The following is a 55,485-nucleotide window of genomic DNA, read 5'->3' as shown; positions in this document are numbered from 1 at the left end:
CGCACACGAAGGCTCTCTACGAGGAAAGCGACGTGTTGATCCGCGTCCGCGGGGAGACGAACGCGACCGAGCAAAGCGACGTCGCCCCCGAAAAGCAGGCCGCCCACTCGAAGGCCAACCAGCCCGTCCAGGAGGCCGCCCTCTCGCGGCGGTGGTGTCTCACGCAGTTCCCCTCGCCGGGGAACGCCCAGCTCGCGAACATGAGTACCGAAGCCTACGAGAACTTCGTGTGGGACGCGATCAACAAAGACTGGGACGCCCAGCGCGAACATCAAGAACGGATGGTCGAGATCCTCGATCCCGCCAGCGAGATCCAGATCAAAAGCGGCGAGACGACAGACGTCAGGATGTCGCTCGACGGCATGAAGACGCTCAACGATCACGCCGAAAAGAACCTCCCCGGTGGGGAGGTCTTCACCGCGCCCGTTCCCGACAGCGTCGAGGGGGAGGTGCTCTTCGATCTGCCGCTGTATCACCAGGGTCGGGAGATCACGGATGCCCACCTCGTCTTCGAGGGCGGAGAAGTCGTCGACCACGCCGCCGAAAAGAACGGGGACCTCCTGACCGAGGTGTTGAACACCGACCCCGGCGCCGCCCGGCTTGGCGAACTCGGGATCGGGATGAACCGCGATATCGATCGGTTCACCTACAACATGCTCTTCGACGAGAAGATGGGCGATACCGTCCACATGGCGGTCGGCCGCGCCTACGACGAGTGTGTCGGCGAAGACCGGGAGGCCAACGAGTCGGCGGTCCACGTCGATATGATCGTCGACATGTCGGAAGACTCGTTCATCGAAGTCGACGGCGAGATCGTCCAGCGCGACGGGACGTTTCGGTTCGAATCGGGCTTCGAGGCGTAGCGTCGCTTTCTGAACGTTTTCGGGAGGGACGCGGAGCCACCGCTGACGTCGAGACGCCGCGGTCGAAAAAGGGTGCCCCATGAGTGGGCATCGACGGGATGGCGGTCCCACCGAAGACAGGGAGTGGTCGGACGTATGCTGAGCGAACCGACAGGCAACGGTTTGTGCCGATGGATCTATTTCGAACCGACCACTGGACAGCAGGTGCCTGAGCCGTTCTACCGCGCGGTCACCGGGCCTGGCGGGATCCCCCCTTCGGCGTATCGGGATATGGTTTCGTGCGTCTTCGTTCGGTTTTCGCGTTGAACGATGAACGCACGTATTTATCAACGAGCATTACAATTACATACATAGTCCGAATTGGTATAAAATTTATGGCTTTGGCAGTAACTGCGTGCGATGGAGTACGAACACCGAACGAAAGCCTACCGAAGAAAACGTCTCGGCAGTTTCCCCGCTTCGTCCGGGAACCGAGCATTCCGCTACCCCTCACCCGGAGGCGTGGTCCTCGACCGCCCGCGGTTCGGATCCGGCCGTTCTCAGTCCCGATACTCCGTCCGGAACCCGCGGAACTCGGTACGATGGACCTCTCCGTCGGAGAGGATCGGCACGGCGAGGTCCTCGGTGACGGGGTCGTCGGCCGCCCCGGCGGTATCGATCAGCTCCCGGTACGTCGCGATCGCGTCCTCCTCGGCGTCCGTTTCGGATTCGACCCGGTCGGCGAGTTCTTCGAGTCGCTCTTCGCGGCAGGCGGCGAGCGCCACGTCGATGCCCTCCCGGGCGAGCGTCACGTTGACGCCCTCCCGGCCGATTCCCGAACTCGCTCCGGTGACGATGACGGCGTCGCTTTCGATTGTCCCTACCATGGGGGGTGCTCATCCGGAGATGTGACAAGTTCCCTCGTCGCGTCCGCTCGATCGCCGAACGGCCGACGCCGACAGTATCGCTCTCAGCTCGTACGATACTCCCCGTGTTTCATCCCCAGCGCGAACGCGATCAAACCGAAGACGAGCATCGACGGCGCGACCATCATGAGCGTCGTCTCGAGGGCCATCATGCCGCCGCCGACGAGGCCGCCGATCCCGACGACTACGATCGCGAGCAGCGCGCCGAGCGAGACGGGCAGACTGAATTCCATGCCAGCGGATTGGATCGGTGGGCGTATAATCCTTCGAGTTCCGGAACAGGGATCGTGATCACGACCGAGATCGGACCGATTCAACTCACCGAGTACCCGCCGTCGACGACGAGACCGTGTCCCGTGATGAAGGACGCTTCCTCGGAGAGCAGGAAGGCGATCGCGTCGGCGACTTCCCCGGGGCGGGCGAGCCGACCGAGCGGGTACTGACGCTTCGCCCGCTCTTTGGCCTTCTCGGGGTCGGGCATCGACTCGAAGTACGCCTCGCCCATCGAGGTCTCGACGAACCCCGGACAGACGGCGTTCGCCCGGACACCCTCGCTCCCCGCCTCCGCGGCGACCGATCGGGTGAAGTTCATCACTGCGCCCTTGCTCAGCGAGTAGGCCGACTGTTTGGGCAGCCCGAGAAACGACGCCAGCGACCCGACGTTGACGATCGAACCGCCGCCCTGCGATTTGAAACGCGGCAGGGCGGCCCGACACCCGTTCCAGACGCCCCGGACGTTCACGTCGATAACGTGTTCGAAGGTCGATTCGCTCACGTCCTCGGTGTCCGCCGGCGATTGGATGACCCCGGCGTTGTTGACGAGCCCGTCGAGCCCGTACTCCTCGGTCGCCGTCGCGACGACCGCCTCGAAGGCGTCGGCGTCGGTCACGTCGAGTTCCTGAAAGACGGCCTCGCCGCCGGCGTCCTCGATCGCCTCGACGGTTCCGTCGCCGCCGTCTTCGTCCACGTCGGTGACGACCACGAACCCCCCCTCGTCGGCGATCCTCAGCGCGGTCTCACGGCCGATCCCGGCGCCGGCGCCGGTGATCAACACCGTCTCGTTTTCGAATCGCATGGTTTCGTGTCGCCCGGCGCCGGCATAAATTCTGCCGGGAGCGATCCGATGTTTGGGCTCCGACCCATTCGGCCCTGCCGTCGCTTTTTTTAGGCGGCTCACGCTGGGGTGTCGCCGCCGAACGCCGGCACCTCGGCCGGCGGCTCCTCGGCCGGCTCTCTCGCCGAGAGCACGAGCGTCGAGAAATCGGTCTCGGTGAGATCGCCCCGCTCTAGGGCCCGGAGCCAGCCGGCCCGGAGGAACCACTCGCCGTGGAATCCACCCTCCGTATCGAACACCCAAAACCGGCAGTCTTCGGGCTTCCAGCCGTCTTCGTAGGCGTCCCGCAGCTCCGTGCTGACGTGGCCGAGATCCACCTGTGTCAGGCCCGCGTCGGCGGTCTCGTACTCGACGTGGAGCGTCCCCGACTCGCGGTCGTGTCGCTCGACGTAGATCCCCAGACTCATCAGGTTCAACTCGAGTCTGGCGACGATCTCGGAGGCGTCCATATCGCAGGTTCGGGGAGCGATCGAAAAGAAACTGCCGACGCGTCGACGGACGGATCCTTCAGACGCCCTCCGGTGGGTCGTCCTGATAGTCGAGAACCGCCTCTCGGAGCTCCGTCGGAACGTCGGTCGGCGATCCGGAGTCGTCGACGACGACGTGGGTGACCGTCCCGTCGACGAGAAGCTCGCCGTCGGCGTTGTGACACTCGTATTCGAACCCGATACTGGATTGTTCGATCCGATGCACCCGCATCGAGTTGGACAACCGGTCGCGGAACCGGGCCGGCTTGCGGTAATTCAACTCCATGTTGACCACGTGGAGGTCCCAGCCGCGGTCGCGTATCTCGTCGTAGGGGTGGCCGACGGCCGCGAGGTATTCGGTGAACGTCTCGTCCTGATAGGTCGCGTAGTTGCCGTAGAAGACGATCCCCTGAGCGTCCGTTTCCTCGAACCGGACGGTGTTCTCGTAGACTGCGTCCATACCGCTCCGGGTGTCCGGTGACGGGATAAATCCGCAGGTTCCCGCGGTATCGGCGCCCGATATCGCTCGGGCGATTATATAATCCCGATCCGTATTCCCGGCAAGTACGCCCATCCATGACCCGAACCGTACTCGTCGTCGACGATTCCTCGCTGCAGCGGACGATCATCACCGGCGCGCTCGGGGACCGCTTCGAGGTGGTCGGCCAGGCGGAAAACGGCCGCGAGGCCATCGAGCTGTTCGAGTCGACCGAGCCGGATCTGGTGACCATGGACATCATGATGCCCGAGATGGACGGCGTCGAAGCCACCGGTCACATCAAATCGATGACCGACGAGACGAAGGTGATGATGTGTACGAGCGTCGAGCAGGCCGAAAAGATGAAAGAAGCCGTCCGCGCCGGCGCCGACGAGTACGTCACCAAGCCGTTCGACGAGGAGGACCTCCTCGATACCGCGAGGAGGCTCTGTACCTGATCGTGTCCGATAATAGGGTATAACAAGCCGTCGTCCCGTGTGTGAACGCATGTCAGCACGCGACGACGAACTCGACCCACAGGCTGCCGCACTGCTCGAGGAACTCGGATCGGGGATCGCCCCCCCATCGTCGACGCTTTCGGTCGACGCCGGCCGACAGCTCTTAGAGGAGCTGTTTGCCGTCGAGGACCCCGAACCGGTCGGCGAGCGGACCGACATCGAGATCCAGGGGCCCGAGGGCCCGATCCCGCTTCGGCTCTACGCACCGGCGGGGGAGGGCCCGTTCCCCGTTTTCGTTTTCTTTCACGGCGGGGGCTGGGTCCGGGGCTCGATCGAGGCCTACGACGGGCTCTGCCGGCGGCTGACGAACGACGCCGGCTGTCTCGTCGTCTCCGTCGAGTACCGGCGCGCCCCCGAACACCCGTTCCCGGCGGGCTTCGAGGACTGTTATGCCGCGACCGAGTGGGCCGCGACGCACGCGGCCGATCTCGGCGGCGATCCCGACCGGGTCGCGGTCGGCGGCGACAGCGCCGGCGGGAACCTCGCTGCGGCCGTCGCGCTTGCGGCCCGCGACCGAAACGGGCCGGAACTGTCCCACCAGCTTCTGTTGTATCCGGCCGTCAGCCACCCCGAGCTGCGGTGGTTCGACTCCTACGACGAGAACGGAACGGGATACTTCCTCGAGATCGACAGCATCGAGTGGTACCACGAGCAGTACACCGATCCCGCGGATCTCGGGAACCAGTACGCGTTCCCGATCCGGGCGCGGGACCTCTCGGGGCTGCCCCCGGCGACGGTCCTGACGGCCGGGTTCGATCCGCTCGTCGACGAGGGGCGAGCCTACGCCGATCGGCTCGAGGCCGCGGGCGTCGGGACGACGCGGCTCCACTATGAGTCACAGATCCACGCGTTTCTCAGCCTCTACGAACACCTCGAGGGGGCCGACCGGGCGATCGAGGATATCGCCTCGCAGCTCCGGACGGCCTTCGGCGTCGATCAGTAGGTATCGGCCATCGTCTGCGCCAAGAGTCCGTCGGGATCGAGAACGATATACACGGCGACGAACGGCTCGTCCGGATCGAGAACCCACACCGAGAAGGGCGGATCGGCGTTCTCGGCGGCGCGGGCGACGAGCGGTTCGAGCGGTTTCGTCCCGTCCTCGAACTCCGCAAAGAGGTCCCGTTCTCCCGGCTGGGCGGCGAAAGTGTAGAGGACCCCGTTGGGGTTGCGATCGGTGTCGTAGGTCACCCGCGAACCCATCGCGTCGCCGGTCGCCCGCGCGGCCTCGAAACAGGACGTCGCGGCCTCGAAGATCGGCTCGTCGGTCCGGCGGAACCTGAACCGGGTCGTCGATTCGACGGTCGCGTCGACGAGCGTCGGTTCCTCGCCCCCCCACTCGAGCGTTCCGTCGATCCGGTTGCCGACCGAGACGTCCGGAACCGCCGAGCGGGGAACGTAGACCGGATCGGCCGACGTGACGTCGAGAAGCAGCCACTCGTCGTCGTTCCGCCCCGGAAGTACGCGGAACGGGCCCTCAGTGTGTCCCGGCATGTCCCCGTTGGCGTCCGTGTTCATGGTTTCTCTCCGCGCCGGGATCGGATCATCTCCACGACAGCATCGCCCGGAGCTGTTCGAGCGAGAAAAGCGACGTCGGTCGGTCCATGTGGACGCCGATCTCCCCGGAGAGTGTCCGGAGACCGACCCGCTGTATCGGTTCGGGAAGCGAGTAGCCGGCCCGGATCGCCTTCCCGATCGCCTGATCGCGACCCAGCTCCGACCGCCAGGCGTGTTCGTACTCCTGTACCGTCGCCGGGTTGTCCGGGTCGATCGTCTCCGCCGCGACGTCGGCCGCCCGCATCCCGTAGAGAATACCGCCGCCGGTGAAGGGTTTGGTCTGGCCGGCAGCGTCCCCGACGAGGAAACTCCTCGTTCCGACCGTCCGGTCGGGTGGACCGATCGGGATCGCGCCCGAACACCGGCGTTCGATGTCGGCGTCGTAGTCGTCGACCAGTTCGTCGAACCGGCCGGCGGCGTTCTCGCCCGGCGGGACCGCCAGCCCGTACTCGACGCCCGCCTCACCGCGGGGGATCCGCCAGGCGAAAAAACGCGGCACGGTCAGGTGAACGTCGACGAAGTCCTCGTGGTCGGCCCGGGGGTCGAACCCCAAAACACCGTGTAACAGTTCCGCCGGTTCCGGCAGTCCGAGCTGGCTCCGGACCTTCGATCGGGGGCCGTCGGCGCCACAGACGAGCCGCGCCTCGAAGCGTTCGACACCGTCCGGCCCCGCCGCCGTCACCTCGACGCGGTCGGGGCGTTCCTCGACGCCCGTGACGGTGTGTCCGGTCCGGATCCTCGCGCCGGCTTCGCGGGCACACTCGGCGAGCGTTCGGTCGAGTTCGACCCGGTCGATCGTGTTCGAGACGACTCCCGTCTTATAAAACCGGTACGCCCGGCTGTCGGCGCCGCCGAGGTGGAACCGGGCGCCGGAGACCTCGTTTTGTCGGAGTCGCTCGCGGGCCGATCTCGGAACGAAATCCCAGATATCGAGGCTGACGTGGCCCGAACAGGCCAGCGGCTGGCCGATCTCGCCGGATTCTAAGACCAGCACATCGCGGCCCACTTCGGCGGCCGACCGGGCGAACCGCGACCCCGACGGGCCGGCACCCACGACGAGGACGTCGTACATACACGATAGGGAGCGGCCAGCGGTCAAATATCCACCGCAACGCCACGGCCGGTCGGTTCCGGTCGGTACCCCTCGATCCCCGGCCGGTCTCCGATCCCGTCTCAGTCGCCGTGTTTCTCCGTGTAGTCGTCGGGGCGTCTGACGTACGTGTACTCGATCGATCGGCTCTCGATCTCGGCGGCGGCGTTCCGCTTGATCGAATCGAGCACCGACTCCGCCCGGGATCTGGCTTCGGGAGTGAGGTCCGGAGCCCTGCTCGCCGAGCGGAGCTCCGCCTCGAGCTTTTCGCCCTCAAGTCTCCGCAGGTACGCCGCTGCGATCTCCGCGGCGGGTTCGTCCGGGCTATCGAGTGCGTCGACGAGCCGGCAGTGAACGTCCGCCCGGTCCGTGCGGTCCGTGGCTTCGCCGAGAAGCCAGGCCGCCTGTCGTCTGATCGCCGGCCGCTCGCCGCCGTCCCCCTCTCCCCTCGTGGTCACGACGTCGGCCAGCAGATCCGCTAGTTCGGCCGTCTCGGCCGGTTTCGAACCCTCGACTAGGCGGTCCCGGACCTCCGCGGGACGTACCGAGTCCCCGTCGGTGTAGAGTTCGATCAGCGACCCGATCGCTTCCCGACGGACGGTCCGTGATCGGTCCCGGACTGCTTTCGTGAGGACGTCCGCGGTCCGTTTTCGGTCCAGCCCGCCGAGCCGTTCGACCGCGATCCGCCGCAGTCTCTCGTCGTCCGCCTCCGCGGCGGGCAAAAGCGCCGAGAGCGCCGCCTCGGTGCCGATAGCCGCGAGCGCTTCGGCCGCCGCCCGGCGGACCATCCGATCGTCGGCCCGCAACATCCCCGCGAGCGGTTCGGCGTCCGCCCCGTCGATCCCGCCGTAGGCTTCGATCGCGCGCGTCCGGACCCGGCGGTCCGGATCGTCGAACGAAGCTTCGAGGTCCGCCCGGACGCTCCCGTCGGCGATATCGCCCATCGCGGCCGCGGCGACCAGCCGGAACCCCGCCCGATCGGCGGCCAGCCAGCGACGGAAGAACGCTTCCGTCCCGGCCTCGCCGTTGCGTTCGAGTGACCGCCGTATCGTCCCCGCCAGCCGGTCGATCTCCCCCGGATCGTGGCCGTACAGCGCGTCGATCGCCGCCGCCCGTACCGTCGGGTCGTCGTCCCCGAGCGCCGCCCGCCGTAGCGCCTCGAAGAGACGCGTCGAATACTCCGTCTCTGTCCCGGCCAGACTGCCGAGCGCCTCGGCCGCGCTCCGTCTGATCGCCGGCCGGTCTGCACCCGCCAGGAGTCGGCACAGTTCCGGGACGTCGCCGCCGTCGATCGGCGGTTCGAGCACCGATCCGTCGATCCTCTCGTCGGTCTCCGAGAACTCCGCGTCCTCCAGCCGATCCAGCCAGTTTCCTGATCCGTCGCTGTCGGTCTTTCTCGAGTTCATGCTGTGCGATCCGTGATCAGGCCCCCGGCGTTCCCGTTCCCGTCTTCGTTCCGGTCCTCGTTCCGGTTCCCGTTCTCGGTCCGGTTCCCGTTCCCGTTCCCGCCTCCGTCCCTGTCCCGGCGGCCGGTCGGCGTTTCCCCGCTGACCCCGCCCGTCGTGTGGTACCGATACGGTTCACGGCGGTGTTTCCGTTCTCGTATATTTCAATCTACGGACGGTATCGATCGATCCGACGACGCTTTCGGCCCCGGATTGGACCCTCGGTGAACGATACTGTCCGACGGGTTAAATAATCCCGAACCGACCGACCGGACGGGAGCGATCCGGTAGACATGGTACACAAATGGCGATGCCGACACTGTGGGTTCTCGGCCTGGTCGGACAGCCGCGAACGGCTCGATCGGACGATCGGGTCGCACCTGTTCGATCACCACTCCGGACGCGTAGTGAAGGCTGATTTCCGGTTGCAGTGGTCGTGTCCCTACTGTGGCGCGACCGGGAAGGAACACGACGAAGCGTCGATAACCGATGCGTTCACGGAGCATCTCGGCGAACACGCCCGGAACGCGATCGAGGGAAACGCACACATCGCCGCCGAGATCGGCCGCAGCGGGAACGTCCTGGTGAAGGCGCCGACCGAAAGCGACGTCGCGGACAACGCCCGGATCCATTTCCTCGCCGGGAGCGATCTGGCGATCGTCGTCACCAAAAAGCCGAAAGCGCGGATACGGCTGCTCCACCGGCGGCTCGAGGGGTGGCCCGGACGGACGGTCGTCATGACGACGAAGCGCCGTCCCCTCGAGGGGGGGTTCGCCCCCGATCTCGATCTCGATCTCGCCTCGGCCCCGATCGAACTCGTCGAACTCGACCGGCGGCTCGGCCCGAGCGATCTCGGCGAGACGATCTCCCGCGTCATCGACGCCCACTACACCCCGGGGCGGACGGTATCGGTCGAGTTCGACATCCTCTCGGATATCGTCCAGTCGTTCGATCTGCGGACGACCTACGACTTCGTCAGCATGCTCTCGGGGCGACTGGAGGAGGTCGGCGCGATCGCACACCTCTACGTCGCGGCCCACCCCCGGATATCGAGCGCACTGAACGTCCTCGAGGAGCAGATCGATCTCGAACTTCACGTCGACTCGAAGGTCTTCACCGCCGAACGCTGATCCGGGTCAGGCCTCGTCGCCGCTCCCGTTCCCGAGTACCCGTCCGATCCCGGGTAGAACCGCCGCGAGGCGGGTGACCCACCCGAGCTTGAACAGCCCGATCTGTGAGAGGACGCCGAGGACGAACAGGATCCCGAAAAGCGGCAGTTCGAACCCGAGGATCGGCGTCGATCCGAGCGGATCGAACAGGACTGGATCGAGCGAGACGTTGTCGCGGACCGCGGTGAAATCCGCGACCGTGAGCGACCGCGAGGCGAACGCCGAGCCGATGAAGGCGGTGATGAACATCAGCGCGAACTTCGTGAGCGTAAAGCCCAGCAGGGCGCCGACGGCCCCGCCGAGGATCATCACGAGATACCGGACGAGACCGCCCTCGGTGAAGATCGGCGTGACGACGTACAGCCCGATGTAGGCGCCGACGACGAAGGCGGGGATCGAGGTCGCAAACGAGAGGGCGACGTACGCCAGGGCGGCCCCGAGCCCGCCCCCGAGGACGACGGCGACGGCCAGCCCGACGGGCCCGCTCGCACCGAGCGTGCCCAGGACCTGTGGTGCGACGACGTACCCGCCGAAGCCGCCGATGAGAAAGCCCAAAAGCGCGGTCGCATACACAGAAAGCGCTGCTCCGAAGAACACTAGCGCCAGCCCCACGAGGACTAGCCCGATACTGACGGGTTCCATACCGGTCCCTCACAGTCCAGTGGAATAAGTTTGCAGGCCGACGCGTCGATCAGACGAAGACGAACGCCGCGGTCCCGGCGACGAAGAGCGCTCCGGCGGCGGCCGCGGTCGGCCGGTCTCCGAGCGGTCGACCCAGCTGTGTCTCGGCGAGAGACTGTACCGGCGGGAGCACGACCAGCCCCGCGAGGAGAAAAAAGACCCCGGCGCCGGCAGTCAGCGTCGTCAGACCGGCGACGAGCGCCACGTAGCCGACGGCGTACTGCAGCCGACGCCGGAGGCCGTCGGGCCCGTGGCCCCCGCCGCCCAGCCCTCGGGCCCGTTTGTCGATATACTCGTTGAGCCGTCGGCTCGCTTCGTCGTTCTGCGGCGTCGCACACGTCGGACAGAAGTTGTCGCTGTCCTTTACCCCGGTGCCACAGTTCCGACACGACGGCATAGTCGTTCGGCTCTACTCCGCCAGTATAAATCAACTTTCGCTCCGACTCAGTATCGGAAACTGAACCGCGACGACGCTTGATAACGCGGCGTCGAGAACGGTCCCCTATACAGCCGTATGTCGATGACTCCCCCCGGTTCCCGGCCCGCCGAACGCCGCGACGCTGTCGGATCCGCCGGCCAGACGGTACCGTCCGTTTCGGCCCCACGGAGCGCCCGCTTCGGGCTCGCGTTGTGCTGTGTTCTCGCCGTCGTCGTCGGGGCGCTGTCCCTTCTCGCCGCGCCGGCCGCCGCCGATCCGACGGTCGACGGCGTGACAATCGAGGACGATTCGGCGTGGATCGGAACCGAGGAGAGCCACCGGATCGACATCGAGGCCTCCGGGATCAACACGACCGACGGCCCGGCGACGGTGACCGTCGAACTTTCGGGGTGGCCGAGCGACGCGATCGTCGGCGGGCCGAGCGTCGACGTCGGGGGCGGCGCTACGATCGACGGGGACGTCGAAACGGACGGTTCGACTATAACGTTCGACGTCGACGCATCCTCGGGGACGACGACCGATCTCTCGACGACCGTCGACCTCACGCTCGAACACCCGCTTGCGGCGTCGGTCGACGACAACGACTACAGCGTCGACGTCGAAGTCGATGACACCGGGGGCTCAGACGAGGACAGCGCCGGAGTGACACTCGAGCGAGTTACCTACAGCACCAACAAGGACGGGTTCGACTCCGTCCCGGGGGTCGTAGACCAGCGCGGACTGGAGATCGAAGCCTCGAACCTCGAGTCCGGAACCGACTACGCACTCTACGAGTTCGACCCCGACGAGGAGGGCCTCGGGGATCAGGTCCCCGCCGCGTCGGTACGGACGGACGGAACGACGGCGACGATCGAAACGAGCCCGTGGGCCGAATCCGGCCGGTACATCGTCTCCGACGGCGAGGACGTCGTTCCCGCCGCCGATAACAGCTTCCGGCTTCGGGTCGACGAACTGACGGCAACACAGGCCGACGGAACGGTCGATTCCGGCGGCCCGGGCGCGGAGACGAGCGTGCGTTTCGACTCCTCGCTACAGTATCAGTCGTTCGACGTGTACGTCTCCGCGGAGACACTGGACGCAGACGAGCTATTCGAGGTCTTCAAGGGCGAGGAGATCCGCGCCGTCGAACACGTCTACCGCAGCGAGTCGAAGATCGTGATCCGCGGCGTCGAGCCCGGGGAAGAGGCTCCCATGACCTTCGAGTCGCTCCCGGAGGGTACGTACAACTTCAACTACGAGACGGTGCGTACGGCAGCCAGCGACACGACCGCCGTCAGCGCCGAGGAGTCCGACGTCGATGCCGAGTTCGGAAGCGACGTTTACGAGGTCGAGGCCGGCAACATCGTCGAGATCGACCTCTCGCTTGAGAACACGAACGAAGCGTACGTCATGGTCGGCGGCGATCGGCTCGGCGAGGACCGGGCCCCGACGAACTACTTCGATATCCTCCACGTCGAGGGCGATACGACGATCCGGATCAACACGCGCCTGCTCGGGACGAACGTCCTCAGCGAGGAGGCCTACGCCGCCGAAAGCGGACAGGTGACGAGCTATCTCCACGACCCCGGCCACGAAGGCTTCGACGACGTCTCCTTCGAGGGGGGTGCCAGCGACCTCGAGGGGTTCCGCTGGGTGAACGGCGTCGGCCCGCTCGCCCGCCCGCTCCAGCCCGAGCGGTTCAGGCTGGTCGCCGGCGCCTGGGGATCGGTTACCGTCCGCGAGGACGGGGTTCCGGACTTCGAGCGCCCGATGGATCGCTCGAACCTCAGGATCACCGACACGGACGGCTTCGATAACGTCACGACGTACGTCGCCCCGGAGGGCAGCCCGAGCGAGTACGAAGGGGAGGACGAACTCGGGGAACTGGAGGGCTCCCTGACCCAGCGCCGGACCGTCGCGAAGGGCGACCGGCTCGTCTTCGAGGTCGAGGCCGACGGGCTCACCGGTCTCGTCTCGTGGCTCGACGAACGGCTCGGCGAGGGGGAAGACATCGAGATCGACCACGGAACGCTCGAGACACTCCTGGAGTTCCCCGACGGGTTCATGCTCGAGGCCGAACAGACCAATCCGGACTCGAACACCGGCGAACGCGCCGCGAAGTTCGACCTGGAGGGGTCGACAGACGGCGACCTGTACATGGTCCACGAGCCGATGGCCCAGAACGGAAGCCAGTTCGTCATCGATCGATACTATCTCGTCCTCGATACGCGTGACTCGGGGCCGTTCGACCGGGAGATCGAGGCCGGCGACGAGTACCGGTTCCGGTTCGGGTACGCGGCGACCGGCGAGACCGACTGGTTCGAGACCGTCGATCACGCCGCGGTCGAGCCCAACGACGCCGCGCCGCATTTCCCCTACTACGACGCGCACGCCGATCCCCGACCCGAAACCCGGCTCGTCACGGTCGAGGAACGGTCCGTCGAGTACAACCGGACCGACAGCCGCGATCGCCCGGTCATCAGGGTCACCGACGAATCGACGCTCTCCGGGCGGACGAACCTCGCGCCGGGAACCGAGATCTCGATCCAGCTGGTCGCGGACAACCGGACCGAGCCGATCCGGGCGACGATCGACGACATCGACATCGCCGAGGACGGATCGTTCAGCGTGACACGGGACCTCTCGGAGTTCGGCCTCGACGACGAGATCGACGTCGAGTTCTACGTCGACCAGAAGCTCCTCGAGAAACGGCCGGCCGTCCCGATCGGCGCCGACGAACCCTTCGTCGACTACGAGATCGCCGACCACACCGAGGCGAGGACCGTCACGCGGGGCGAGACGCCGGCGAACGTCTCGGCGACTGTCGAGAACACCGGCCACGTTCCCGACGGCCAGTCGGTCACGCTTTCGGTCGACGGCGGGACGATCGACAGCCGGACTCTCGAACTCGAGGAGGGTGAGTCGGCGACCGTCGCGTTCGACGACCCCGTCGACCTCGACCCCGGCGAGTACACCTACACGATCGCGACTGCCGATGACGACGTTACCGGCCAGCTAACGGTCGAGCCGAACGGGAGCGGGAGCGAAAACGGGAACGGAAACGAAACCGATACTGGCGACGAGCCGGCCGATGACGGCTCGGACGACGGATCGCCGCTCGAAAACCTGCTCGGCCCGCTCGGCGGCCTTCTCGGGGGGATCGGTGCCCGACACGCCATCGGCAGTGCGGCCCTCGTCGGGGTGATTCACGTGCTCGGGTACTGGAGTTGAGGCCGCCTCCTGTTTCGCTTCCGGCAGCGTAAACGGCCGATCAGTCGTCGCCGGCGGCCCGTCGGCCGCCGCCCCGGGGGCCCTCCAGATCGATCGCCGGGAGGTGATCCCGGAGGTACCGCCCCGTGTGGGAGGCCTCGGTCCGGGCGACCGCCTCGGGTGTCCCCTCGGCGACGAGTCGGCCGCCGCCCTCGCCGCCCTCGGGTCCCAGATCGACGAGGTGGTCGGCGTTTTTCACTAGATCGAGTTCGTGTTCGACGACCACGACCGTGTTGCCGTCCTCGGTGAGCCGATGGAGGACGTCGATCAGTTTGCGCTCGTCCTCGCTGTGGAGGCCGGTCGTCGGCTCGTCGAGGAGATACAGCGCGTCGCCGCTGTCGCGTTTGCCGAGTTCTTCGGCGAGTTTGACCCGCTGGGCCTCACCGCCTGACAGCGTCGTCGAGGGCTGGCCGAGCCGCATGTATCCGAGTCCGACGTCTTTCAGAAGCTTCAGCCGACGGCGGATGCCGCTGTGGCTCTCGAAGAAGTCGTAGGCCTCGTCGACCTCCATCTCGAGGACGTCCGAGACCGTAGCGCCCTTGTACGTGACCTCCAGCGTCTCGTCGTTGTACCGGGCCCCCTCGCACTCCTCGCAGGGGACGTAGACGTCCGAAAGAAAGTTCATGTCGATCTTGACGGTGCCCTGTCCGCCGCAGGCCTCACACCGGCCGCCCTTGACGTTGAACGAAAAGCGGCCCTTCTTGTATCCGCGCTGTTTCGAGAGCTTCGTCTCGGCGAACAGCTCCCGGATGTGATCGAAGACGCCGGTGTAGGTCGCCGGGTTCGACCGGGGGGTCCGGCCGATCGGGGACTGGTCGATGAGCCGGACGGTTTCGACCTCCTCGATCCCCTCGATGTCGTCGTGGTCGCCGGGGAAGACGTCGGTGTCGTTCATCCGGCGGACGAGTCCTTTATAAATGATTTCGTGGAGGAGCGTCGACTTGCCCGACCCCGACACTCCGGTGATGGCGGTGAAACAGCCGAGCGGGACGTCGACATCGATGTTCTTCAGGTTGTGCTGGCGGGCCCCCCGGACGGTCAGGTAGCCCTCGGGATCGCGGCGCTTCTCCGGAACCGGAATCGACCGGCGGCCGGCGAGATAATCGCCCGTGACGGAGCGGTCGGCGGCCATCACGTCCTCGACGTCGCCGTTGACGACGACCTCGCCGCCGCGCTTGCCGGGGCCGGGGCCCATGTCGATGACGTTGTCGGCGCGCCACATCGTCTCCTCGTCGTGTTCGACGACGACGAGGGTGTTGCCGAGATCGCGGAGTCCCTCCAGGGTGTCCAGCAGTTTGTCGTTGTCGCGCTGGTGGAGTCCGATCGAGGGCTCATCGAGCACGTACAGCACCCCGACGAGCCCTGACCCGACCTGCGTCGCCAGCCGGATCCGCTGGCTCTCGCCGCCCGAAAGCGTCGACGCCTCCCGATCGAGCGTCAGATACTCGAGGCCCACCTCCTCCATGAACCCGAGTCGGGCGCGGATCTCTTTCAGTATCTCCTCGGCGATCTTTCGCTGGCGGTCGTCGAGGTCGGCCTCGAGGCCCTCGAAGTGTTCCAGAGCGTCGCCGATCGACAGCCTGTTGACATCGGTGATCGAGGTTCCGCCGACCAGGACGGCCCTCGATTCGGGTTTCAGCCGGGTACCCTCACACGCGGGGCACGTCGTCGTCGCCATGTAATCCTCGATGTGTTCGCGGGTGCTCTCGGAGTCGGTCTCGATGTACCGGCGATCGAGGTTCGGAATCACGCCCTCGAAGCGTTTCTCCTTGCGTCTCGTGCCGTTCTTCGTTCGTCGCTCGAAGACGACCTCCCCGTCGGTCCCGTAGAGGAACTGCCGTCGGACCTCCTCCGGTAGCTCCTTGAAGGGCGTCCCGACGCTCACGCCGAAGTGGGCCGCGACGCTGTCCAGCCGGGTCCGGTAGTACGAGCGGCTGTAGCTCCACGGCTCGAAGACCTCCTTGATCGGTTTCGAGGGATCGGTGACGACGAGGTCCTCGTCGACCTCCTTCGTCTCGCCGATGCCGTCACATTCGGGGCAGGCACCGTGGGGGGAGTTAAACGAAAACGACCGCGTCTCGATTTCCGGCAGGTCGATCCCACAGTGCGTACAGGCCAGTTCCTCGGAGAACTCCACGACGAGCCTGTCGTCGTCTTCGCCGGCGAGATCGCCCGTGCTGCGGGATTCAGAGCCGATTTCCGTCTCCGCGGGCGGGTCGGGGAAGACGACCTTCAGAACGCCGCCGGCCTCCTCGAGGGCCGTCTCGACGGAGTCGGTGATCCGGGAACGGCTCCCCTCGGAGAGTTTCACGCGGTCGACGACGACGTCGATCGTGTGGTCGTAGTTCTCGTCGAGGTCGGGCGTCTCGACGGAGAGGTCGTACTCCTCGCCGTCGACTTCGATCCGGGTGTATCCCTCGCTTACGAGTTCCTCGAAGCGGTCCTCGAAGGCGCCCTTCTGGTCGCGGACGACGGGCGCACACAGCTTCGCGCGGGTCCCCTCCGGGAGCTCGAGCAGCCGCCGGACCATCTGTTGGGCGCTCTGCTCGCCGACCTCCCGGCCGCACTCGGGGCAGTGTGGCGTCCCGACACGGGCGTACAGGAGCCGGAGGTAATCGTGGAGTTCGGTGACGGTCCCGACGGTCGATCGGGGGTTGTTGGCGGCGTTCTTCTGATCGATCGAGATCGCCGGCGAGAGGCCTTCGACTTTTTCGACCTGCGGTTTGTCCATCTGGCCGAGGAAGTTCCGGGCGTAGGCGGAAAGCGATTCGATGTAGCGGCGCTGGCCCTCGGCGTAGACGGTCTCGAAGGCCAGCGACGACTTGCCCGACCCCGACAGCCCGGTGACGACGGTGAACTCCTCGCGGGGAATGGACACGTCGATGTCCTTCAGGTTGTGCTCGGAGGCACCGCGGACGACGATGTCGTCGGTCATTACCGACGGAAGGGTTCGAGGGGGGGAAATCCTGTCGGTTGCGGCCGCCTGAACGGGGAACTGAGATCGGCTTTCGGTCGGCTCCCCGGCGCGTCCACTGACAAACAACAAGAGTTAATCGGCTGCCGTGTCCCTCTCCGAACGGTATGAGCAAGGTCAGCATCATCGGCGCCGCCGGGACCGTCGGCGCCGCCGCGGGCTATAACCTCGCGTTGCGCGATATCGTCGACGAACTCGTGTTCGTAGACATCCCCGACCAGCGTGAGACGACGATCGGCCAGGCTGCCGACGCGAACCACGGGACCGCCTACGAGTCGAACACGACCGTCGTCCAGGGCGAGTACGAGGACACTGCCGGCTCTGACGTCGTCGTCATCACGGCCGGCATCCCCCGCAAGGAGGGCCAGACTCGGATCGATCTCGCGGGCGACAACGCGCCGATCATGGCTGATATCGGCGCCTCGCTCGACGAGCACAACGACGATTACGTCTCGATCACGACCTCGAACCCGGTCGACCTGCTGAACCGCCACCTCTATGAGGCGGGCGATCGCGACCGACAGAAGGTGATCGGGTTCGGCGGCCGACTCGATTCCGCACGGTTCCGGTACGTCCTCTCCGAGCGGTTCGACGTCCCCGTCAAGAACGTCGAGGCGACGATCCTCGGCGAACACGGCGACGCACAGGCTCCCGTCTTCTCGAAGGTCCGAGTCGACGGCGCCGATCCAACGTTCGACGCCGACGAGAAAGAAGAGATCCTCGAGGACCTCCAGGAATCCGCGATGGACGTCATCTCCCGGAAGGGCGCCACCCAGTGGGGCCCCGCGACCGGCGTCGCCCACATGGTCGAGGCGGTGCTCGAAGATACGGGCGAGGTGCTGCCCGGATCGATCGTGCTCGACGGCGAGTACGGCTACGAGGACACCGCCTTCGGGGTGCCGGTCAAACTCGGCGCCGACGGTGTCGAGGAGGTCGTCGAGTGGGAACTCGACGACTACGAGGCCGAACTGATGGACGAGGCGGCGGCGAAGCTCTCCGAACAGTACGGGAAGATCCAGTAGACCGGCGCGTTCCGTAGTCGTTCCGTGCCGGATACCACGCCGCGAGGTTCGGACGAGATGAAACGTTACAGCCGGCAGTATCAGTTCGGGTCGCTGCCGGGCGTACCGGGTTCGTACTCCTCCGGCAGCCGATCGCCGGTCAGCGATGCCCACTCATAGAGCCGTCCCATCTCGGAGCTATCGCGTCCGGACATGTGTGACACCCTCACGGGGATAATCTACCGCCCAGCGTGATAATCGTTACGCCGGGACCTAGACGATCTTTTCGCCCTCGTCGTCGTATACCTCGATCGCGTCAACCGGACAGGCCCGGGCGGCGAACTTCGCGTCGAGTTCGGCGTCTTCGGGAATCTCGCGCTCGAAGACGTCCGGGTCGGTTTCTACGCCGCCGTCGAGGTCGGCTTTTCCCTCCGTTTCGTTGCGCTCGAAGGCGTCCCACTCGGCCGTACACTGGAACATCCCGATACACGTCTCGCGATCGAATCGGACCTTCATAGCCACCATTCGACCGAGGCGAATAAAGGCGTGACGGGCGGGTCGCCGGACCTCACGCCGCCTTTTCGATTCCCACGACGTCGAAGCGGGCCCCGCCACCCTCGCTTTCGGTCACGGTGATCTCCCAGCCGTGGGCCTCGACGATCTCCCGGACGATCGTGAGCCCGAACCCGGTCCCGGTCTCGGCGGTCGTGTGACCGGGTTCGAAGATCGCCTCCCGCTTCTCCTCCGGGATCCCCGGCCCGTCGTCCGCAACATAAAATCCCCCGTCGATAGCGCCGAGACGGACGGTCGCCGCCGGTCCGGCGTGTCTGGCGGCGTTCATGAAGAGGTTCTGCAGGAGGGTCCGGAGCCGGTCCCCGTCGGCGTAGATCTCGACGTCGGCGTCGGTCTCGAGCGTCGCATCGGCGGTATCGGAGGTCCGCCAGGACGCCTCGGCCGCCGCTTCGAGCGAGACGACCTCGCGCTCGCCGACCGTATGGCCCTGCCGTGCCAGCGTGAGCGTGTCCTCGACGATCGTCTCCATGCGGCCGAGCGCATCGAGGGCGGCGTCGAGTTCCCCGCTCCCGTCGTCGATCCTCCCCTTTGGGAGTTCGATACGACCTTCGGCGACGCTCATCGGCGACCGGAGATCGTGAGAGACGATCTCCGCGAACCGTTCGAGCCGATCGTTCTGTCGTCCGAGTTCCCGTTCGCGCCGCTTGTACTCGGTGACGTCCTTCTGGAAGCCGATCCAGCGGTCGATCTCGCCCGACTCGTCGCGGATCGGGCTGATCGTGACCTGGTTCCAGAACATCTCTCCGTCCTTCCGGTAGTTCCGGAGCTCGACGGTCGTCGACTCGCCCTCCTCGATCGCCCCCCGGAGTTCCGCGACGGGGTCGGCCCGCGTTTCGGGTCCCTGGAGGAACCGGCAGTTCCGGCCGATGGCCTCCTCGCGGTCGTAGCCGGTCATCCCGAGGAACCGGTCGTTGACGTACGTTATCGGGTCGTCTTCCCGGTTCGGGTCGACGAGTACGATCCCGATCGGGGCTTTCTCCATCGCGCGCGTCCGGCGTTCGAGTTCGGTCTCGCGCCGTTTTTCGTCGCTGATATCCCGCAGGATGCCGACGCTGCCGCGGAACTCCTCGCCCTCGTATGGGAGAACGCCCATGTGATCCCGACACGGGATCGGATCGCCGTCCTTCGGGACGATATCGACCCCAAACTGGGCGGTATCGGGACCTTCACTCGAGAGGATCTCTCCGAGTTTCCTTTCGGCCGTGGCCACCGCCTCGTCGCCTTTGATGATATCCGTTCCGCTCCCGACGATCTCCCCGCGGTCGTAGCCGGTCATCTCGAGGAACGGATCGTTGACGTACGAGAAGACACCGGTCTCGTCGACGACGTAGATCGGGTACTCGAGCGCACGGAGGACCGTCGAGTAGCGGTCGGCCTCGATCTTTGTCCGGTACTCGGCGGCGGCCTGCTCGATTCGGTTCGCGAGTCGGCGCTGCTGGTCGGGGCCGCCTTTCTGGAAGTAGCCGGTGACGCCGGCGTTGACAGCCCGACTCGCGATCTCCTCGCTTCCCTTGCCGGTATAGAGCACGAACGGGACGAGCGGGTGCTCCTCCCGGATCGCCTCGAAAAGCTCCAGCCCGTCCAGCCCGGGCATGTCGTAGTCGCTTATTACACAGTCGAACCGTTCGCCCGACAAGCGATCGAGTGCCTCCTCGGGGTTCGTCGTCGTCGCGACCGAAACCGAATCGAGTTCGCTGTCGAGGAACGCGGCTGTCAGATCCAGCACGGACCGATCGTCGTCGACGTGCAGGACCGACACGTCCCGCTGGCCGGACCGGGATCCGCGGAGGTCAGACGCCATCGTCAATTATTGGGACTGCGGAATAAAAACGGTTTCCCGAGCTTCAGCCGTCGAAGCGGTCCGGGTCGACGGGGATACGATCATTTACATTCGGTGACGCACAACTCGAAGGCGATGGACGTCGTCGACGTGTCCGGCGTGCCCGCGTGGTTCGCCGAACAGCTCCGCGAGGAGGGCATCGAGTCGCTGTACCCGCCACAGGCCGAGGCCGTCGAGGCCGGCGTCGCCGAGGGCGAAAGCCTCGTCGCTTCGGTCCCGACCGCCAGCGGCAAGACGCTCATCGCCCAACTCGCGATGCTGTCGGCCGTCGACCGGGGCGGGAAGGCGCTGTATATCGTGCCGCTTCGGGCGCTGGCGAGCGAGAAGCGCGAGGAGTTCTCGGCGTTCGAGTCCGAGGGCGTCTCGATCGGCGTCGCGACCGGCAACTACGAAGACAGCGGCGAGTGGCTCGCCGATAAGGACGTCATCGTCGCCACGAGCGAGAAGGTCGACTCGCTCGTCAGGAACGGCGCGCCGTGGGTCGAGGACCTCGACTGTGTGGTCGCCGACGAGGTACACCTCGTCGACGACCCCAACCGGGGGCCGACGCTGGAGGTGACGCTGGCGAAACTCCGGCGGATCAACCCGAACCTGCAGGTCGTCGCGCTGTCGGCGACCGTCGGCAACGCCGAAACGCTGGCCGAGTGGCTCGACGCAGAACTCGTCGACTCGACCTGGCGGCCGATCGATCTGAAAAAGGGCGTCCACTACGGGCAGGCGCTCCATTTCGGCGACGGCTCACAGCGCGAACTCCGGGTGGGATCGAACGAGAAGCCGACCGAGGCGATCGTCCGGGAGACTCTCGCGGAGGGCGGCTCGACGCTCGTCTTCGTCAACTCCAGGCGGAACGCCGAAGGGGCGGCAAAGCGGCTCGCGAACACGACCGCCGACGGGATCGACGACGACGAACGCCGGAAGCTCGCGGAACTGGCCGAGGAGACCCGTGGCGTCTCCGATACCGAAACGAGCGAGGATCTGGCCGCCTGCGTCGAGAAGGGCGCTGCCTTCCATCATGCCGGCTGTTCGAGCGAACACCGCTCTCTCGTCGAGGACGCCTTCCGGGCTCGGCTCATCAAGGTCGTCTCCGCGACGCCGACGCTTGCGGCCGGCGTGAACACCCCCTCCCGCCGGGTCGTCGTCCGCGATTGGCGGCGCTATTCCGGGGACGTCGGCGGGATGAAGCCACTGTCGGTGCTCGAAGTGCATCAGATGATGGGCCGGGCCGGCCGTCCGGGGCGGGACCCCTACGGTGAGGCGCTGCTTTTGGCCGACGGCCACGACGAACTCGACGAACTCTTAGATCGGTACGTCTGGGCCGATCCCGAACCCGTCGAGTCGAAACTCGCGCGCGAGCCGTCGATGCGAACCCACCTGCTCGCGACGATCGCCTCCGGCTTTGCCGACTCGCGGGCGGCACTGCTCGAGTTCCTCGGCCGGACGCTGTATGCGACCCAGTACCGCGAGGGGGGCGACGGCAACGACAACCTCGAACGGATCGTCGACTCGACGCTGGAGTACCTCGACCGCAACGGCTTCGTCGAACGGGGCGGGGGGATCGAGGCGACGAACCTCGGACATACCGTCTCGCGGCTGTATCTCGACCCGATGAGCGCCGCCGAGATCATCGACGGCCTCGGGGACGCGACCGGTCCGACGGTGCTTGGGCTGTATCACCTCGTCGCCCGGACGCCCGACATGTACGAACTCTACCTCCGGTCGGGCGACCGCGAGGAGTACACCATGCTGGCCTACGAACGGGAGGCGGAGTTCCTCGGCGCGACCCCCAGCGAGTTCGAGGAGGAACGCTTCGAAGACTGGCTGTCGGCGCTGAAGACCGCCCGGATGCTCGAAGACTGGGCGAGCGAACTCGACGAGGAGGCGATCGCCGAACGGTACGGCGTCGGCCCCGGCGACATCCGCGGGAAGGTCGACACCGCCGAGTGGCTGCTCGGGGCCGCCGAATCGCTGGCCGGCGAACTCGGTCTCGACTGTGTGGGCGCGATCCGGGAGGCCAGAAAGCGGGTCCAACACGGCGTCGGCGGGGAACTCATCGACCTGGCTGGCGTCCGCGGCGTCGGCCGCAAGCGCGCGAGACGCCTCTACGATGCCGGGATCGAGACCCGGGCGGAGCTCCGGAACGCAGAAAAGCCCGTGGTGTTGGCCGCGCTTCGGGACCGCGAGAAGACCGCCGAGAACGTCCTCGAGGCCGCCGGCCACCGGGATCCGGACATGGACGGCGTGACGCCCGACGCGTCGGTGACGCCGCAATCCCGAGCGGACGGCGAACCGGCGTCCGAACGCGGATCGACTCCCGACGGCGGCGAGGACCAATCCAGCCTCGGTGATTTCTGATGGGGGAGCGACCGTGAAACTCCTCGAAGGGAAAGTCGAGATCGGCGGCGATCGCTTCGGCGACGTCGACGCGTTCGTCGATCGGCTCGGTTCGATCGGCGGCGCCAACGGCGTGACAGTCCAGGCGTTCGACGCCCGTTACGTCGTCTCCCGGCGCCACCTCGAACGCGCCCTCGAAGTGGCCGACCGCGAGCGAGAGCGCGGCGAAGGCATCGTCCGTGATCGCGGCGTCGAGATAACCCTGTACGCGGCCGGCCGACGACAGATCGACCGGGCGATGGAGATGGGCGTCTCGACGGGCGAGACACCGCTCGTCGTCGTCGTCGATGGTCCCGGCGACGAGGAGGCGGCCGCCGAGGCGGTCGACGGACTTCTCCTCGAGGAGACCACGCTCGGCGGGTACGACGACGATCGGGTCCGCTCGTTTTACGACATCGGCGCGGCCGAACTGGCGGCGACCGACGCCGGCCTCGAGGCGCTCGTCCTAGAGCGGGTCGCGCTGCTCGTCGTCGAGCGATAGTCTCAGATCAGGAAGACGTCGGCCGAATCGAATTCCCGCCCGCAGTCCCGACAGCGGTAGACCATCCCGTCCTCGGACTGTAGCTGACCGCCGCACTCGGGACAATCTGAGCCCGCGCGTCCTGACATGGGTATCGATGCGGGCGTCGCGGGCATAGCTCTTTCGCGGCGACCGGTGCTGTCCCGTCCGTTTCACGTCGGAGTCCACTCGCAGGCGTTCCCCGTCGTCAACCCGTTTGCCTCGATGTAGGTCGACAGACACGCGTAGTTACAGAAATATTCCGGTGACCCACAGTCTTCGGCGCAATCGCGCACACAGATCGGGTCGTGATCGAAGATCCGCGAACCGCAGTACGCACAGGGCTCGTCCTCGAGTGGCGTGTCGATGGTCGTCGACATAACGGGGTCTATTGTCGTTTCGGCGGAAAGCCTTTCGCCGGCGTGTGTCGCTGTCGTCCCGGCGCCCGGTTCCCGCGTCCGGCCGCCCCGAGGACAAAACACTCATCGGTATCGAACTCCCCTGTCACGGTATGTATCAGCCGAACGCGATACGACAGGCCCGTCCGCCGTTCCCCGGACAGGGGGTGTCCGTCTGATGGTCGACGACTTCGAGCGCCCCCCGCAGGGCGAGTTCGAACGCGAGATCAAGGTCTATCCGGAGTTCTTCGACCGTCTCGAAGCCGAGGGTGCCCTGGACTTCTGGGACGCGGTCACCTCCGAGACGGAGATCGAGGGGCTCGTCTACCACCACCGGGGCGTCCAGGTCCCGAGCTACGACGGGCGGTTCGTCGACGAACCCACCGGGGAGACCGGCCGATCGGCCCCGGCGTTCAGCGTCGAATTCGGGACCGTCGGCCCGCGGAGCGTTTGGGCGGTCTTCGATCGGACGCTGTCGTGGGACGTCTATCTCGTCCTCTTCGAGGAGGGCGCGGCCATCGCCTGGATGAGCGACGCCGAGTTCGAAGCCGAGGAGGCCGACCGCTTCCCCTCGAAGGCACAGGCGGTCAAGGCCGGACAGTTCTCTTTCGGCGTCCTCTTTCGGTTCGGTCCCGACTGGGTCGAACGCGAGGAGTGGGCCTTGGGGTCGGCCGCGCCGGCGCTCCTCCAGCTCGGCGACGGGACCCTTCTGACGCCGGAGACCGAATCGGAGTTCTACGGGAACGCCCACGCGGTCCCCGACGAGTTCCGACCGGCGGTCGACACCGGCGCCGCGCCGTTTTATGGGCTCCTCGAGGCCGGAATCTCCGTGGATTCGGAGTCCGGGGACGGCAGCCAGTAAACGCCGGCACTGTTCTCGGGCCGGTCACCCACCGAACGGCTCGTAGCCGAGCCCCTCGATGAGGCCGAACTCGACGGCGTTGACGATGTAGTGGGCGATCACGACGACGAGCAGACTGCCCGTCAGGACGAAGACCGCCGCCAGGACGAACCCGAGCAGTGCGGTCGCGGCGATCCCGATCCACCCCTGTGCGCCGTGGCCGGCCCCGAAGACGACCGAGGAGCCGACCGCGAGCGCCCACGGGGAGAGCCCGAAGCCGGCGGCGAAGGCGCCGATCAACACGCCCCGGAACAGAAGCTCTTCGAACCCGGCGATGATCGGCAACACGACGAACAGCAACAGTGCCCACCCCCGGGGCGAATCGGGGGCGAGCAGTTCCCGGAGCGGGCCGCTCGGATCGGCCTCGAGGGCGTTCGCTATCCCCCCGAGCAGGACGTTCCCGGTCGCGATCGCGAGCCCGACGGCGACGCCGAGGCCGATCGCCACCGGAACGGAACCGTCTCCACCGATCCCGAGCGTCGACAGCGGGATCCCGGCGAGGACGATCCCGACCGAAAGGACGGCCGCGAAAATAAGGTGAGAGACGGCGACGTTCGCGAGCAAGGCAGTCTTCGGAACACGGTTCACCGTGGATTCTGGATCCGGACCCGGAGTCGGGCCCGGACCCGACTCCGGGTCAAAAGTCGGGCCCGGAGTCGACGCGTCGATCGCCTCGAGGTGGTCGGCGCCGTCGGGAAAGCCGGCACCGGACCGCCGGGGCGGCTCGACCGTGGCGTCCTCGACGAACTGTCCGGAGCGCCGCGCCGAAAACAGAAGTACCGTTAGCAAAGAGAGGGTGAGCGCCGCGAAGGCGACCCACCGGGGCACGCGTTACTGGGGGCTCGGGTTGGTCGTCCCGACCTCACGCTGTTCGAGAGCGGAGCCGGTGATGCTCTTCAGACGATCGATCAGCGAGTCCTTAGCAGGCTCACCCGCCAGCGCCACGTCGAGTACTTCGGAGATGTGCGAGACCGGGACGATCTCGATTTGGTCCTTGTACTCGTCTTCGATCATCACGTCCTGCTCGTTGGCCTTCGGGATGATCACCGTATCCAGCCCGGACTTGGCGGCGGCCTCGATCTTGTGGGTGACGCCGCCGACCGGCAGGACGTCCCCGCGGACTGAAAGCGAGCCGGTCATCGCCATGTCCTGTCGGACCGGGATGTTCTCCAGCGCCGAGATGACGGCTGTCGCGACCGTGATCGAGGCCGAGTCGCCGTCGACACCGCCCTCGCCGGCCTGGACGAACTGGATGTGGACGTCCTTCTCTGAGATGTCCTCGTCGGAGAACTTCTTGATGATCGCCGAGACGTTCGAGACTGCCTCCTGGGCCATCTCCTTGAGTTGGCCGGTGGCGATGACGTCGCCGGGCCCCTGGCTGGGGGCGACCTCGGCCATGACGGGGAGGACGATTCCCGAGTCCTCGCCCATGACCGCTAGCCCGTTGACGCGGCCGACGACGTCGCCCTCGTTGACGGTGAGCTCGTAGTCCTTGCGGCGCTCGATGTAGTCGTCGGCCAGCTGCTGTTCGATCGATCGGGACCGCGCTTTCGCCTCGAGGACGTCATCCCGCCGGGTGTGTTCCCGTCCCTCCGCGCGGGCGATGTCGCCCGAGACCCGGACGAGCCCGCCCAGGTCCCGGAATTTCAGCGTCAGGTGTCCCTTCCGTCCCGCCCGGCGGCGAGCCTCGAGGATGATCTCCTCGATCGCCTCGTCGGTAAACGGTGGCAGCCGGCCGTCGTTTGCGACCTCTTGGGCGACGAAGCGGGCGTACTTGCGGCGCATCTCCGGGGAGTCCTCGATGGTGTCGTCCATGTAGACCTCGTAGCCGTACCCCTTGATACGGGAACGGAGTGCTGGATGCATGTTCTCCATCGCGTCGAGGTTCCCGGCGGCCACCATCACGAAGTCCGTCGGGACGGGTTCGGTCTGGACCATCGCGCCCGAGGAGCGCTCGCTCTGGCCGGTGATCGAGAACTCGCCCTCCTGGATCGCGGTCATCAGCTTCTGCTGGGAGCGGATGTCGAGGGTGTTGATCTCGTCGACGAAGAGCACGCCCTTGTTGGCCTTGTGGATCCCGCCGGCCTCGACGCGGTCGTGAGAGGGCGTCTCCATGCCGCCGGACTGGAAGGGGTCGTGGCGGACGTCGCCGAGCAAGGCGCCGGCGTGTGCGCCGGTGGCGTCCTCGAAGGGGGCGACCTGCTGGTCGGCGTTGTTGACCAGCAGGTTCGGGATCATCGAATCGGAGCCGCGGCTCATGTACTTGAACGCGAGGTAGATGATCCCCGCGGCGATAATGCCCAAAAGGAGCTGCTGGGCGATGAGGATCGCGTAGCCGAAGACGACGGCGATGATGATCCACATCAAAAAGCTCCGCATCTGGTTTCGCTTGCGGGCTTCCTCCTTGTGAGCGTCAACGATCTGTTCGCCCTTCCCGGCCGGCACCGTCCGGACCTTCGGTTCGTTGCCGTCGTCGGGGTTGTGATAGACGAGGACGTCCTGCAGTTCCTCCTTCGGGAGCAGCTGGCTCATCGCCTTCGCGAGCATCGATTTGCCCGTCCCGGGCGAGCCGATCATCATCACGTGGCGGCGCTGTTTGGCCGCCTTCAGGACGATGTCGCGGGCGTGGTCCTGTCCGATGACCTGATCGACGAGCCGATCCGGAACCTGGATGTCGGCGCTGGAGTCGATCTGAAGCCCGCCGAGGAGGGTGTCTTCCTCCTCCTCGTTGATCTCGACGTCGCTGTTGACGTGAACCTCGCTGCCGAGATCGGAGCCATCGAGGAGTTCCTCGTCCTCCCCGAGCTGTTCTTCCGCTCCGGTACGTTCGGACTCGGTCGGCCGGTTCGGCTGGGAGTTGTTGGGAGTCTCCCCGTTGCTCCGGTCGCCTCCGGCCCGCTCCGGGCCGTCCTCGCGGCCGTCCCCCGCCCCTTCCTCGGGTTCGGTTCCGTCGGCGTTCCCCGACGGATGCTGCCGTGGCCCACGACGCTCGTCGGCGTCCTCGGCCTCTCTTGGGTCTTTTTCGTCGCTCATAGAAACGTTGCTAGTACTGTTATTGACGGGTCGTCAACTGATATACTTTCTCCCCGTGACAGCCGAGGGAACACCCCGAAACCGCACGACTGCGACGTCCCGATCGGTCACGTTCGCACCGCCGCAGTCGACCCGCCGGGTTTATCAACGCACAACTCGCATCGCCCCGTATGACGCGGGGGTTCTACATCGGGCGGTTCCAGCCGTACCACGAGGGGCACCACGCGATGGTCGACCGGATCCGCGAGGAGATCGACGAACTCGTCGTCGGGATCGGGAGCGCAGACCAATCACACACCGTCCGGAACCCCTTCACCGCCGGCGAACGGATCATGATGATAACGAAGGCACTCGCGGAGTTCGAGATGACGACCTACGCGGTGCCGATCGAGGACCTGAACCGCAACTCGGTGTGGGTCAGCCACGTCCAGTCGATGAGCCCGCGGTTCGACGTCGCCTTCTCGAACAACCCTCTCGTCGTCCGGCTCTTCGAGGAGGCCGGTATCGAGGTCAGACAGTCCCCGATGTACCACCGCGAGGAGTTCGAGGGCACCGAGGTCCGCGAGCGGATGGCCGCCGACGGCGACTGGGAGTCGCTCGTCCCCGAGGCCGTCGTCGAGGTCATCGACGAGATCGAGGGGGTCCAGCGGATCCAACGGATCACGTCGACGGACGCCAACGACGAGGGGGCCCCCGAGACTCCCTCACGATGATCACGCTCGCGTCCGACTTCGGGACACCGTATCCCGCCGCGATGAAGGGCGCGATCCTCCGCCGCTGTGACGTTCGTCTCGTCGATATCGCCCACGATTTCCCCCGACAGGACGTCACCGCGGCGGCCTTCTGGTTGACCCAGGTCCTCCCGGAGTTCCCCCCGGCCGTCCACCTCGTCGTCGTCGACCCCGGCGTCGGCACCGACCGTTCGGCGCTCGTCGTCCGCGCCGGCGAGCACGTCCTCGTCGGGCCCGACAACGGTGTTCTGTGTCCGCCGGCGCGTGCTCTCGCCGGCGCCGGCGGTATCGAAGCCTACGAGATAGCCGCCGAGAACCCACGCAGTGCGACGTTCCATGGCCGGGACGTGTTCGCTCCCGCGGCGGCGAGCGTTCACGGCGTCGCCCCCGATCGCCTCCCTGAGCTCGATCCGCTCTCGCCGGCCGGGGAGATCGTCGACCTCGCCTTTCCCGACCCCGAGATCGACCCCGATCGGGCGGTCGGGACGGTCCTGGTGGTCGACGGCTTCGGAAACGTCGTCACGAACGTTCCCGGTGGAATCCTCGACGGTCGCGAGACGGTCGAGATCGACGGAAAGCGACGGCCTGTCGTTCCCTCCTACGCCCACGCCGACCCCGGAACGCCCGTCGTGACCGTCGGCAGCCACGGCAACGTCGAATGTGCGGTCAACCGCGGCCGGGGCGAGGAGGCGTTCGGGCTGGCGCCCGGCGACACGGTTCGGATCGGGTTCGAGTGACGCGCGGATCCCATTCTCCCCCGACATCGGCCGAACCCTTATGCACTGTTCGGCCTAACGATGAGTATGTTCGTACCCCTCCAGTTTGGCGGTGCGGTGTTCCCGTTCGTCGCTTTGCTCTTGCTCGTGATCGCCGTCGTCGCGGTCTATCAGGCCGTCGAGATCGTCAACGCCTACGAGAAACGGGCACTGACGGTCTTCGGCGAGTACCGCCGCCTGCTCGAGCCGGGGATCAGTTTCATCCCGCCGTTCGTCTCACAGACCTACACCTTCGACATGCGGACCCAGACGCTGGATGTCCCCAGACAGGAGGCGATCACCCGCGACAACTCGCCGGTGACGGCCGACGCCGTCGTCTACATCAAGGTCATGGACGCAAAGAAGGCCTTCCTGGAGGTCGACGACTACAAGAAGGCCGTCTCGAACCTCGCCCAGACGACGCTGCGGGCCGTGCTGGGCGATATGGAACTGGACGACACGCTGAACAAACGCCAAGAGATCAACGCGAAGATACGGAAGGAACTGGACGAACCCACCGACGAGTGGGGGATCCGCGTCGAGTCGGTCGAAGTCCGGGAGGTCAACCCCTCGAAGGACGTCCAGCAGGCGATGGAACAGCAGACCTCCGCCGAGCGGAAGCGGCGGGCGATGATTCTCGAGGCACAGGGCGAGCGCCGCTCGGCGATCGAGAAAGCCGAGGGTGACAAACAGTCCAACATCATCCGCGCACAGGGGGAGAAACAGAGCCAGATCCTCGAAGCGCAGGGCGATGCGATCTCGACGGTGCTGCGGGCGAAATCCGCCGAGTCGATGGGCGAACGCGCCATCATCGAACGCGGCATGGAGACACTCGAGGAGATCGGGCAGGGCGAGTCGACGACGTTCGTCCTCCCGCAGGAGCTGACCTCGCTTCTGGGCCGGTACGGCAAGCACCTCACCGGCGGCGACGCCGCGACCGATGCCGACCTCCTCGAATCGATGGAGTTCGACGCCGAAACCCGCGAGCTGCTCGGGCTCGACGACATCGAGGAGATCCTCGGTCAGATCGACCAGGAAGCCGAAATGGACGTCGAGGAGATGGAGGCCGAGGCCGAGGCGATCAAGACCGGGGCCGACCCCGCCGACATCAAGGACCCCGACGACGTCATCGCCGAGATGGACGAAGAGATCCCGGAGGCCGAACCCGACGAGGACCTCGAGACCGAGACGAACTGAGACGGATCGGGCTTCGGGACACCGATACCCCCAAGCCGGCGGTGCGAAGCTGTTTTATTCGTCACTCGCCAACGGCTACTCATGCCCGAACGGGGGCCCGACGGGGGGATCGACGAGGGCAAGCGTGCGACGCTTAGACGCTTTGCGGCCCTCGGCGCGGCGACGCCCCTTGTGCGTCTCTCGGGGAACGACACGAGCGACGTCAGAGACGCCATCGTCGGCTACCTCGCGGCGACCCCCGGCGCACACTTCTCGAAGCTCCGTGACGACCTCCAGCTCGGCACCGGCGAGACCCAACATCACCTCCGGCGGCTCGAGGGCGACGGCGCGGTCGAACACCGGAAGGACGGCGAGTACAAACGCTACTTCCCGGCCGACCGCTTTTCGGACTTCGAGCAGCGCGCGCTCGGATACCTCCGCCGGGAGACGCCCCGCCGGATGCTCATCGCCCTGCTGCGGGACCCGGCGGTCCCGGGCAGCGATATCGCCGCGACGGCGGACGTCTCCCGGTCGACGGTCTCGAAGTACGCCGCCGAACTCGAGGCCGCCGGGCTCGTCTCGCGGGACGACGGGTACGAGCTACGGCGCCCCGAGACGCTTTTGACGCTCGTCGTCCGGTACGCCGATTCTTTCGGCGAGACGGCCGTCGCCTTCGCCGGCGAGGCCGACGCGTTCGTCCGGTATGACCCCTAGACGCTGACTTTCCAGGTCGTCCCCGAGGAGTACCCCCACTTCTCGACGTCGACGTCGAACTCCCCTTCACAGATGGCCGTCATGTTCGTACCGACCTCCTTGGCCGAGAGGCCGAGCTCCTCGCCGATCAGCCTCGATTTGAAGTAGGTCTTCGTCCGGCCCTTCTCTCGGAGGTACGCGAGGATCCGCCGTTGTTTGTCGGTGAGATCCGCGCTCGACCCAGCGGCAGTCGCGCTCATACCTGTCGGGTGACCTTCCATCATAAAAGGCTGTTTGGTACGGTCAGTCAACACCGTCCAGTCGGTCGGTTTTCACGGTTTCCGATCGCCTGTGGACGGACAGACGGCCCCGGTTGGTACGGGGCGGAAACGGGAAAAAATGGCTACCGGACTCGGGCGTCCGCGTCGCTGTCGGCGTCCGTCCCGCCGTCGTCGGCGCTACCGTCGGACGTATCGGCCGCGTCATCGGCCGCTCCGGACGCGTTCGTCTCGGGCGCGTCCGTTCCGGCCGCATCCGGGAACCACTCAACGGGGGATAGCCGTGAATCAGAATTCGCCCCGTTAAACGTTCCTATCCGCGAATTAAGCCGATTTAACTCCGGTTAGCGGTCGTGATGTCCGATGGCCCCCGGCGGACGTCGGCAACAACCCATTTATACGTTCCTCCCGTTCCGACGCCCGTGAACCGGAGCTTCCTCGTCGCGTCGCTGGCCTGTGTCCTTCTCGTCGCTGTCGCGCCCGCCGCGGGCGTATCCGGGGGAGACGGATCCGGATTCGCCCAGCAGGGCATCGACACCGACGACGTCCTCATGTCGATCACCATCGAGGAGGACGGCGACGCCGTCTGGGAGATCGAGTACCGGACGCGGCTCGAAACCGACGACGACGAACAGGCCTTCGCGGAGCTTCAGAGCGCAGTCGAGTCCGATCCCGACCCCTACGCCGGGCGGTTCCACGACCGGATGAACACGACCGCGAGCGCGGCCGAGAACGCGACGGGCCGGGAGATGGCGATCACCGACATGACTGTCTCGGCCGAGAACCGAACGCTCCCACAGGAGTACGGCGTGCTCACCTACCGCTTCCGGTGGTCGAACTTCGCGGCCGTCGACGGCGATCGGCTGGTGGTCGGGGACGCCATCGGCGGGCTGTTCCTCGACGACGAGACGGCGCTTTTGATCTCCTGGCCGGAGGGCTATGACATCATCGGGGCGTCCCCGGAGCCGACCGAGACGCGGGCGGACGCGGTCGTCTACAACGGCCCGCTGGATTTCGGCGGCGGCGAGCCCCGCATCGAACTCGGGCCGTCGACGGATACGCCCCCGGACGACGCCCCCGACAACGGCGAGCCGTCCGATACCGGCGGCTCGCTCCCCGGATGGACGTCGATCGCCGTGCTCGTTGTCGCCTTGCTCGCCGCGGCGGGCGCGTTCCTCGCTTACCGACGGCGCGGCGGACGAGCCGACACCACCGAACCGGACGCAGAGGACGGGACGGCCGACGGGGCCGACGGAGCCGACGGGGCCGACGGCGGCAACGCCGGCGCGACGGCACAGCCCGACGAGGAACTGTTGAGCAACGAGGAACAGGTCCTCCAGCTCATCGAGGCAGAGGGCGGTCGGGTGAAACAGCAGACGATCGCCGAGGAACTCGGCTGGACCGACGCCAAGACCAGTCAGGTCACGAAGAAGCTCCGCGAGCGCGGTGACCTCGAGGGGTTCCGGCTCGGCCGCGAGAACGTCCTCTCGCTGCCGGAAAACGGGGACGGCTCGGACTCGGATTCGGACTCTGATTCGGAGACCGGAACGTAACAGCCCCGATCAGCGCCGACGGCCCGCCAGGAACGCGGCGGCCACGAGAGCGAGGACGGCGACTACGACGCCGAATCCGGGGGAATCCTCCGCGGTGTCGTCGTCGGCCGTCCTGTCGTCTGACCCGTCATCCGTTTCGTCCCCGGCGGTCGGCTCGAGAACCACCTCGAAACCATCGAGGCCCGTCCCGGGGTCCCACGTCGCTGACGTTTCGTCGGTACTCGAGGGGGACGGCTCGGCGGAGGCGACGCCGTATCCCTCCGGCGCCGCGACGGTGAACGGCCGGTCGGGCTCGAAGCCGGAGGCGAACGGCTCGGTCACGGTCAGCCGATCGCCGTCGACGGCCGCGAGGTTCGACCACGAGACCGACAGTTCGATCACGCCGACGCCGCCGTCCCGTCGGAACTCGGTGGACGGATCAGTGACCGACATCTCCCGGTCCGTCGCCGTGCTCGCGTCCGCGGCGACGGCGGTCATCCGGCTTCCGAAACGATCCGCAAGCGCCGTCCGTGCGGTTTCGTTCGCCCGCAGCTCCTCGAAGGCGGCTTCTTCGTCCTCGGTGTCCAGATCGTAGGTGAACGTCATCGACACGTCGGCGTCGCCTTCCGCGTCGAGTTCGACCAGAAAGCGTTCCTCGCCAGTTTGGGCTGCGGCCGGCGCGGCCGCCAGCGTCGAAAGCAACGCGAAACTGAGACAGATGCCGACGATCCGAAGGGTACTCGGCCTCATCGTACGGTATAGCCTCGTCTTCCGGGGATTTCTATATAATCGCAGTACATCCCTGCGGATCAGTTCCCGGCATTGCCGCCGGCATCGCTGTCAGGACCGCTACTGGTACTGTCGGCGCCGTCGGCGTCGGCGTCCCCGTCACCGCCGTCGCTTCCAGTGTCCGTCCTCCCGTCGTCGGTCGTCTCCTCGTCGTCCTGTTCCTCGTTCGCGCTGGAGGGGGCTTCGTCCGCCCCGTCGGGTGCACCGTCGCGGTCGCCCGGTCGTTCATCGGATGCGCCGCCGTTCCCCGCTCGCTCCTCGCCGCGCTCGCCGTCCGCGTTGGGACCACCGGGTCGATCGTCGCTGGCGTTTCTGTCCCCGCCACGATCGGCCGGCGGGCCGCGATCGACCATGCCGCTTCGGTTCCCGGCGATGCTACGGGCGATCTCCGCGACTTCCGGGCCGCTCAATTCGTCCGCGTTCGTGCGTAGCGTCCGGATCGCGGTGGTGTTGACGCCGTTCTCCCGGAGGGTCTCCTCGGGGAGTTCGGCGGCGGTCGCGTTGCTCCGATTGAGCTGCCCTCTGACCGTCTCGGTCTCGGTCGCGAGTCTGGCCATCCGGGCGCGGTACTGGCCCTCGCTCATGGTACCGTTCTCGCGCTGTGCTTCGAGTTCGGCCTTCCGTTCGTTCAGTTCGGTCAGCCGGGATTCCGACTCGTTGAGCTTCGTGGCGATGTGGCTCGCCTTGCTCGCGTTGTCGTTTGCGCGTTCGAGGCCGATCCGGAACGCGTTCCGTTCGATATCGCCGTCGACTTCGGCCGCCTGGACGCCGACGACGCCCGAGAGCCGTTCGCCGGGCGCCATCCCTTCGTCCTCGGTTTCGGTCTCCTGTGCGGTGACGCCCGCCACCGGGACGAGAAGCGTCCCGACGACGACCACCAACGCCACGAATAGGCTGGCTCGTTTCATTACACTTCCCGCTTGGACCCGTGGGTACGTATAAACCACCAGTAGTCACGCCGGATCGACGCCGATCAGTCCGGATTAAGCCGGATTAAAACCGCAATACTGCGACGGCTTTCCGAACGGACGCGGTCGAACCCCTCGCGAACGGTGAAAATAGTTATATACTTGTTCAGGAGCGGCGTGAGGAATCAGCGCCTACCGTTCCGAACGGCGCTCACTCCAGGATCTCGCCGACGGCGAAGTTGGACTTGACCTCGGCGACCTCGATCTTGACGCGCTCGCCGACCTCCGCGCCCGGGACGATGATGACGTAGCCCCGCTCGACGCGGGCGATACCGTCGCCCTGTTTGCCGAGGTCCTCGATCTCGACGTAGCGGATCTCGCCCTCCTCGACCGGCGGTTGCGGTTCCTCGGCGGGCCGATCGGTGCCCGTGGTGTCGGGGGCTGCCACCTCGCCGTTTATAAGCGCGACCCGGTAGGTCCCGCCCGCTTCGACGGCGCCGGTGTCGATCTCGCGGCGCGGTACCTCGACGACGTAGCGATCCTCGCGCTCTTCGATCTCGGCGCTGAACAGACACAGGAGTTTCTCGGAGATTTCCATAGATCTACGCTCCGGACATGAGGGGGAGGCGTATAGAAGGTGTCGCCTGTCGATGTTTCTCCCGGCGCGGCCCCGCTCACTCTAGGGGGGTTCCGTCGGGCCGTTTCGCCCCCTCCGAATCGTGGACGACGATCCCCCCGGCGTCGGGTCGGGGACGGTAGTTGTCCCGGACGGCGATCGCCTCCTCGAGTTCCCGGATCGCCCGCTCTTTGAGCGCTTCGGCCAACTCCTCGGCGGCTTCCCGGGAGATATCGCGTCCCAGTCCCTCACACTCGTGGGCGCGGACGAGCCCCTCCCGGTCGACGGCCTCGCCCATCGGCTGGCTCGTCCCGCCCAGGGCGACGCTGAACGGGTAGGTCCGACAGACTAGCGGCCGGTCTTCGTGGACGGTACAGGCGCCGGTCCCGTCCCCTGTTTCAGTGTAAAACGTGCAGTCACCACAGTGGTCGGTCTGTATCGCCCACTCGAAGGTCTCGCCCGACGGTTCGTCCCCGCCGGGGCCGTCGTCCTCGCTTTCGTCGTCTGTGTCGTTTCCCCCGTCCCCGCCGTCGATCCCGTAGGGCATCGGCCGGGTGACGTCGCGCCACCCGTGATCCTCGGCTTCCGAGCCGGCCGCTTGTAGCTGCCGGGCTTCGTCGGGAAACAGCGTGGCCGTGTGGGGCTCCCTGTCACCCTCGGCCGTCCGCTCGGCCGTACAGCAGCCGCCACACCGGGTGCACTCGAAGCCGATCGACTCGATGGCGTCGGCGAGCGCCTTCACGGACAGCTCCCGCGCTCGCGAGAGTTCGGCCTCGAGACTCTCCATACCGGGCCCTTCGGCCGCTCGTTGATAAGGCCGCTGCTCTTTGACCCCACGGTCGCTACCGTCCGTCGGTGCCCCGGATCGGGGCCGAGGTCGGGATCGCCCCTCGATTCACTCGGCGCGTTCGTCGCCTTCCGTCCCGGTCTCGGCCAGCTCTCCCGGGGTGAGTTCCTCCATTTGCCCGGCAAGGGTGGCCGCGTCGCCGGCGACCGTCGCGGGATCGACGCCGGCCTCGCTGGCGACGATCCGGACGTGGGTTGCGAGCAGCGAAAGCGCCTGCAGGCCCTCCTGTTCGGGGTCGTCGGCCGTCTGGGCGAACGTCGTGTCGGCGGTCTCGCCGTCGCGGACGACGCCCAGATAGAACGCCGTGATCGAGTCGTCGTCCAACAGTTCCCGCGCCTTTCGCCGCTCGTGCTCGAAGTCCGCCTCGCTATCGTCGTCCATGCGTACGCTGTGTCGTGTGGACGCAAAAAACCGGTGTCCTTCCGGGCCGGGGGCGGACGGCCACGTTCGTCGGCAAAAGTGGTTCGCCCGTCGGGCGGGTCGGCTACTCGGAAAGTGCCTCGAGGAGCATCCGCTCGAGGGGCGCTTTGGCCGCCTCGTCCTGGAGGTTCAACGCCGAGCAATCGGTCAGTTCCTCGACGAGGTCGACGCCGGCGGCCGTGTTGGTGGCGATCCCCGCCACAAGGTCCGGCGACGTCCCGAACGCCTCTTCGATCCCGACGACCGCGTAGGGGTCCGAAGCACAGAGCAAAGTAAAGGCGACCTGCTCGTCGAGCATCTCGACTGCGGCCGCCCCGTTGTACGGTTCGAGGGGGCTTGCGCCGACCTCGGCGACGATCACGTCGGCGGTCTGCATCCGGTCGACGACAGGGCCGACGGAGTCCCGGAACGTCTCCTCGGGGCAGACCGTCGTCGGTAGCCCCGCGTCGACGAAATCGTAGATCGGCGCCGCGCCCGCGACCTCCATCGACAGCACGTCGCCGTAGGTCCCGGCCCCAGTCAGTTTGCAGGCGGCCACGTCGTAGCCGTTCTCGACGAGCGCCCGGACGGCCACGCGACCGCTCATCGTCTTTCCGGCCGACATGCTCGTCCCGAGGACGAGAACGACCGGCGTCTCGTGGGACACCGGCTCGGCGGTCAGTCCGTACTCGTCCATGCGGGCGGCGGCTCCGTCGGGGAGGACGTGGCCCTCGTATTCGAGTTCGATCGGCGTCCGGGTAAACGGCGAACTCGAGGTGACTCGGCCGAGCACCCCGCCGCCGGTCATGACCTCCAGCCGTCCGTCCGCACCGACGTCGCGCCAGCTGCCGACCAGTTCGCGGGTGGCCCGACGCGTTCCCAGGGCGCCGGCGATCGTTTCCCCCTCCATCAGTTCGACCCGTCGTCCCCGCGGGTTCTCGACCCCGACGTCGGGGTCCGGCCGCCGGGTCACCCGCGCGAGCACGTAGTCTCCCCGTTCCCACTCCTCGCGGGGACGGGGCTCGGTTTCGTAAGCGCGTGCTTCGAGATCGGCGATCCGTGTGACGGACGTGTGGACGTCTGCTTTCATGTGTGGTGGAACCTCTTACCCCTGTGTTTCGGTCTCGAGCGGTTCTTCGAGCAGGCAGGCGGCGAGAAGCGCGACCCGGTCGGTGAGCGCATCGAGATCGACGTGCTCGAAGGACTGGTGGGCCCCGTCGCCGACCGCGCCGAACCCGTCGATGGTCGGTGCGTGCTGGCTGGCGTCGTTGCCGTCGCTCGCCCCGCCCGACTGTGTCCCCTCGAGTTCGAGCCCGAGCCGCCGGCCGACTTCTTGGACGCGTTCCCAGAGCCGTCGGTTGCCCGCCGTCGGCTCCATCGGCGGCCGCCCGAACCCTCCCTCGACGGCCAGTTCGGTTCCCGGCGTCTCCGCCTCGAGCGATCGGATCCGCTCTGCGACGGTCTCCGCCGCCTCGTCGGTTGGGGCGCGAACGTCGACCTCGGCTCTGGCCTCGGGCGCGACGACGTTGGACCGCAGGCCCGCGTTTACTTCCCCGACGTTCACCGTGACCCCCGACTCGACGTCGGTGAGGGCGTGGAGGCGGTGGATGACGTTGCCGAGTTCCTCCGTCGCGCTGGCACCCTCTTCGGGTTCGAGCCCGGCGTGGGCGGCTTTTCCCTGGATCGTGACCGTGAAGTGACCGACCGCCTTGCGGGCGGTCTTGATCTTTCCCTCCGGTCCGCTCGCGGGTTCGAGGACGAACACCCGGTCGGCCCGCTTTGCGAGTTCGACGATCCGCGGTTTGGATTCTGGACTGCCGATCTCCTCGTCGCTGGAGACGAGCAGGTGGACCGGAACCGGCGGGTCGACCGAGATCGCCTCCAGCGCCCGGAGTGCGAAGACGGCCTGGGCCAGCCCGCCCTTCATATCGAGGGCGCCGGGTCCTTCGAGGACGTCGTCTCTGATCTCCGGGGGGTTTTCCTCGGCCGTGCCGAGCGGCCAGACGGTATCGGCGTGGCCGATCACGAGCTGGATCGGTTCCGTTCCCGTCCGATCGGACGCGAAGGCCTCCAGCCACCCGCCCGTCTCCTCGCCCGAAACCCGTTCAGTTCGGAGGCCGACCGCCCCGAAACCGTCGGCCAGCCGATCGAAGAACCGATCGAACGTCTCGGGGTTCTCCGTCGGGGTCTCGATCTCGACGAGTTCGAGCAGGTACGCCGCCAGCGCCTCCCGGTTGGTCTCCGCCCACTCCCCGAGCCGGTCCTCGACGGTGGTAGACTCCTCGGGGGCGGTCATCGTTCGAACCCCTCCGGGAACGGGAACGCCCGCGCTTCGCTCACCTCGGCGAACCGGTCGGGATAGAGGTGTGCAAGCAACGGCGCCCGCCGGAGCAGCGCCTCCGGTTCGGCGTCGTCGCTCCGGTAGGCGTCGGTGTGGACGTGCTTACCGACGATATCGCCGGTGACGAGCCCGGCCTCGCCGAAGCCCTCGACGATACGGTCGAGTTTACACTCCAGTACGCCGTAGGCGTCGACGATCGCGGGCGCGTCGACGGCGTCGGCCTCGACCGTTTCGATCCCGGTGAGGGAGGGCTTCGAGCCCTCGCTATCCCTTGGGGCCGCCGCGAGGCTGGCCTCGAGGACGTCCCCGGGTCGGGGATAGCTGACGGTGAACACGCCCGTCCGTTCGACGTTCCGGTAGGTCCCGTGTTCGGGGGTACAGACGAACCCGAAGTGATCCGACCACCCGATCGGCATAGCCATGTGCTTGGGCGCCAGATCCGCCGTCCCGTCCGCCTCACGCGTGCCGACGATCACGAGCGGCGATACCGTATAGAGCGTCTCGAAGAACGATTGATCCGGCTGGAGCGCGACGAGGTCGGGATCGTCTGTGAGCGTCATCGAACTGGTCTCCAAGTACCTACTGGCTCACGGAACAAACTGGTTTTGGTCGGATACCTTACATTTGTGCGGAGCCGGGGAAGCGTCACAAAAGCGGTTCGACGAGCGCCTCGCCGGCCGCCAGCAGTTCCGCGAGCCGCTCGCGTGTCTCGGCCTCGGCGTAGATCCGGAGTTTCGGCTCCGTCCCGCTCGGCCGGACGAGCAGCCAAGAGCCGTCGTCCAAAAGCAACTTGAAGCCGTCGTCGCGCCCGACCCGTTCGACTTCGGTCCCGGCGACGGTTTCGGGTAGATCGGCCGCCAGCCCCTCGAGGACGGCCGCCTTCCGGTCGTCGGGACAGTCGACGCTCCGGCGGTCCTGGACGATGTCGCCGTACTCCTCGCGGATCCGGTCCAGCCGGTCGTCCAGCGGTTCCTCGCTGTGGGCGGCCGCCACGGCGAGCGCGAGGAGGACGCCGTCCTTGTTCCGGAGGTGTCCACCGATCCCGAACCCACCCGACTCCTCGCCACCGAGGAGCGCGTCGTGTTCTTTCATCGCGTCGGCGACCCACTTGAACCCGACCGGCGTCTCGTGGACCGCCTGTCCGTGGGCCTCGGCGATCCGATCGATGAGAAACGTCGTCGAGACGGTGCGGACGGCGTCGCCGTCGTCGGTCCCGAGACAGTAGTCGTACAGCGCCGCGAACAGCCAGTTCGGGTCGACGACGCCGCGATCCGGCGTGACGACGGCGATCCGGTCGGCGTCGCCGTCGTTGGCGATCCCCAGTTCCGCCCCGTCGTTTTCGACCATCTGAGCGAGGTCGACGAGGTGCTCGGGGGTCGGCTCCGGGGCGGTTCCGCCGAACTCGGGATCGGCGTCTTCGCGGCGGGCCTCAACATCCGCGCCGGCGCGGGCGAGAAGCCGGTTCGTCACGCCGCGGCCGCTGCCGTGCATGCCGTCGTAGGCGATTGTCCGCCCTTCGAGGTCGGCGTCGACGAACGCCAGCGCGTGCTCGATGTACGGTTCGATGAGATCGGTCTCCTCGACGCTGCCCCACTCGGGTTCGGCGAGCGGTTCCGGCGGCTTCAGTTCGGCGGCCAGCCGGTCGGTCACGTCGGGGAGCGCGGGCGCCCCGTCGGCGGGGATGAACTTGATGCCGTTGTCGGTCGGTGGGTTGTGGCTCGCGGTCACCTGCAGCGCACCGGCCAGGTCCCGATCGGTGACCGTCCAGGCGACGATCGGTGTCGGCGTGTCACGCGGCGGGACGATCGCGTCGAATCCCCCGGCACAGAGCACGCGACAGAGTTCCTCGGCGGCCGAACGCGATCCAGCCCGGGGATCGTAACCGACGGCGACGGGCGCGTCTTCACCCGCCGCCCGCAGGTGATCGACGACGGCCTGCCCGACGGCGCGGATCCGCGCCCCGGTGAACGACTCCGTCGTCGTCCGCCAGCCGTCGGTACCGAATTCGATGTCCATGCCGTCCGGTCGTCCGGGGGCGGGGAAAACACTTCGGACGCGGGCTATAGTAGTCAGTAGAACTGTTTACACACCACTCACAGCCGGATGGCCAGCGACAGCCACGCTGGCCGGACACTCGCGAGTGGATCTGCACTGACTTCTACCGACTACTATAGTTCAGAAGCGCCGCCATCTCCTCGTCCTCATGGAGCTTTTCACGGAGGTCGTCGGGATCGACGCCGAGTCTGTACGTCGGGCGACCTTTCCCGACCGGCGACCGGTTATCGGAGCGGTGCTCCTCGAGCAGTTCCGCGCCGACGAGGCCGTTGAGCGCACGGGTCACGTCGGCCTCCGAGACGCTCCCGATGGGTGCGCTCTCGGTGTTCTCGAGGAGCCGCCGTGCGGTCTCCCTGATCGCGGCCGAATCGACCGGTGTCCGGTCGTCCTCGGCGAGATCGATCACACAGCAGAGAACGATCCGCTGGACGAACGTCGTCGACTCGGGATCATACATACTGAATGCATCGATCGGGGAGAAAATAAACCCTCCCCCGTCCGTACTCGACGGCCGAACGGCGACGCAGACCAGTTTTATGATACAGTATGACAAACATGGTGTTCATACTGTCTATGATGCTTGACGATCGAACCTGTCTTGTGACCGGCGCCTCGAGAGGGATCGGTCGCGGGATCGCCCTCGAGTTAGCCGATCACGGCGCGGACGTGGTCGTGAACTACCGCTCATCCGAGGCCGCCGCCCGCGAGGTCCGCGACGAGATCGAGTCGGGACCCGGGCAGGCGGTGCTGGCCCGGGCCGACGTCTCGGACTACGGGGAGGTCCAGTCGATGTACGGGGCTATCGAGGAGGAGTTCGGTGGGGTCGACGTGCTCGTCAACAACGCGGGGATCACCGCCGACACGAAGTTCGATAACATGTCGAGAGACGAGTGGGAACGGGTGATCGACGTCAACCTCGGCGGAGTGTTCAACTGCACGAAGGCCTGTTACGACGACATCCAGTCGGCCGACGAGGGTCGGCTCATCAACATCTCCAGCGTCGTCGGCCAGGAGGGAAACTACGGGCAGGCCAACTACGCGACGACGAAATCCGGGCTGTTCGGTTTCACCCGGACGATCGCCCTGGAGATCGCAAGCGAAGGGTCGACGGCCAACTGCGTCGCTCCCGGTTTCGTCGAGACCGACATGCTCGCCGATGTTCCCGACCGCGTCCAGGAGAACATCCTCGAACGGATACCCCTCGATCGGTTCGCACAGGTCGAGGACGTCGCCGGCATCGTCCGGTTCCTCGCGAGCCGGGATTCGAGCTACATGACCGGGCAGGTACTCGGTGTCAACGGCGGCATGGAGTGGTAGCTACCCCCACGGGCGGACGACGGAACCGGCGTCGCCCGGCGGCAGATTGACAACCCAGCGCCCGAACCGTCCGACGATGGGAACCGGCAAGATCCCGCGGGCGTTCTTCGAGGAGCCGATCGGGACGACGTACCGCTGGGGCCGACACACGGGGTCGATTTCGGCGTCGTCTCGGTCGGCGGCCGGGCGGTCGTGACGGCGACGGATCCGGTGTCGGTGTTGCCCGAGTTGGGGTTCGAGCGGGCCGGCGAGTTCGCGGTCGGGATCGTTCTCGCCGACGTCGCCGTTTCGGGACGCCCTCCTCGCCGCCGCGGCCGGCGAGGTGACGGCGATGCACGATGCGACCGAGGGCGGCCTTCTCGGCGCTCTCCGGCCGCGGCACGGCCGCCGAACGCGTCGGCCGGGTCGAGACCGGCTCGGGCGTCGAACTGGACGGCGGAACGTTCGAACCACCGGGCGGTGACTCCTCGTGGTCGGTCTACGAACGCCTCCGCCAGGCGGCTTCGGAGCAGCCACGACCGGTGCGGTCCGGAACGGACGGCCGAGTCGACGCGCCGTGCGGGACGTTCCCCGGAGTTTCTGACGTTCGGTTCGTGGTCGATCCGTCGGCTGCGGCGCTGCCGGGCCAGCGCCGGGTCAGCCCCTGCGTTCGATCAGCGCCGCCCGCGTGCCGGAGTAAACCGGTTTCTCGCGTTGGTTGAACGCGATGTGCTCGAATTTGACCCGACCCACGCCGCCGGGGCCGGCGTCGCCGTCGACTTCGAGGACGCGCGTGAACCCGTAGACGGTGTCCCCGAGCGTGACGAAATCGTGGAACGTCTCCTCGCCGTATTCGAGCTCCCGATAGGTCGCCTCGTCCGAGCGGGCGTGTCCGAGCGCGACGGATCGGGTCACGTCGCCGTAGGCGACGATCTCGCCCGACGGCGAGTCGGCCATCGCGTCTCGGTTGTGGTGCTGGCGGGCGGTGTTCAGCGTCGACAGCGGGAGTCCCGAAACGAGTGGATCGTCCATCGTCCGGCCCCGCTCGTGCCGGTATGCGACGGCCGCGTCCGCCCCGGCCGTCGCCAGCGCGGCCGCGAAATCCTCGAAGTACGGTCCCTCGGGGGTGAGGAACTCCACCGGGAGCGATCCCTCTCGGTCGGTGTGCGTTCCGTCGGCTTCCGAGCTCGATCCGTCCGTTCCGCCGCCGTCGGTTTCGAGCGGTTCCCGTCGGGGAACCATGTTGGTCCGCTCGTAGGAGACGAGGACGTCGCCACTCCCGGTGTCGATCCCGCGGGTCCTCCAGGTGACGATGCCGTAGTCCGGGCGTGAACTCGAAGCCGCTTTGCTCTCGACGGTCGATTCGACCCGGATGTCCGTCCCGGGATAGACCGCGTTATCGTGAACGACGACGTCGTCCCGACCGAGGAAGTATCCGCCTTTCTCCGAGAGGTCCTCCACGCTCGGCCCCATGACCGCCGCGAGGAGGTAATCGGGGTGGACCGGCGGTTCCTCGAAGCCCCGCGCTCTGGCCGCGTCGGTCCGCCAGTACATCGGATCGTGATTGAGCGTTTGGCCCGCCCACAGTTCGCTGGCGTGCCGGGAGAGTCCGAGCCCCGGAGCGTGTTCGATCGTTTCCCCCTCGGTGAACTCTTCGAAGTGGTTGCCCTTCTGTTTCGTCGTGACGGCTTCGAGCGCCGCGGCGAACGTCTCGGGATCGGTCCAGTCTGTCATCGCGTTCCACTCCGTTCGGACATCATCGCCCGGTCTCCGGACGGTCCGGTCGCTTCGCTTCGACCCGAAGGCGATCGATCCGCCCCGGCACCGTCGGGTATTGTTGTCCGTCTTCGCATGTGCATCGAGCCGTTCGATTGGACAACGAAGGCGGATGTGTTTTCGGTCCGCCGGTCGGTCTCCGTAGACCGGATAGGATCAGGCGTCACCGGCCACCCCCGGGCGCCGTACGGTCCGGGTTCGTCTGGCGATCGTCCGCCGCATCTCGTTTTCGACGATCATGTAGCCCTCGTCGAACCCCATCCCGGGTTTCGCCAGAACCTGTGCGGCGTCGGTCGCGAGCGCGACGTGAGCGCAGACGCGCGCGGAGAGGTCGGTTTCGTTGCAGGTGCCGCCGAGATACGCCCGAGTCTCCGTGCCCTCGCAGTACTGGACGGCCGCCGCCGATCGCTGGATCCCGCCGATGTCCGGCGTTTTGACCTGGATGACGTCGGCGGCGCCGGCGTCGACGAACGCCCGGACGTCCTCGAGGGTGTTACACCACTCGTCGGCGACGAGATCGACGTCGAGGCCCGCGTCCGCCAGGCCGTCTCTGAGTTCGCACATCCGGGCGATCTGGGCCTTGCGACCGCCGGCGTCCATCGGCCCTTCGATCTGCAACGGATACGGATCGGCGGCCGAACGGAGCGCCCGGAAGTACTCGATGACGTCGGGGCTGTCGTACGGCGGCCCGAAGACCTTCCCGAGGATGCCGTAGACGTCGATGTGAAACCGCGGCGAGTAGTCCTCGTCGCCGAGTTCTCCGGCCCGGTTCGAGAGCCACGAGAGATACTCGAGCAGTCGTTCGCCGTCCTTCCCGACCTTCCGGACGCTGTTGAACAGGCCGTGTGGAAGCACGTCGACACGCTTCAGCAGCATCTTCTCGGCGTTGGCCCGTCGCTCGTCGCCCGACTGGCCGAAAACCGGGACCGGTTCGGTCGCGGGTTCGCTCCCGACGGTGTCGGCTATCACGTCCGTTTTCGTCGTCCGCCGCGCCGTCGCCGCGGCCTCGAGCAACGCCTGGGAGACGCCGTACCGGACCGCGGTGTGAAGCTGACCGCCGCCGCTTCGTTCGCCGGGTAGTGCCCCGGTTTCGTCGACCAACATCCCGAAGTCGGCCGGATCGCGCCCGACGAGCGTCCCGGCGATGCGGTCTTCGACGACCGGACGGTAGCGTTCGGCCCGAAACAGCGGATCCCGCCCGCCGGCACCCGAGTACTGGACCGCGGCACAATCGCCCGTGGCAGTCGTGCCATCGGAGAGTTCGATCTCGACCGACAGCGCTTCGCCGGCCTCGCGGATCCGATCGAACCCCTCGGTCGTCGGTTCGCCGCGGTATGTGGCGCCATCGGCCTCGGCGCCGGCCTTGATCGCCCGCTGGTCGTCGAAAAAAAAGCCGGCGACCGTCGGAACCGCCCGAACCGCTTCGATTTCGAGATCGGAACTCGGCTGCATCTATCGTCCCCCCGCCGGGCGTCCGATGAGCATTCCGTCGCTGATCGCGTCGACGTCGTCGGCAACCATCCGGAACGTCTGTTCGCGCCCTTCGGTCCGTGCGCGCGAGTCCAGTCGGTTGCGGTGGATCTCCTTGACCTCCTCCGAGAGCGCGAGGTCGGCGAACTCGAAGATCCGGACCCGACCGTCGTCGTCGCGGGCCGGGAGCACGTCGCCTTTCGCGCTGTCGGAGGGAGAAAACGGAACGTCGAGTTCGCCCGTCTCGAAGGCTGCAAGCGTACCCCGGGCCACGTCGCCGTCGCCGAGCGAGAGCACTCTCTCGATCAGCTCCCGGCTGGCTTTCTGTATCAGGTTCAATTCGCGGTCGACACCCTCGATCCGAATGTCCTGTTCGATAACCATGTTGATTAGCTGTCGTGTCGTGCGCAGTCCGGCGGCGTTCGCCTCCTTGGTCGGGACGCCCTCGAACTCCTGGGGTGATTTGGTGATGACCTTATCGGGGTTGGCGACGGCGGCGGTCATCGCGCCGAGCCCGATCACCCCGTTGGCGCGGGCTTCGTCCGGTGGAAACCCCCCCATCCACTCGTGGAAGACGGTCGTAACCGAGACCGCATCGTGGAGATACTCCTCGCCCAGCGCCCGCAACGCATGTAGCGCCGCGACGTCTTGGACGATGTTACCGACCTGCCCGTAGCCGAGCGTGATCGAGCGGACGCCCTGCGTGGCTGCGAGCATCCCCTCGATCACCATGATCGCGATCGCGATACACGGCGGCACGAGCGTTCCGGTCAGCGGGCCGAAGGGCTCGCGGTTGATCGTAACGCCGCGTTCGGTGTAGGCCCCGGCCAGCCGATCGACGTACTGCCAGTGTTCGATCGTCTCGGCCAAGTCGTGCTCTTTGGTGTAGGGAATGTTATACGAGATCGGCCCTCCCTCGAAGCTTTCGAACCCGCCGGCGAAGGTGATCGCCGCCAGCAGCCGAGCGTCCGGGGTTCCGTGGCGGACTTCCACGGGCGCGTCGACGGCCTCGATCAGCTCTCGACAGCCGTCGACGCCGTGGTTGACCGCCGGGAATCCGTTGAGCGTATTCTCGCCGGTCTCGCGGGCCTCGACCAGCCCGTCTTCGGCCTTCCCGTACTCGTTGTCCCGGGTGTAGGAATCGATCGTCGTCGGGAGGAGATCCGCCCCCCCAGCCGTCCGGAGGTGCTCCAGCAGGTCGATCTGCTCTTCGAGCCTCGGAACCCCGGCACGGGGCTGCAGTAACGGCCTGTCCGCCGATTCCAGTACCGTCGCGAACCGTTTGTGGTCGGGGAGCGTCTCGTGGTACTCGATCGCGTCTTCGAAGTCGATCGCCGCACCCGTGGGCCAGGCCGACCGGACGCGTTCGTCGATGCGATGCAACTGATCGTCGGTGAGTCGTTCGTCGCGAACCATCGTATGCTCGGTGTCCGTCCTCTCAGGTGCTTATCGCAGTCCGCTCGGCTTCCGCCTCTCGCATCCCGAGGTCGCGCTTGAGGGCGGTGATGGCCGCCTCCGGGCCGGCTTCGGAATCGAAGACGCGATCGAACCCCATCTCGCGGAACGTCTCTCGCGTCTCCTCGAAGTCGTTCTGTCCGACCGAGAGGTTGCCGCCGATGTATGTCGTAACGTCCAGCCCGGCGGCCGTGATCTTCCGGTGGAAGCCACGGCAGTCCTGTTCGGCGTGGCCGTACAGCGACGACACCAGTACTGCCTCGGCGTCGTGTGCGTCTGCTGCTTCGACGAACCCTTCCTGGGACGTCTGTACGCCCAGGTTAACGACGTCGAAGCCGGCTGTCTCGAGTGCCCGTTCCAGGATCGTGATCCCGACGACGTGGGCGTCGGAACCGATCACGCCGAGGATGACTGTCGTCGCCATGTCGGTACCGGATTCGATGGCTGGGTGTGCAATAAACCTAATGATCTATAATGATAATATTCTTTAAACACTCTAATATACGCGTCACCCCAGTGTGTCGATTAATCACATTCTAAATTATAATTAGTGAACTTTATACCCCACCGGACGGCAAACGAGGATATGGGTGCGCTCGATGACCTTCGCGTCCTCGATCTGACACAGGTGTTGGCCGGCCCGTACTGTACGATGCTGCTCGCGGACATGGGTGCGGACGTGGTAAAGATCGAGCGTCCGGGCGGGGATCTGATCCGTCCCAACCCGCCCTTCGCGGAGGATCCCGACGCCGAACCTTACGGTGGATACTTCCAGAGCGTCAACCGCGGTAAGCGTTCTATCGCCCTCGATCTCCACGAGGACGACGACCGGGGCGATTTCCTCTCGCTCGCCGAGCGTGCGGACGTTCTCGTGGAAAACTACCGCGCCGGAACGATGGAGAAGTTCGATCTCGGCTACGAGACGCTGGCCGAGCACAACCCCGAGTTGATCTACAGCTCGATCCGTGGGTTCGGCGACCCCCGGACCGGCGAGAGCCCGCGTCAGGGCCAGCCGTCGTTCGATCTGATCGCCCAGGCGCTCGGCGGCGTCATGGAGATCACGGGACCGTCCGACGGCCCGCCGACGAAGGTCGGTCCCGGCGTCGGTGACCTCTTTACGGCGGCGCTGAACTGTGCGGGCATTCTGGCCGCGATCCACCACCGCGAACGGACCGGCGAGGGACAGCTCGTCGACACCGGAATGTACGACGCCATGATCTCGCTGTGCGAGCGGTCGATCTATCAGTATTCGTATGCCGGAGAGTCGCCGACACGGCGGGGAAACGCCCATCCGACGTTGTTCCCCTACAACGCTTTCGAGGCCGCCGACGGCCACGTCGTGATCGCCGCGTTCAACGACAGACACTGGCGGGCGCTGTGTGCCGCGATGGACCGTCCCGACCTCGCCGCCGAGTACGAGTCTATCGACGACCGACTCGAAAACCGAAGCGTGATCCGCGGCGAGATCGCCGCCTGGACCCGCGAGCGGTCCGTCGGGGCGATCGTCGACGAACTCGAAGGGACGGTGCCGAGCGCCCCCGTCCACGATACGGCGGACGTTTTCGCGGATGAACACCCGAACGCACGGAACATGCTCGTTGAAGTCGAACAGCCCGGTGCGGATCGACCCGTCACGATCGCGGGGTCGCCGATCAAGATGTCCGAAACGAACCCAGCTCCCGGCGGGCGGGCGCCGCTTTTCGACGAACACCGCGAGGAGCTTCTGGAACCGGCCCGGGCCGCGTCGAACGACTGATACGCCGATGGCGGAGTCACCCCCGCCGGACGCCGTCGCGGTTGCCGGAGGGACACACTTTTTCAATCCCTCGTGTGGTAGGAGGTGCCACAGCGAGACATCGATGAACGAAACGACCTTCGACGGCCGCCGCGGTCTCTCCCGGCGACAGCTCCTTTCGGCGCTCGGTGTCGGAACCGCGACGTCGCTGGCCGGCTGTGGGAGCAGCGGCGACGGGAACGGAAACGGCGGCAGCGGCGGCGGAACCGATACCTCCGGAGAACAGGGGATCCCCGAGGAAACCGACGAACTCCCGTCGGTGAGCGGGTCCTACGACACCGTCACGGGGGCGTCGTTCACGACGCTCAACCCGCTGTACAACACCGAGTCCGGGGCCGGAACGGCGATCGGGCGGGCCCTGGATCAGGGGTACACCTTCGATTCGAACCGGGAGTACTTCCCTCTCCTGTACGACATGACCACCGACGAGGGCGAGGTCTGGGTGTTCGAGATCCGGGAGGGCCTCACGTTCAGCGACCCCTACGGTTCGGTCGACGCCGAATCGTTCGTCTACCTGATCGAGGAACTCCACCAGAGCGACTGGGCCAACACGGCCAGCGCCGCGAACTGGGCGGGCGTCACCGTCGAGCGGACCGGCGACCTCGAGTTTCAGGCCGAACTCCAGCAGCCGCGGCTGCTGTGGCCCGAGAGCTTCGACCCGCTTTTGTTTCCGATCCCGAAAGGACTGCTCGAACCGTACGTCGAGGCCGAAGACACCGAGGGACTCCAGCAGGACGAGGAGCTTCTGGAGTTGGAGTTCACCGGGAACCTCGGTCCCTACACCCTCGAGGAGTGGGAGCGCGGGGCGGGCACGAGCTACACGCGCAACGACGAGTACTACCTCCGGGAGATCGAGGCGGGGCCCGACCTGTTCGGGAACGCGCCGTACTTCGAGGAGGCGACGATCGACGTCGTCGAGGAGCAGGCCTCCCGGCTCGGCGCGCTCGAAACCGGCGAGGCGGATTCGGCGTCGATCCCGCCCGAGCGCTTCGAGGACTTCGAATCGAACTCGGACATCAACGTGTTCCAGGTCCCCCAGCCGTTCAATCAGATCCTCTCGGTCAACATGCGGGACAACGGCTGGAACGCCGGCCCCGGGAACCTCTTTCGGATCACCGAGTTCCGGCAGGCGATCGCGTGTGCGATCAACAAAGAAGAGCTCATCGGGGGCGTCTACCGGGGGCTCGCCCAGCCGCATTTCACCTGGCAGCCGCGGTTCTCGGAGTTCTATCCCGGCGACGAGGCGATCTCGACGTTCGGGACGGGCGATCTCTACGGCCCCGACCCCGCCCGCGAGCGTGCGGAAGCGGCCTTCGAGCAATCGGAGTTCGACTACGGCTTCGATGGCGACGCCCTCGTCACGCCGGAGAACGAGCAGACCGTCCTCGATCTCTACTACAGCACCGGTTCGGAGACCTCACAGCTCGTCGCGGAGTTCGTCGCCGAGGAACTGAACCGGAACCTCGGCATCGAGGTCGAGATCGAAGCGATCGACGGCGTTCGGTTCGACCGTGACTTCTGGACGGCCGAACCGGAGGGCGGAACCGACACGATCGACGGCGAGACCGTCGAGTGGGACGCCCCGACGCCGAACAACCCCGGACCGCGGTCGGTCACCTCGAACGAGGCGTGGGATATGTCCCTCGTCTTCGGGTTGAACACCTACCCGCTGAACCCGCTGACGAACCGGTTTTTCTTCGACGGCCCCGACGCCCGGTACAACCCGGTCGGGTACTACCCCGAGTTCGACGCCGAGGAGCTGTTCCGGCAGGCGGGCCGGGCGAGAACCGAAGACGAGTTGGCGACGGCCTTCGAGGAAATCTTCATCAACCTCGCGTCCGAACAGCCTTACGTCATGCTCCTGTTCAGCGACAGTATCACCGGCTACACCGCTGATCTCCGGGGACCGACTGAGGACTTCTCGAACGGCTGGGACTTCGCCGGCTGGTATCTCGAGGACTGAAACGTGAGACCGAACCGCCATCTCCGGAGCTGACGACAGCATGGGACTGCCACGGTACGTCGCCGCACGGATCGTCTGGGCCGCCGTCGTCTCGCTTGTCATCGTTACCATCACGTTCGTGTTGATGGCGGCGGCACCGAACCCGGCGATCCAGGAGGCCGCGACCCAGGCGGCTCTCGAGGGCGGTGACCCCCAAGAGGCGGTCGAGCGGGAACGGGAGCTTCGCGGCCTCGATGAACCGCTCCACGTCAGATATCTCGATTTCCTCACCGGCGTCTACACCCTCGAATGGGGGTGGTCGGAACACCGCAGCCAGCCGGTGACGGAGGCGCTCTCGGAGGGGCTGTATTACACCGCACAGTACTCGGTCCCGTGGACGATCCTGACGATGCTGATCGGGCCGCTCGTGGGGGTGTACTCGGCGGCCAACATGTACAGCTGGAAGGACCATCTGGCGACGGGCTTTGCCTTCTTCGGCTATGCGATCCCGAACTTCTTTTTCGGGATCATCCTGCTTTTGCTGTTCGGCGTCTGGCTCGATTGGATCCCGGTCGTCTACAACACGGACGTCGCGGTCTTCAGCCTCGAAAACGTCAGACAGCTCGCGATACCGGTGTTCGTTCTCGTCACCGGCTCGATCGGGGCGATCATGCGTGTCTCCAGAAACGAGTCCGCGGAGTTCCGGAACGCCGACTTCATGAAGACGGCCAAAGCGAAGGGCGTCTCGCCGCTTCGGGCCTACGCCTACCACGTCATGCGGCCGACGCTGGTGCCGCTTTCGACGACGCTCGTCGGGCAACTGCTCGCGATCTTCCTCGGCTCCTCGCTTCTGGTGGAAGTCGTCTTCGGCATCCCGGGGCTCGGCCGGCTGACGTTCGACGCCCTCGTCGCACAGGACACCAACCTCGTTTTGGGTTCGACACTGATATTTACGTTCATCGCGGTGATCGGGAACCTCCTCGAGGACATCGTCTTCACCGTACTGGATCCGCGGATCAGCTACGACGACAGATAACAACGATGGCAACGGAAAAAACGGACAAACCGGACCGGTTCGACGAGGTCGACTGGACCGAACTCGCCGGCACGAGACGCCGCGATCTCTCGGTCAACTCCCTCGGGATGATCGCGACGACGCTCCCGCTCGTCGCGCTGTTCGCCTACGACTGGCGGTTCGTCGGCGAACGGGAGGCCACCTTCGGGGCCGTCGGGCTCGAGGCCGACTGGTCGGGTATCGACTTCATGTTCGTCTTCACGCTGCTTCTGTTCTGTTTCTATCTCGTCTTGCCGCTGTATCAACACCCCCGGATGACGCGGTACTACTGGCGGGAATTCAAGCGGAACCGGCCGGCGGTCGTCAGCCTCGGGTGGCTCCTCGTCGTCTTCGTCGGCGGCCTTCTCGGACCGCTCGTTTTGAACGCGCCCCAGCAGGACGTCCTCGCCGGTCACCAGCCACCGGTGTTCCTCTCGATCGATGCGGCGAACGTCGCCCAGTGTCTCGGGGAGGTACGCGGCGGGCGGTGTTACGGCACCTGGCAGTACCCGCTGGGGACCACCCGCGGCGGGAAGGGCGTCTTCAGGACGATCGTCTACGGGATGACGATCAGCACCCAGATCGCTTTCATCACGACGACGATCGTCGCCGCTATCGGCGTGTCCGTGGGGACGGCAAGCGCCTACGCCGGCGGCTGGGTCGACGAACTCCTGATGCGGTTCGTCGACATCGTGCTGTCGTTCCCGACACTTCTGATGTTCCTTTTGATCCTCTATATCTACGGCGCCGGACTGGGGATGTTCATTTTCGTCTTCTCGCTTTTCGCCTGGGGCGGGACCGCCCGGTACGTCCGCAGCAAGTCGCTGTCGGTCGCCGAGGCGGCCTACATCGACGCCAGCCGGCTCAGCGGCGCGGGCACCTACCGCGTCGTCCGGCGCCACGTCGTGCCCAACACCGCCAGCAGTATCATCACCCAACTCACGCTGCTCGTTCCGGGCTTTCTGCTCGCGGAGGCACAGCTCGCCTTCCTCGAGTTGGGTGACTCGGAGCTGCCCTCGTGGGGACAGCTCATCTCCGCGGGCCGGAGCGATCTCGCGTTCGCCCCGTGGATCGTCCTCGCGCCGGGGATCGTGCTGTTTCTCACGATCCTGGCGTTCAATTTCCTCGGCGACGCGCTGCTCGATGCGCTGGATCCACAGACGGAGGCCGAGACCGAACGATGAGCGAACACGACCGCGATCCGACACCGGACGCCGAAACCGAAACGCGAAACGACGAGCCGTTGCTCGAGATCGAGGGGCTCCGGACGACCTTCGGCACCGATTCGGGAACGCTCGTCGCCGTCGACGGGATCGACGTCACCGTCCGGGCGGGCGAGACCGTCTGTCTCGTCGGCGAGTCCGGGTCGGGCAAGACCGTCGCCGTCGAGTCGATCACCCGGCTCGTACAGTCGCCGCCGGGACGAATCGAGGGGACGGTTCGGTTCAAAGGGCAGGACCTCCTCTCGGCCGACGAGGCGACGATCCGATCGATCCGGGGCCACGAGATCGCCCACGTCTTCCAGAACCCCCAGAACGCGTTGAACCACTGTTATACGGTCGGCTGGCAGCTCGTCGAGGCGATCCGGGTCCACGAGGACGTCCCCGAGGCGGCGGCCAGAGCGCGGGCGATCGACCTCCTCGATCGGGTCGGGATCGCCAACGCCAGCTCTCGGTTCGACGATTACCCCCACGAGTTCTCCGGCGGCCAGAAACAGCGGATCATGATCGCGATGGCGCTCGTCGGCGATCCGGACCTGCTCGTGGCCGACGAGCCGACCACCGCCCTCGACGTGACGGTGCAGGCACAGATTCTCGATCTCTTCGAGGAACTCAAAACGGAGTTCGACATGGCGGTGCTTTTCGTCACGCACGATCTGGGTGTCGTCGCCGAGATCGCCGACCGGATCGTGGTGCTGTACGCCGGGAAGGTGATGGAGCGGGGAACCGTCCTGGATATCTTCGAGCGTCCCGGCCACCCCTACACCCGGGCGCTTTTGGAGTGTCTGCCGGGGCGGGGCAACGAGATCAGCGGGATCGGGGGATCGCTGCCGGAGCCGACGGCGCCGCCCGACGGCTGTCGGTTCGCCCCCCGCTGTCCGCACGCGATCGACGCGTGTCACCGGGACGGCCAGCCCCTCGAAACCGAGATCGAGCCCGGCCACTCCGTGTCGTGTGTGTTCTACCGGGAGGGGCGGGACAGTTCGGTCGTCAGCCCCGAGGGCCCGACCGGGGTGTCCTCGGACGACGCCGACGAGGAGGCGCGATCCACCGATGACTGAACGCGGCGGTCCGGCCGGATCCGGCGAACCGTTGCTCTCGGTCCGGGACCTCGAAAAGCACTACCCGATCGAGGAGGGCTTTCTCTCCAGACGGGTCGGGACGACGAGGGCCGTCGACGGGATCAGCTTCGAAATATACCCCGGCGAAACGCTCGGGCTGGTCGGCGAGTCGGGCTGTGGGAAATCGACGGCCGCGAGGTCGATCGTCCGCCTCGATGAGCCGACCGGGGGCGAGGTGATCTTCAACGGCGACGGCCGCGGGCGTGCCGAACGGAACGACGACGGGACCCACCCGAACGACGTCACCCGGTTCGATCGGGCCGAGCTGAAAGCCTTCCGCCGGGACGTCCAGATGATCTTTCAGGACCCGGCCTCGAGTTTCGATCCGCGGATGACCGTCGGCAGCGCCGTCGCCGAGTTACTTTCCGTCCACGGGATGACCGACGGGCGACGGCGCCGGGGCATCGTCGAGAACCTCTTAGAACGGGTCGGGCTCTCCGCGACGGATTACGACCGGTACCCCCACGAGTTCTCCGGCGGCCAGAAACAGCGGGTCGCGCTCGCGCGGGCGCTCGTGTTGAACCCCGATCTCGTCATCGCCGACGAGCCGGTCTCGGCGCTCGATATGTCGGTGCAGGCGGAGGTCCTCTCGTTGATCGAGGAGCTCCAGGCGACGTTCGGGCTGTCGTTGCTCTTTATCAGCCACGACATGTCCGTCATCGAGCGTATCTGCGATCGGGTCGCGGTGATGTATCTCGGTGAACTCGTCGAAGTCGGTCCCGTCGAGGAGATCTTCGCCGAGCCGCAACACCCCTACACCGAGGCGCTTCTGTCGTCCGTCCCGACCCCGGACCCGCGTGCCGAGCGCGAGCGGATCGAGCTGTCGGGCGCCGTTCCGGACCCCGCGGATCCGCCCGACGGGTGTCGCTTCCACACGCGGTGTCACCGGGTCATCCAGCCCGAGGGGATCGATCTCGAACAGCCCGTCTGGCGACGGCTGCTCGATTTCCGGGAACTGGTCGTCTCCGGGGCGATCGATATCGAATCCCTCCGGGACCGCGCCGCGACCGACGCGGCGCCCGAGGAGGGCGATCCCGTAGCCGAGGGGGCGGTGTCGGTCGCAGAACGGATCAGAGACGAGTTCGATCTCCCGAGGCGGCTGTCGGATCCGACGGCGGAACGGGCGCTCGGGGACGCCATCGGGGAACTCCTCGAGGGGGACACCGAGGCCGCCGCCGAACGACTCGCCTCGGTGATCGTGACCCCGTGTGAGACGACCGTTCCGGGGTGGACGGACCACGGAAACGGCCATCGGTCGTCGTGTCTCCGTCACCGCCCGGAGGGCCGGCCGATTGCCCCTGACCCTGCTACCGACGACCGATAGCGTCTCTCGGTCACTCGTCTCCCTCCTCGTCACAATACGGGCCGCATCCGGTCGTTATTTGAGGATCGGCGAATGATACGTGGTGTCATATGGCTTCCAACCGACTTGTCGGCGCCGTCGACACCGCCGACGCGTTTCTCCGCCGTCTCGCTCGGTCGTACGTACTCGTCGTCGTCGTCGCGCTCGTCGTCGGGCTGTCTCTCGCCCCTGTCGTGTTCTTCGCCGCCCCCTCGGAACCCACAGAGGTCGCTGTCGTCCCGGTGGCTGGCACGATCGACGGCCCGAACGAACAGCGGATAACCGCACAGCTCTCGCGGGCGCGAGACGATC

At 66.6% G+C, this 55,485-nt stretch carries 56 protein-coding genes and 1 pseudogene (2 of these 57 cut by a window edge); 24 read left to right on the top strand and 33 right to left on the bottom strand.

The genetic code is table 11. The features are described from left to right. On the top strand, positions 1-863 hold the 3' portion of the coding sequence (locus KM295_RS01495; RefSeq protein WP_256028095.1) for an aminopeptidase. Its footprint begins 229 nt before the window's first position; the window shows 863 of its 1,092 coding nt (coding positions 230-1,092); its start codon lies off the left edge, out of view; its stop codon occupies positions 861-863. A 539-nt stretch (positions 864-1,402) separates the two neighbouring features. Here the strand turns inward: KM295_RS01495 and KM295_RS01490 are convergent. From KM295_RS01490 to KM295_RS01470, 5 genes are all read right to left on the bottom strand, one after another. After that, positions 1,403-1,729, bottom strand: coding sequence for an SDR family NAD(P)-dependent oxidoreductase (locus KM295_RS01490; protein WP_256028094.1), 327 nt, complete (start codon positions 1,727-1,729; stop codon positions 1,403-1,405). 83 nt (positions 1,730-1,812) lie between these two features. Beyond that, entirely contained in the window at positions 1,813-2,001 is a 189-nt protein-coding gene (locus tag KM295_RS01485; protein WP_256028093.1) for a DUF7333 family protein, read from the bottom strand. Positions 2,002-2,081: 80 nt separating this feature from the next. Beyond that, positions 2,082-2,843, bottom strand: a complete 762-nt coding sequence (locus tag KM295_RS01480; protein ID WP_256028092.1) for an SDR family NAD(P)-dependent oxidoreductase — start codon at positions 2,841-2,843, stop codon at positions 2,082-2,084. A gap of 98 nt (positions 2,844-2,941) precedes the next feature. Beyond that, positions 2,942-3,331 (bottom strand): DUF8159 domain-containing protein, encoded by a 390-nt coding sequence (locus KM295_RS01475; protein WP_256028091.1) that lies wholly within the window; start codon positions 3,329-3,331, stop codon positions 2,942-2,944. A 58-nt stretch (positions 3,332-3,389) separates the two neighbouring features. Continuing rightward, entirely contained in the window at positions 3,390-3,809 is a 420-nt protein-coding gene (locus KM295_RS01470) for an acyl-CoA thioesterase (RefSeq protein ID WP_256028090.1), read from the bottom strand. A gap of 116 nt (positions 3,810-3,925) precedes the next feature. Here KM295_RS01470 and KM295_RS01465 point away from each other — a divergent pair, with 116 nt between their 5' ends. Both KM295_RS01465 and KM295_RS01460 read left to right on the top strand, forming a co-directional pair. Then, complete coding sequence (locus tag KM295_RS01465) at positions 3,926-4,285, top strand: response regulator (protein WP_256028089.1); 360 nt, start codon at positions 3,926-3,928, stop codon at positions 4,283-4,285. A 49-nt stretch (positions 4,286-4,334) separates the two neighbouring features. Then, a complete protein-coding gene (locus KM295_RS01460) occupies positions 4,335-5,288 on the top strand; it encodes an alpha/beta hydrolase (RefSeq protein ID WP_256028088.1) in 954 nt (317 codons plus the stop codon). Here the strand turns inward: KM295_RS01460 and KM295_RS01455 are convergent. From KM295_RS01455 to KM295_RS01445, 3 genes are all read right to left on the bottom strand, one after another. Then, positions 5,282-5,860, bottom strand: a complete 579-nt coding sequence (locus KM295_RS01455) for a DUF6663 family protein (RefSeq protein ID WP_256028087.1) — start codon at positions 5,858-5,860, stop codon at positions 5,282-5,284. The two genes, KM295_RS01460 and KM295_RS01455, sit on opposite strands and share 7 nt — an antisense overlap. A gap of 25 nt (positions 5,861-5,885) precedes the next feature. Next, positions 5,886-6,971 (bottom strand): geranylgeranyl reductase family protein, encoded by a 1,086-nt coding sequence (locus KM295_RS01450; protein WP_256028086.1) that lies wholly within the window; start codon positions 6,969-6,971, stop codon positions 5,886-5,888. 101 nt (positions 6,972-7,072) lie between these two features. Continuing rightward, positions 7,073-8,395, bottom strand: coding sequence for a HEAT repeat domain-containing protein (locus KM295_RS01445; RefSeq protein ID WP_256028085.1), 1,323 nt, complete (start codon positions 8,393-8,395; stop codon positions 7,073-7,075). A gap of 332 nt (positions 8,396-8,727) precedes the next feature. Here KM295_RS01445 and KM295_RS01440 point away from each other — a divergent pair, with 332 nt between their 5' ends. Then, positions 8,728-9,564: a DUF7504 family protein gene (locus KM295_RS01440; protein WP_256028084.1), complete on the top strand. Its 837-nt coding sequence runs from the start codon at positions 8,728-8,730 to the stop codon at positions 9,562-9,564. Positions 9,565-9,570: 6 nt separating this feature from the next. On the opposite strand, the gene KM295_RS01435 is transcribed toward KM295_RS01440, so the two are convergent. Together KM295_RS01435 and KM295_RS01430 are read right to left on the bottom strand one after the other, a co-directional pair. Continuing rightward, complete coding sequence (locus tag KM295_RS01435; protein ID WP_256028083.1) at positions 9,571-10,245, bottom strand: hypothetical protein; 675 nt, start codon at positions 10,243-10,245, stop codon at positions 9,571-9,573. Positions 10,246-10,294: 49 nt separating this feature from the next. Continuing rightward, positions 10,295-10,681: a zinc ribbon domain-containing protein gene (locus KM295_RS01430; RefSeq protein ID WP_256028082.1), complete on the bottom strand. Its 387-nt coding sequence runs from the start codon at positions 10,679-10,681 to the stop codon at positions 10,295-10,297. Positions 10,682-10,798: 117 nt separating this feature from the next. Here KM295_RS01430 and KM295_RS01425 point away from each other — a divergent pair, with 117 nt between their 5' ends. Beyond that, positions 10,799-13,933 (top strand): BGTF surface domain-containing protein, encoded by a 3,135-nt coding sequence (locus KM295_RS01425; RefSeq protein ID WP_256028081.1) that lies wholly within the window; start codon positions 10,799-10,801, stop codon positions 13,931-13,933. A 40-nt stretch (positions 13,934-13,973) separates the two neighbouring features. On the opposite strand, the gene uvrA is transcribed toward KM295_RS01425, so the two are convergent. Continuing rightward, positions 13,974-16,907, bottom strand: coding sequence for an excinuclease ABC subunit UvrA (uvrA, locus tag KM295_RS01420; protein ID WP_256028080.1), 2,934 nt, complete (start codon positions 16,905-16,907; stop codon positions 13,974-13,976). Positions 16,908-17,053: 146 nt separating this feature from the next. Here uvrA and mdh point away from each other — a divergent pair, with 146 nt between their 5' ends. Next, complete coding sequence (gene mdh, locus KM295_RS01415; protein WP_256028079.1) at positions 17,054-17,968, top strand: malate dehydrogenase; 915 nt, start codon at positions 17,054-17,056, stop codon at positions 17,966-17,968. Between the two features lie 80 nt (positions 17,969-18,048). On the opposite strand, the gene KM295_RS01410 is transcribed toward mdh, so the two are convergent. The 3 genes from KM295_RS01410 to KM295_RS01400 are packed head-to-tail and all read right to left on the bottom strand — an operon-like array spanning position 18,049 to position 20,321. Further along, the gene (locus KM295_RS01410) at positions 18,049-18,177 is read right to left on the bottom strand and encodes a hypothetical protein (protein ID WP_256028078.1); all 129 of its coding nucleotides are present in this window, start codon (positions 18,175-18,177) and stop codon (positions 18,049-18,051) included. 43 nt (positions 18,178-18,220) lie between these two features. Beyond that, the gene (locus KM295_RS01405) at positions 18,221-18,463 is read right to left on the bottom strand and encodes a ferredoxin (RefSeq protein ID WP_256028077.1); all 243 of its coding nucleotides are present in this window, start codon (positions 18,461-18,463) and stop codon (positions 18,221-18,223) included. Between the two features lie 52 nt (positions 18,464-18,515). After that, positions 18,516-20,321, bottom strand: a complete 1,806-nt coding sequence (locus KM295_RS01400; RefSeq protein ID WP_256028076.1) for a PAS domain S-box protein — start codon at positions 20,319-20,321, stop codon at positions 18,516-18,518. A 114-nt stretch (positions 20,322-20,435) separates the two neighbouring features. Here KM295_RS01400 and KM295_RS01395 point away from each other — a divergent pair, with 114 nt between their 5' ends. Further along, positions 20,436-22,712: an ATP-dependent DNA helicase gene (locus KM295_RS01395; RefSeq protein ID WP_256028075.1), complete on the top strand. Its 2,277-nt coding sequence runs from the start codon at positions 20,436-20,438 to the stop codon at positions 22,710-22,712. Between the two features lie 13 nt (positions 22,713-22,725). Continuing rightward, positions 22,726-23,232: a KEOPS complex subunit Cgi121 gene (gene cgi121, locus KM295_RS01390; protein WP_256028074.1), complete on the top strand. Its 507-nt coding sequence runs from the start codon at positions 22,726-22,728 to the stop codon at positions 23,230-23,232. Positions 23,233-23,234: 2 nt separating this feature from the next. Here cgi121 and KM295_RS01385 read toward each other — a convergent pair whose 3' ends face one another. Next, on the bottom strand, positions 23,235-23,360 hold the full coding sequence (locus KM295_RS01385) for a hypothetical protein (protein ID WP_256028073.1): 126 nt from the start codon (positions 23,358-23,360) through the stop codon (positions 23,235-23,237). A gap of 63 nt (positions 23,361-23,423) precedes the next feature. Beyond that, the gene (locus tag KM295_RS01380) at positions 23,424-23,630 is read right to left on the bottom strand and encodes a hypothetical protein (RefSeq protein ID WP_256028072.1); all 207 of its coding nucleotides are present in this window, start codon (positions 23,628-23,630) and stop codon (positions 23,424-23,426) included. Between the two features lie 196 nt (positions 23,631-23,826). Between KM295_RS01380 and KM295_RS01375 the strand changes: the two genes are divergently transcribed. Next, positions 23,827-24,510 (top strand): hypothetical protein, encoded by a 684-nt coding sequence (locus KM295_RS01375; RefSeq protein WP_256028071.1) that lies wholly within the window; start codon positions 23,827-23,829, stop codon positions 24,508-24,510. Between the two features lie 24 nt (positions 24,511-24,534). Here the strand turns inward: KM295_RS01375 and KM295_RS01370 are convergent, their stop codons facing one another. Both KM295_RS01370 and lonB read right to left on the bottom strand, forming a co-directional pair. Continuing rightward, the gene (locus KM295_RS01370) at positions 24,535-25,377 is read right to left on the bottom strand and encodes a CPBP family intramembrane glutamic endopeptidase (protein ID WP_256028070.1); all 843 of its coding nucleotides are present in this window, start codon (positions 25,375-25,377) and stop codon (positions 24,535-24,537) included. Positions 25,378-25,380: 3 nt separating this feature from the next. After that, complete coding sequence (gene lonB / locus KM295_RS01365) at positions 25,381-27,582, bottom strand: ATP-dependent protease LonB (protein ID WP_256028069.1); 2,202 nt, start codon at positions 27,580-27,582, stop codon at positions 25,381-25,383. A 170-nt stretch (positions 27,583-27,752) separates the two neighbouring features. Here lonB and KM295_RS01360 point away from each other — a divergent pair, with 170 nt between their 5' ends. The 4 genes from KM295_RS01360 to KM295_RS01345 all read left to right on the top strand — a co-directional run bounded on the left by KM295_RS01360 (position 27,753) and on the right by KM295_RS01345 (position 30,958). Next, complete coding sequence (locus KM295_RS01360; RefSeq protein ID WP_256028068.1) at positions 27,753-28,295, top strand: nicotinamide-nucleotide adenylyltransferase; 543 nt, start codon at positions 27,753-27,755, stop codon at positions 28,293-28,295. Further along, on the top strand, positions 28,292-29,050 hold the full coding sequence (locus tag KM295_RS01355; protein ID WP_256028067.1) for an SAM hydrolase/SAM-dependent halogenase family protein: 759 nt from the start codon (positions 28,292-28,294) through the stop codon (positions 29,048-29,050). Before KM295_RS01360 ends, KM295_RS01355 begins: the two co-directional genes overlap by 4 nt. 66 nt (positions 29,051-29,116) lie before the next feature. Beyond that, entirely contained in the window at positions 29,117-30,265 is a 1,149-nt protein-coding gene (locus KM295_RS01350) for an SPFH domain-containing protein (protein WP_418904726.1), read from the top strand. Between the two features lie 81 nt (positions 30,266-30,346). After that, positions 30,347-30,958 (top strand): winged helix-turn-helix transcriptional regulator, encoded by a 612-nt coding sequence (locus tag KM295_RS01345; protein WP_256028065.1) that lies wholly within the window; start codon positions 30,347-30,349, stop codon positions 30,956-30,958. On the opposite strand, the gene KM295_RS01340 is transcribed toward KM295_RS01345, so the two are convergent. Further along, positions 30,955-31,197, bottom strand: a complete 243-nt coding sequence (locus tag KM295_RS01340) for a DUF7123 family protein (RefSeq protein WP_256028064.1) — start codon at positions 31,195-31,197, stop codon at positions 30,955-30,957. The genes KM295_RS01345 and KM295_RS01340 overlap by 4 nt on opposite strands. Positions 31,198-31,637: 440 nt before the next feature. On the opposite strand from KM295_RS01340, the gene KM295_RS01335 reads away from it, so the two are divergent. Then, complete coding sequence (locus KM295_RS01335; RefSeq protein ID WP_256028063.1) at positions 31,638-32,768, top strand: DUF7345 domain-containing protein; 1,131 nt, start codon at positions 31,638-31,640, stop codon at positions 32,766-32,768. A 9-nt stretch (positions 32,769-32,777) separates the two neighbouring features. On the opposite strand, the gene KM295_RS01330 is transcribed toward KM295_RS01335, so the two are convergent. The 10 genes from KM295_RS01330 to KM295_RS01285 form a co-directional block, all read right to left on the bottom strand. Beyond that, entirely contained in the window at positions 32,778-33,497 is a 720-nt protein-coding gene (locus tag KM295_RS01330; RefSeq protein WP_256028062.1) for a DUF7345 domain-containing protein, read from the bottom strand. Positions 33,498-33,556: 59 nt separating this feature from the next. Beyond that, positions 33,557-34,444 (bottom strand): hypothetical protein, encoded by an 888-nt coding sequence (locus tag KM295_RS01325; RefSeq protein ID WP_256028061.1) that lies wholly within the window; start codon positions 34,442-34,444, stop codon positions 33,557-33,559. A 211-nt stretch (positions 34,445-34,655) separates the two neighbouring features. Then, positions 34,656-35,042 carry a TRAM domain-containing protein gene (locus tag KM295_RS01320; protein WP_256028060.1) on the bottom strand — a complete coding sequence of 129 codons (387 nt, stop codon included), beginning with the start codon at positions 35,040-35,042 and terminating at the stop codon, positions 34,656-34,658. 76 nt (positions 35,043-35,118) lie between these two features. Continuing rightward, a complete protein-coding gene (locus KM295_RS01315; protein ID WP_256028059.1) occupies positions 35,119-35,847 on the bottom strand; it encodes a YkgJ family cysteine cluster protein in 729 nt (242 codons plus the stop codon). A gap of 108 nt (positions 35,848-35,955) precedes the next feature. Then, positions 35,956-36,288 carry a DUF8113 family protein gene (locus KM295_RS01310; RefSeq protein WP_256028058.1) on the bottom strand — a complete coding sequence of 111 codons (333 nt, stop codon included), beginning with the start codon at positions 36,286-36,288 and terminating at the stop codon, positions 35,956-35,958. Between the two features lie 103 nt (positions 36,289-36,391). Continuing rightward, on the bottom strand, positions 36,392-37,396 hold the full coding sequence (locus KM295_RS01305) for a hypothetical protein (protein WP_256028057.1): 1,005 nt from the start codon (positions 37,394-37,396) through the stop codon (positions 36,392-36,394). Between the two features lie 15 nt (positions 37,397-37,411). Beyond that, a complete protein-coding gene (locus tag KM295_RS01300) occupies positions 37,412-38,602 on the bottom strand; it encodes a M20 family metallopeptidase (protein ID WP_256028056.1) in 1,191 nt (396 codons plus the stop codon). Beyond that, the gene (locus tag KM295_RS01295) at positions 38,599-39,207 is read right to left on the bottom strand and encodes a flavin reductase family protein (protein ID WP_256028055.1); all 609 of its coding nucleotides are present in this window, start codon (positions 39,205-39,207) and stop codon (positions 38,599-38,601) included. The genes KM295_RS01300 and KM295_RS01295 overlap by 4 nt, the downstream gene beginning before the upstream one ends. 85 nt (positions 39,208-39,292) lie before the next feature. Beyond that, positions 39,293-40,663: a phosphohexomutase domain-containing protein gene (locus KM295_RS01290; protein ID WP_256028054.1), complete on the bottom strand. Its 1,371-nt coding sequence runs from the start codon at positions 40,661-40,663 to the stop codon at positions 39,293-39,295. A gap of 142 nt (positions 40,664-40,805) precedes the next feature. After that, positions 40,806-41,159, bottom strand: a complete 354-nt coding sequence (locus KM295_RS01285; RefSeq protein WP_256028053.1) for a Cdc6/Cdc18 family protein — start codon at positions 41,157-41,159, stop codon at positions 40,806-40,808. Between the two features lie 116 nt (positions 41,160-41,275). Between KM295_RS01285 and KM295_RS01280 the strand changes: the two genes are divergently transcribed. The 3 genes and pseudogenes from KM295_RS01280 to KM295_RS16965 all read left to right on the top strand — a co-directional run bounded on the left by KM295_RS01280 (position 41,276) and on the right by KM295_RS16965 (position 42,482). Continuing rightward, entirely contained in the window at positions 41,276-42,019 is a 744-nt protein-coding gene (locus KM295_RS01280) for a beta-ketoacyl-ACP reductase (protein ID WP_256028052.1), read from the top strand. Positions 42,020-42,130: 111 nt separating this feature from the next. Next, a pseudogene (locus KM295_RS01275) lies at positions 42,131-42,322 on the top strand (hydrogenase expression protein); the annotation flags it as partial. Between the two features lie 19 nt (positions 42,323-42,341). Further along, complete coding sequence (locus KM295_RS16965; RefSeq protein WP_418904725.1) at positions 42,342-42,482, top strand: hypothetical protein; 141 nt, start codon at positions 42,342-42,344, stop codon at positions 42,480-42,482. Between the two features lie 173 nt (positions 42,483-42,655). On the opposite strand, the gene mch is transcribed toward KM295_RS16965, so the two are convergent. The 4 genes from mch to glmS form a co-directional block, all read right to left on the bottom strand. Beyond that, complete coding sequence (mch, locus tag KM295_RS01270) at positions 42,656-43,732, bottom strand: 2-methylfumaryl-CoA hydratase (protein ID WP_256028051.1); 1,077 nt, start codon at positions 43,730-43,732, stop codon at positions 42,656-42,658. Between the two features lie 198 nt (positions 43,733-43,930). After that, positions 43,931-45,226 (bottom strand): methylaspartate ammonia-lyase, encoded by a 1,296-nt coding sequence (locus tag KM295_RS01265; RefSeq protein WP_256028050.1) that lies wholly within the window; start codon positions 45,224-45,226, stop codon positions 43,931-43,933. Continuing rightward, positions 45,227-46,660 carry a methylaspartate mutase subunit E gene (locus KM295_RS01260; protein WP_256028049.1) on the bottom strand — a complete coding sequence of 478 codons (1,434 nt, stop codon included), beginning with the start codon at positions 46,658-46,660 and terminating at the stop codon, positions 45,227-45,229. It abuts the gene before it with no gap. Between the two features lie 22 nt (positions 46,661-46,682). Continuing rightward, positions 46,683-47,123: a methylaspartate mutase subunit S gene (gene glmS / locus KM295_RS01255; RefSeq protein WP_256028048.1), complete on the bottom strand. Its 441-nt coding sequence runs from the start codon at positions 47,121-47,123 to the stop codon at positions 46,683-46,685. Positions 47,124-47,285: 162 nt separating this feature from the next. Here glmS and mct point away from each other — a divergent pair, with 162 nt between their 5' ends. The 7 genes from mct to KM295_RS01220 all read left to right on the top strand — a co-directional run. Next, positions 47,286-48,455: a succinyl-CoA:mesaconate CoA-transferase gene (gene mct / locus KM295_RS01250; RefSeq protein WP_256028047.1), complete on the top strand. Its 1,170-nt coding sequence runs from the start codon at positions 47,286-47,288 to the stop codon at positions 48,453-48,455. A gap of 103 nt (positions 48,456-48,558) precedes the next feature. After that, on the top strand, positions 48,559-50,457 hold the full coding sequence (locus tag KM295_RS01245; protein WP_256028046.1) for an ABC transporter substrate-binding protein: 1,899 nt from the start codon (positions 48,559-48,561) through the stop codon (positions 50,455-50,457). Between the two features lie 40 nt (positions 50,458-50,497). Continuing rightward, positions 50,498-51,472 carry an ABC transporter permease gene (locus tag KM295_RS01240; protein ID WP_256028045.1) on the top strand — a complete coding sequence of 325 codons (975 nt, stop codon included), beginning with the start codon at positions 50,498-50,500 and terminating at the stop codon, positions 51,470-51,472. A 5-nt stretch (positions 51,473-51,477) separates the two neighbouring features. Next, a complete protein-coding gene (locus tag KM295_RS01235) occupies positions 51,478-52,674 on the top strand; it encodes an ABC transporter permease (RefSeq protein WP_256028044.1) in 1,197 nt (398 codons plus the stop codon). Next, complete coding sequence (locus KM295_RS01230) at positions 52,671-53,771, top strand: ABC transporter ATP-binding protein (RefSeq protein WP_256028043.1); 1,101 nt, start codon at positions 52,671-52,673, stop codon at positions 53,769-53,771. The genes KM295_RS01235 and KM295_RS01230 overlap by 4 nt, the downstream gene beginning before the upstream one ends. Then, entirely contained in the window at positions 53,764-55,155 is a 1,392-nt protein-coding gene (locus tag KM295_RS01225; protein ID WP_256028042.1) for an ABC transporter ATP-binding protein, read from the top strand. Before KM295_RS01230 ends, KM295_RS01225 begins: the two co-directional genes overlap by 8 nt. Positions 55,156-55,244: 89 nt before the next feature. Beyond that, positions 55,245-55,485 carry the 5' end (the start) of a S49 family peptidase gene (locus KM295_RS01220; RefSeq protein WP_256028041.1) on the top strand. Its footprint extends 773 nt past the window's final position, so only the first 241 of its 1,014 coding nucleotides appear in the window; its start codon is at positions 55,245-55,247; its stop codon lies off the right edge, out of view.

Source organism: Natronomonas aquatica, assembly GCF_024449025.1.
Lineage (GTDB): Archaea > Halobacteriota > Halobacteria > Halobacteriales > Haloarculaceae > Natronomonas > Natronomonas aquatica.
The sequence above is the reverse complement of the archived record's forward strand: the minus strand, read 5'-3'. Positions and strand labels throughout refer to the sequence as shown.

What these genes read in the sequence shown, in the direction of transcription:
- KM295_RS01260 (WP_256028049.1), bottom strand. Translation starts at nt 46,660, where the DNA reads ATGGTTCGCGACGAACGACTCACCGACGATCAGTTGCATCGCATCGAC.
- KM295_RS01465 (WP_256028089.1), top strand. Translation starts at nt 3,926, where the DNA reads ATGACCCGAACCGTACTCGTCGTCGACGATTCCTCGCTGCAGCGGACG.
- KM295_RS01440 (WP_256028084.1), top strand. Translation starts at nt 8,728, where the DNA reads ATGGTACACAAATGGCGATGCCGACACTGTGGGTTCTCGGCCTGGTCG.
- KM295_RS01485 (WP_256028093.1), bottom strand. Translation starts at nt 2,001, where the DNA reads ATGGAATTCAGTCTGCCCGTCTCGCTCGGCGCGCTGCTCGCGATCGTA.
- KM295_RS01320 (WP_256028060.1), bottom strand. Translation starts at nt 35,042, where the DNA reads ATGGAAATCTCCGAGAAACTCCTGTGTCTGTTCAGCGCCGAGATCGAA.
- KM295_RS01405 (WP_256028077.1), bottom strand. Translation starts at nt 18,463, where the DNA reads ATGAAGGTCCGATTCGATCGCGAGACGTGTATCGGGATGTTCCAGTGT.
- KM295_RS01395 (WP_256028075.1), top strand. Translation starts at nt 20,436, where the DNA reads ATGGACGTCGTCGACGTGTCCGGCGTGCCCGCGTGGTTCGCCGAACAG.
- KM295_RS01450 (WP_256028086.1), bottom strand. Translation starts at nt 6,971, where the DNA reads ATGTACGACGTCCTCGTCGTGGGTGCCGGCCCGTCGGGGTCGCGGTTC.
- lonB (WP_256028069.1), bottom strand. Translation starts at nt 27,582, where the DNA reads ATGAGCGACGAAAAAGACCCAAGAGAGGCCGAGGACGCCGACGAGCGT.
- KM295_RS01385 (WP_256028073.1), bottom strand. Translation starts at nt 23,360, where the DNA reads ATGTCAGGACGCGCGGGCTCAGATTGTCCCGAGTGCGGCGGTCAGCTA.
- KM295_RS01295 (WP_256028055.1), bottom strand. Translation starts at nt 39,207, where the DNA reads ATGACGCTCACAGACGATCCCGACCTCGTCGCGCTCCAGCCGGATCAA.
- KM295_RS01445 (WP_256028085.1), bottom strand. Translation starts at nt 8,395, where the DNA reads ATGAACTCGAGAAAGACCGACAGCGACGGATCAGGAAACTGGCTGGAT.
- glmS (WP_256028048.1), bottom strand. Translation starts at nt 47,123, where the DNA reads ATGGCGACGACAGTCATCCTCGGCGTGATCGGTTCCGACGCCCACGTC.
- KM295_RS01245 (WP_256028046.1), top strand. Translation starts at nt 48,559, where the DNA reads ATGAACGAAACGACCTTCGACGGCCGCCGCGGTCTCTCCCGGCGACAG.
- KM295_RS01430 (WP_256028082.1), bottom strand. Translation starts at nt 10,681, where the DNA reads ATGCCGTCGTGTCGGAACTGTGGCACCGGGGTAAAGGACAGCGACAAC.
- KM295_RS01305 (WP_256028057.1), bottom strand. Translation starts at nt 37,396, where the DNA reads ATGAAAGCAGACGTCCACACGTCCGTCACACGGATCGCCGATCTCGAA.
- mdh (WP_256028079.1), top strand. Translation starts at nt 17,054, where the DNA reads ATGAGCAAGGTCAGCATCATCGGCGCCGCCGGGACCGTCGGCGCCGCC.
- KM295_RS01480 (WP_256028092.1), bottom strand. Translation starts at nt 2,843, where the DNA reads ATGCGATTCGAAAACGAGACGGTGTTGATCACCGGCGCCGGCGCCGGG.
- KM295_RS01225 (WP_256028042.1), top strand. Translation starts at nt 53,764, where the DNA reads ATGACTGAACGCGGCGGTCCGGCCGGATCCGGCGAACCGTTGCTCTCG.
- mct (WP_256028047.1), top strand. Translation starts at nt 47,286, where the DNA reads ATGGGTGCGCTCGATGACCTTCGCGTCCTCGATCTGACACAGGTGTTG.
- KM295_RS01375 (WP_256028071.1), top strand. Translation starts at nt 23,827, where the DNA reads ATGGTCGACGACTTCGAGCGCCCCCCGCAGGGCGAGTTCGAACGCGAG.
- KM295_RS01380 (WP_256028072.1), bottom strand. Translation starts at nt 23,630, where the DNA reads ATGTCGACGACCATCGACACGCCACTCGAGGACGAGCCCTGTGCGTAC.
- KM295_RS01470 (WP_256028090.1), bottom strand. Translation starts at nt 3,809, where the DNA reads ATGGACGCAGTCTACGAGAACACCGTCCGGTTCGAGGAAACGGACGCT.
- uvrA (WP_256028080.1), bottom strand. Translation starts at nt 16,907, where the DNA reads ATGACCGACGACATCGTCGTCCGCGGTGCCTCCGAGCACAACCTGAAG.
- KM295_RS01460 (WP_256028088.1), top strand. Translation starts at nt 4,335, where the DNA reads ATGTCAGCACGCGACGACGAACTCGACCCACAGGCTGCCGCACTGCTC.
- KM295_RS01235 (WP_256028044.1), top strand. Translation starts at nt 51,478, where the DNA reads ATGGCAACGGAAAAAACGGACAAACCGGACCGGTTCGACGAGGTCGAC.
- KM295_RS01360 (WP_256028068.1), top strand. Translation starts at nt 27,753, where the DNA reads ATGACGCGGGGGTTCTACATCGGGCGGTTCCAGCCGTACCACGAGGGG.
- KM295_RS01340 (WP_256028064.1), bottom strand. Translation starts at nt 31,197, where the DNA reads ATGAGCGCGACTGCCGCTGGGTCGAGCGCGGATCTCACCGACAAACAA.
- KM295_RS01425 (WP_256028081.1), top strand. Translation starts at nt 10,799, where the DNA reads ATGTCGATGACTCCCCCCGGTTCCCGGCCCGCCGAACGCCGCGACGCT.
- KM295_RS01315 (WP_256028059.1), bottom strand. Translation starts at nt 35,847, where the DNA reads ATGGAGAGTCTCGAGGCCGAACTCTCGCGAGCGCGGGAGCTGTCCGTG.
- KM295_RS01435 (WP_256028083.1), bottom strand. Translation starts at nt 10,245, where the DNA reads ATGGAACCCGTCAGTATCGGGCTAGTCCTCGTGGGGCTGGCGCTAGTG.
- KM295_RS01455 (WP_256028087.1), bottom strand. Translation starts at nt 5,860, where the DNA reads ATGAACACGGACGCCAACGGGGACATGCCGGGACACACTGAGGGCCCG.
- KM295_RS01350 (WP_418904726.1), top strand. Translation starts at nt 29,117, where the DNA reads ATGTTCGTACCCCTCCAGTTTGGCGGTGCGGTGTTCCCGTTCGTCGCT.
- KM295_RS01325 (WP_256028061.1), bottom strand. Translation starts at nt 34,444, where the DNA reads ATGAAACGAGCCAGCCTATTCGTGGCGTTGGTGGTCGTCGTCGGGACG.
- KM295_RS01330 (WP_256028062.1), bottom strand. Translation starts at nt 33,497, where the DNA reads ATGAGGCCGAGTACCCTTCGGATCGTCGGCATCTGTCTCAGTTTCGCG.
- mch (WP_256028051.1), bottom strand. Translation starts at nt 43,732, where the DNA reads ATGACAGACTGGACCGATCCCGAGACGTTCGCCGCGGCGCTCGAAGCC.
- KM295_RS01300 (WP_256028056.1), bottom strand. Translation starts at nt 38,602, where the DNA reads ATGACCGCCCCCGAGGAGTCTACCACCGTCGAGGACCGGCTCGGGGAG.
- KM295_RS01475 (WP_256028091.1), bottom strand. Translation starts at nt 3,331, where the DNA reads ATGGACGCCTCCGAGATCGTCGCCAGACTCGAGTTGAACCTGATGAGT.
- KM295_RS01280 (WP_256028052.1), top strand. Translation starts at nt 41,276, where the DNA reads ATGATGCTTGACGATCGAACCTGTCTTGTGACCGGCGCCTCGAGAGGG.
- KM295_RS01400 (WP_256028076.1), bottom strand. Translation starts at nt 20,321, where the DNA reads ATGGCGTCTGACCTCCGCGGATCCCGGTCCGGCCAGCGGGACGTGTCG.
- KM295_RS01290 (WP_256028054.1), bottom strand. Translation starts at nt 40,663, where the DNA reads ATGGACATCGAATTCGGTACCGACGGCTGGCGGACGACGACGGAGTCG.
- KM295_RS01265 (WP_256028050.1), bottom strand. Translation starts at nt 45,226, where the DNA reads ATGCAGCCGAGTTCCGATCTCGAAATCGAAGCGGTTCGGGCGGTTCCG.
- KM295_RS01345 (WP_256028065.1), top strand. Translation starts at nt 30,347, where the DNA reads ATGCCCGAACGGGGGCCCGACGGGGGGATCGACGAGGGCAAGCGTGCG.
- KM295_RS01285 (WP_256028053.1), bottom strand. Translation starts at nt 41,159, where the DNA reads ATGTATGATCCCGAGTCGACGACGTTCGTCCAGCGGATCGTTCTCTGC.
- KM295_RS01240 (WP_256028045.1), top strand. Translation starts at nt 50,498, where the DNA reads ATGGGACTGCCACGGTACGTCGCCGCACGGATCGTCTGGGCCGCCGTC.
- KM295_RS01310 (WP_256028058.1), bottom strand. Translation starts at nt 36,288, where the DNA reads ATGGACGACGATAGCGAGGCGGACTTCGAGCACGAGCGGCGAAAGGCG.
- KM295_RS01490 (WP_256028094.1), bottom strand. Translation starts at nt 1,729, where the DNA reads ATGGTAGGGACAATCGAAAGCGACGCCGTCATCGTCACCGGAGCGAGT.
- KM295_RS01230 (WP_256028043.1), top strand. Translation starts at nt 52,671, where the DNA reads ATGAGCGAACACGACCGCGATCCGACACCGGACGCCGAAACCGAAACG.
- KM295_RS01355 (WP_256028067.1), top strand. Translation starts at nt 28,292, where the DNA reads ATGATCACGCTCGCGTCCGACTTCGGGACACCGTATCCCGCCGCGATG.